Raw genomic sequence first — 49920 nt, forward strand, 5'->3', positions numbered from 1 at the left:
CCAAGCCGAAGTGTCCACACAGTCGTGAGACACCAACTGTCTACGAAGTCATGAGACATGAAGTGTCTACAAAGTCATGAGACATGACAAGCGCTCAAAACGGCATCTACTGCGACCTACTTGGGGTGCCGACGCCAAGGGTGCCGACGCAAACGGCGGCCCCCACCAAAAGGTGAGGACCGCCGTCGTGATGCTGGTCTAGCGCGATGCTGTTCCAGCGAAAATGCTTGGCACTGTATCGCTACAGCAGGGAAGCTTAGAAGCCGCCCATGCCGCCCATGTCGTCGCCGCCGGCAGCCGGAGCGTTCTTCTCGGGCTTGTCGGCAACTACAGCCTCGGTGGTCAGGAAGAGACCAGCGATGGAAGCAGCGTTCTGGAGAGCCGAGCGGGTGACCTTTACGGGGTCGTTGACGCCGGCAGCCAGAAGGTCTTCGTAGACGCCCGTGGCAGCGTTCAGGCCGTGGCCCGAAGGCAGGCCGCGAACCTTGTCCACCACAACGCCCGGCTCGAGGCCGGCGTTGAAGGCGATCTGCTTCAGGGGTGCGTCGATGGCAACCTTGACGATGTTGGCACCGGTTGCCTCGTCACCCTCAAGGGTGAGGTTAGCGAATGCCTTGGCGCCTGCCTGGATGAGGGCTACGCCACCACCAGCAACGATGCCTTCTTCAACAGCAGCCTTTGCGTTGCGGACTGCGTCCTCAATGCGGTGCTTGCGTTCCTTGAGCTCAACTTCGGTTGCGGCACCGGCCTTGATGACTGCAACGCCGCCGGCCAGCTTGGCCAGGCGTTCCTGCAGCTTCTCGCGGTCGTAGTCGGAGTCGGAGTTTTCGATCTCGGCGCGGATCTGAGCCACACGGCCTGCGATCTGCTCGGCGTCGCCGGCACCTTCAACAATGGTGGTCTCGTCCTTGGTGACAACAACCTTGCGGGCGGTGCCGAGGAGTTCCAGGCCAGCGTTTTCGAGCTTGAGGCCAACTTCTTCGGAGATGACCTGGCCACCGGTGAGGATGGCGATGTCGGCCAGCTGCGCCTTGCGGCGGTCACCGAAGCCCGGAGCCTTGACGGCAACGGACTTGAAGGTGCCACGGATCTTGTTGACGATCAGGGTGGCCAGGGCCTCGCCCTCGATGTCTTCGGCGATGATCAGCAGCGGCTTGTTGGACTGCATGACCTTCTCCAGAACCGTGACGAGTTCCTTCACGTTGGAGATCTTGGAGTTGACGATCAGGATGTACGGGTCTTCGAGGACCGTTTCCTGGCGCTCTGCGTCGGTGACGAAGTAAGCGGAGATGTAACCCTTGTCGAAGCGCATGCCTTCGGTGAGTTCGAGCTCCAGGCCGAAGGTGTTGGATTCCTCGACCGTGATGACGCCTTCCTTGCCCACCTTGTCCAGGGCTTCGGCGATGAGGCTGCCGATTTCCGGGTCGCCGGCGGAGATGGAAGCCGTAGCTGCGATCTCTTCCTTGGTCTCGATCTCCTTGGCGGAGGCGAGCAGTTCGCTGATGACTGCCTCAACAGCCTTCTCGATACCGCGCTTGAGGGACAGCGGATCGGCGCCGGCGGCAACGTTGCGCAGGCCTTCCTTCACCAGTGCCTGGGCGAGAACGGTAGCAGTGGTAGTACCGTCGCCAGCGACGTCATCCGTCTTCTTGGCAACTTCCTTGACCAGTTCTGCACCGATCTTCTCGTAAGGATCGTCCAGCTCGATCTCCTTGGCGATGGAAACACCATCGTTGGTGATCGTGGGGGCGCCCCACTTCTTTTCGAGGACGACGTTGCGTCCACGCGGGCCGAGGGTGACCTTGACGGCGTCTGCGAGGATGTTCAGGCCCCGCTCGAGGCCGCGGCGTGCCTCTTCATCAAATGCAATGATCTTGGCCATAACGGCGGTAGTCCTTTCGGGACAGTCGTTAAGAAGGTACCTGTCAGATGGGGTGCCCGCGACGGACGGTTCTTCGCTTGCGGCCTATGTATGCCCCGCGCTCCGAACCTCACCCCACCAAGGTGTTTCTTGATCCTCCGCGGATTCGCTACCCGTCCACCGCCGGGGTTAACCGGACCGGACTTAGCAGTCGAACCGTAGGAGTGCTAAATCAATAATTAGCACTCGACCGGGGAGAGTGCAAGCAGAGATTCCACTTTGCGCTATAAACAAAGAGGTTTCAGCCGTGGGCTGACGGGAAGGGACCTGATGGTCGCGATCAATTACGCGACGCGGACTCCTTCGGCTTGCGGCCCCTTCTGGCCCTCCCCCAGTTCGAACTCAACGCGCTGGCCTTCTTCGAGGGCGCGGAAGCCATCCATCTGGATGGCGGACCAATGCACAAAGACGTCGTCGCCGGATTCATCCACAGTGATGAAGCCGTAGCCTTTTTCGGCGTTGAACCATTTAACGGTTCCCAAAGCCATGATGCCCACACTTTCGCAGTAGCCAAGACCGGTTGCCGGGATCTCCGTACCGGAATCAATCCACTGTAACCACTGTCACCATCACCGCGCTGCCGAGGAGGGGCAGGGCACCGCTTTTGTTATTGAGGCTTAACCGAGTTGGGGACTTTGAGCTCCGCGTCGCGCCTGCGGCCTACTGGAACCCGGGCCCGGCCACAACCACCAGCGGCTGTTGAACCTCGGGTGTTTCCACAATGTTTTGAATGCCCAGCAAGGTTCCCAGCGCCTCGGCGTTCGACTTTTGCGCGGGAGCGTTGTAGAAGATCACGGACGTCTGCTGCGGCAGGCCACCCCAGTTTCCTACCGTGCTCAATACCCAACCGTCACCCTGGACGAGACCCGCCACCCGCCCGGCCAAACCAGCGGTTCCCGCACCGTTGTAAACAGCCACCGGAGTGGTCTTGTCCACAGGGGCCGCGGAAGGAGTGGCAGAAGGAGACTCCGACGGCGTCACTTCAGCGCTGGGTTCACCGCTGGGCTCGCTGGAAGCGGAGGGCGCACTGGATTCTGTCGGTGCAGCCGACGGTGCCGTGGATGTCTGCTGGGGTGCCGGCGTCGTGATGCTTGACGCAGCGCCCGGCGCTACCAGGCCAAGGTTGGGGAGCACCAGGAAGGCCACCAGTCCGAGCACCAAGGCCACTGCCCCAACAGTCAGGACCGGCCACAAAGTGGGGCGCGGGGTCTCCTGGGCGTCGCGGTGAACGCCCTGGCGGGACGTGTTCTGCGGGACCTGATCGAATTCGTCCTTGGCATATTTGGTCATGGTGAAGCGGTGTCCTTGCTGGTTGCTGCTGACTGATCAGCCTGGCGATTTACGCGTCGGACCCCAGGCGACGTGCAGTCCTCGCACGCTGGCGGGACGTACGTAGTCTACGCAGTCTCTTGACGAGCATGGGATCGTGGGCCAACGCGTCCTCGGTATCGATCAGCGCGTTCAGGATCTGATAATAGTGGGTGGCGGAGAGGTCGAACAGCTCGCGGATGGCCTGTTCCTTAGCTCCCGCGTACTTCCACCACTGCCGCTCCAGCGCCAGCATCTGCTGGTCCCGCTCGCTCAAGGGAGAGTCGCTGCGGGTCTCGGCTGCGAGGTCCTCGAGCGCGAAACCTGTAGCCTGCGACGCCATCGGTTCCGGTGCTGGTTCTGCCACGGCACACTCCTTCGACGCTTGGTGGGGGTAAATGTCCTACCCCCATGTTACGGGCGAATAACAACGCTGTCATTCGCAGGGCCGGCGCCGCGCGGGAGACAATGGCGTGGTGACTGGCGAGGATGCACTCTTTGATCTTGAACCTGCCGACGCGGCCGACCCAGGCTTCGCCGCGCTCAGTGAGCTACCGCTCGATGAGCTGATGGCTCCCGACTGGGCTGACGCCTTGCGCCCCGTGGAAAGCCAACTCCGTGAAACGTTGAGTTACGTGTCCGGGCGATCCTCCAGCGGGGCGCAGGTTCTTCCGGCAGCCAATAACCTGCTGCGGGCCTTCAAACAACCGCTGGCCGACGTCAAGGTCTTGATCCTCGGCCAGGATCCCTACCCGACTCCCGGCCACGCGATCGGGCTTTCCTTCGCCGTTTCCCGCCCGACGCGCCCCATTCCACGAAGCCTCGCCAACATCTACCGCGAACTTCACGATGACCTCGGCCTGCCGCCCCGGGTACACGGCGACCTCAGCGCCTGGACCGAACAGGGCGTCCTTCTCCTGAACCGCGTCCTCAGCGTCGAAGCGGGAAACGCCGGCTCCCACCGCGGCAAGGGCTGGGAAGCCATCACGACGGCGGCCGTCACCGCCGTCGCCAACCGTACGGACGGTGCGGGGCGAAAGCGTCCGCTGGTGGCGATCCTGTGGGGCAAGGACGCCGAGAGCGTCACGCCGCTGCTGGACGGGGCGCCGTCCATCGTCTCGGTCCATCCGAGCCCGCTCTCTGCCTCACGGGGTTTCTTCGGTTCGAAGCCCTTCAGCCGGACCAACGAACTGCTGGTGGACTTGGGCGCTGAGCCCATCAACTGGGAACTTCCGGTTCTGTGATCACCACCGCGCTGTAACCTTCGCCTCATACCCAGCGGGCGCGCAGGTAATTAGCTTAGGCTTACCTACATGACTGCACTCCCCGTCACTTCGTCCGCCTCACGCAAAACCCGTCCGCAGGTCAACCTGACCGTCCTGCGCAACGAACGCCTCTCGCCGCACATGGTGCGAATCGTTGCCGGCGGACCTGGATTCAGCGATTACGCGAACAACGAATACGTGGACCGCTACGTCAAAATTGTCTTTCCCCAGCCGGGCGTCGAGTACGAACTCCCGCTGGATCTGTGGGTCATCCGCGACACCATGCCCCGCGAGCAGTGGCCCCACACCCGGACCTACACCATCCGCTGGGTGGACCTCGAAGCGCAGGAACTGGCCATCGACTTTGTGGTCCACGGCGACGAAGGGCTGGCCGGCCCGTGGGCTGCCGCCGCGAAGCCCGGCGACTCCATGATTTTCACGGGTCCGGGCGGTGCCTACAACCCCGCACCGGATGCCGATTGGTACTTGTTCGCCGGCGACGACGCGGCCATACCCGCCATCGCGGCCTGTGTTGAGGCTCTTGCTCCCGATGCCCGCGGCACCGTCTTCCTCGAGGTGGATAACGAGGCCGACATTCTTCCAATTTCCGCGCCGACTGGCGTGGAGTTGCACTGGCTGCTCCGCAAAGGGGTTCAAGCCGGGTCCAGTGACCTGCTCCTTGAGGCACTGAGGAACACCCCGTGGCTGCCCGGACGCGTTGATGTCTTCGCCCACGGCGAGCGGGGCTACATGAAGGGTCTCCGTGAGATCTTCTTCGTGCAGCGCGGTCTGGAGCGTTCGCAGGTATCGCTCTCCGGATACTGGGCGCAGGGTCGCGTGGAGGAAGTCTTCCAGGCTGAGAAGAAGCTCCCCGTAGGTCAGATCTAGCTTCAGTCCAGATCCATTCTTAAAGCCGAACGGCGCCGCCTCAAGGCAGCGCCGTTCGGCTTTTGTGGTTAACGCCTGCGTACCCGGCGCCGTTCATTGCTGGATAACCCCTTCGTGAGCGGCCTTGCCAGGTTGTCGCCCAGCACAATGCCCGCCGCCACTCCCAGCACAATGGCGCCGGCGTTGAGCATGCCTCCCGCACCGAGCAGGATGTTGCCCCCTTCAACCGTGAGGGCGTACATGGAACGGAAGATCGTCAGACCTGGCAGCAGGATCAGTGCGGCGGGAACAGCCACCACAAGCTGCGGCGCCCCCAGCTTGAGCGCCACCACACGACCCAACAAGCCGATGACCACTGCAGCGACAGCTGGCGACAACCGGTCGCCGAGGCCGGCTTCGCCAACCCCCCACAAGACGAAGAAACCAACGATGCCCACTGCCGCCGTCGGGACCAGCAGCCGCATTTGAGTCTGTTCGGTGACGCCGATGGCCACCACCGCTACAGCGATAAGGAATGCCTGGATCCATAGCGGGTACGCGTCGGGGAATGTCTGCGTGACGTCCAGGACGGCGCTGCCCATGAGCGTTCCCACGACGACGGCAACGCCGATCCCCGCCACGATGGCACCGAAGGTGAGCAGCGTGGAAAGGAACCGGCCCGCCGCCGTTACCGGGAAGCCGTTGATGGCGTCTTGGACGGACGAGACGAGGCGGCCAGTGGGGAGCAGCAGCAGAATGCCACCCGCCACCACAATGGATGGCGCAATTTCCACCCCGGCCCACCGAAGCATCAGCGCAATGAATGTGACCAGGAACGCGCACGCCATGGTGTTGAAGAAGTCGGCGGTCCGCCACCTGGCAAGCTGACGGGAGAGCAGGCTGATCAGGATGTTTGAACCAAAAGCCACCGCAGACGCGCCTATGCCACCGCCCAGGACGCCCACGAATACCGCGGCGAAGATGCCGAAGGCGATGGTGACCATCCACCGGGGGAAGGGTTTGGCGCTACGGATGATCTCGTTCAACCTGCGTACGGCTTCGTCGCGGCCCACTCCCCCGGCCACGATGTCCGTGACCAGCTGATGCACCTGAGCAAGGCCGGCGTAGTTGTTGGTCCAGGAGCGCACCACACGCAGCAGCGTGATGGGAGTTTGATCCTTCGGCGCGTAGTTGATGGCCACCGACTGGTTGGTGATGTCCACTTCAACGTTCTTCAGGCCAAGGGCTGCTGTGACCGCAATCATGCTGGTTTCAACCTCAAGGGCGCCTGCACCGTAGCGGAACATGACTTCAGCCAAATGCAGGGCGAAGTCAATGGTCTTGCGGGCCGAGGCGTCCACACCCACCACTTGAATGGTGGGGTTGGCATAGGGACTTCCGGCCAACCGGTCCACGATGTTCATGGGGGCGGTGGGCGGGCTGTCACCTTGAACCAGACGCATCAGCATGCGTTTGGCATTGACGTTCTGCCGGACCTGGGATGGCCGCAACGGCTGGGTTTTGGGCAGCCCGTCGGTGTGGGGCCTGTTGGCGGACCCGTCGGGGCGTTCAGTCACGCGGTGATCCTCCCTTGGCTTGTGTGATTAGCGATTCCTCCGAAATTTTCCTACTACCGGCAATTTCTCAAGGGGCAATCGTCCCAGAACTGTCTGGGCGGCCCCTGCGAGCTTCCTGACCGCGCGGTAGCCATGGAAGACCAGAGGGTTCACCGGGGCCACGAAATCGCCCACCAGCTGCACTACCTCGCCGCCGAAGCCCTTCTTGAATTCGTAGCCCCCGTGGCCGGTTTCATCCTGGCCTTGGATACCGAAAGTGCCGTAGAAGTTGTAGCGCGAGTATCCGTTGTTCAAGACGTGCAGCATCATGCCCCAGTAAAGGGAGGTGGCGCCGTTGAAGTAGATGTAGTCCTGGACGGTCCCGCCGATGACGCACACCAGTTCGTCTCCGGAGCATGCAAAGTGAATGGCTGCAACGGTGGCGACACCCACAGAATCCGGGAAACGTTCAATATCCTTGAGGCTGCGCTCGTAACTGTCCACGAGGTCCTGGACCACTTTGACGCGGTTGGCCTTCTTCTTGCTGCCGGTCTCCTCGACCTCGCGCTTCAGGTCCGCCAGGGTTTTGGACTCGGCATCGAGGCGCTCAGTGATGGAGGCCCGGTACTCAGGGATGTTGATCTTGGCCATCATGAGCTTGGTGAACTCATCGGAGGTGTTCCGCAGGAGTTGCTCGTAGTACTCACGTTCGCGGTACGTGAAGCCCTTCTCATCTCCGGCAGTGCTGAGCGCGTTGTAGAAGTCATCCAGCGTTTCCAGCGTGGCCTGTTCCAGGTAAACGCCGTTCTTCTCGGCTTTACGGATGGCCTTGCGGGTGCGGTAGTTCATCCCCATGATGAGCTCTTCGGAATCAGCGATACCGTCCAGCTGCTTGATGAACATCCAGTTGATGTTGGCGAAGTTCATGTCGAAGCCCTGGTGCTTGAAGCCCAGGCCTTCGAACTCCTTCAGCAACGGACGGTTGTCCTCAACCTCGGGGTGCTCGGCGCCCTCTTCGTCCCGCGCGATGTACCGGATGTTGGGTGAGATGCGCAGTTCGGCGGCCTTCTTCGAGGCCGCATGCTTCTTCAACTGCTCGACGACGAAGCTCACCACTGAGGGGTCGCTGTAGTCCATCAGTGGTCCCTTGGCGCAGTCGGCGGTCTTGTACCCGATGCGGTTGGACGTGTAGACGATCTTTCCCGCGGCAACGAGGCTGCCGTTTTGCATCACTCCAAAGAGCTCGACTTCCTGTCCCCGGGCACGCTGGAAGCGTGTGAGATCGAGGGACTGGATAAAACTGCCCTGCGGGTGTCCCTTGGCGAATGTCTCGAAATCAGCGTCACTGAGAATCACGAATTCCATGTCGGTTCCAGCCTCAATCGGAGTCAAAGAAATTACCTCACCTAAAAGTAGATTGCACCCGTTGGTGGCCGGGGCGGGCCTGAAGTTGTGTTGCTGGCTGCGGGTGGGACCTAGTAGAACTGGCCGCCGGTGCGCATGGTTTCGAGTCGACGGAAGATGCGCTCCGCACCCTTGAGCCACAGTTTGTGGCGGACGGGTCCCAGGACGAGGTCGTAACAGCCGACGAAGTCCGTCACCGTCTTGGTAAAGCTCGTCTTGAAGGAACCCAGGCCATAGAGCGGGTGGGCCTTGTCCTTGATCCTTGCAGCGGGCGGTGTTCCGCAGAAGTCGTATTCCACGCACCCCAATTCCTGCATACGCTGGATGGCCGCCCATTGGACCAGATGGGAGTCGCCGTACTGCTTACGGTTCTGGGTTGACCCGCCGTCCTTGTACGTGGCTTTGGAGCCGTAGTTGATGACGAAAGCACCAACGCTGGGCGCGCCGTCCTCGTAGACAAAGAAGAAATGGCCCTGTCCGCGGCTGCAGAATTCTTCCCAGAACTTGGAGTAGTACTCGTAGTTCCGCAGGGGCATGGCACCCTTGGCGTTCATGGTGTTCTGCATGAGGTTATAGAGCTTGCGGTAGCTGTCCTCGCCCGGCTCTGCCTGCCTTACCTCGCAGCCTTCACGCTCGGCCCTGCGGACCGCATTACGGGCACGGGAGGAAATGCTGCGGAGGACTTCATTGGCCGGCGCCGATATGTCCAGCAACGCCGTGGAATCGTTGGACTGAATGTTGGGAGCCTTGACCAAGCCAGCGGCTTGGAGTTCTGCTGTTGCTTCAGCCGACTCAACAATGTCTGGCTCGATTTTGATGCTGAAGACGTTCATCTTCTTCTCGTGAGCCAGCGCGGCGACTGCCGTGAGGGCAGGCTGAATATCGCTGACATCTGCGACGTCCGGCCCCTTGATCAGGTACCAGAGCCGACCCATCACAGGGAACTTCTTCTCCAGGAGAAGGTTGTAGCTGGAGTACTCCTGAGTCTCGACGACGAGCCGCCGGACCAGCCAGCCGTTTCCGTCCTTGACTGCCGCGTAGGCATCCGACTGCAGCATGTTGCCGCCATTCGGATTCGCCGTGACGTGCTTGTCCCAGTTATCGATTTCCTCGGCGGTGGCAAAGCGGGCGGTAAATTCTCGCAAGGTGGCCGTGTCCAATCTCAGGGTTTTGGTGCAGTGTTCAAAAGCGTGGTGCGCATGCGGACATGCAGCCCCAAGTCTATCGGGGTATGTGGATATCGCCCGATTCCGCTGATTTACCAAGGGATTAGAGCCTGATCTGGTCTGCGCTCTCCAGCTTGATGGCACGGGGTTCAGCCCCGGATTCCCGTTGGCCCCTCACCAGGCGGTCCGCGTTGATCAGCCGGCTGAGGCTGAGCCCGGTGAGGTCGGCGATCTGCCCGATGGGTACCTGGAAAGTCCGGAACGGCCCCAGAGGCGGTGGCTCACCTTCAAGGAGCCGTTCGACGACCGCTGTCTTCAGCTCCACTTTGCCCAGCATCGGCGATTGGTCCAGCACAAAGCCGACGGCGGCCAGCTTGGCGTCGTTGGTCCATGCCGCGATCTTCCAGAACTTCCGAGGGATCTGAACTCCCCTATATACAGGATCGTCATCGACGAACACCGGCCCCGTGAACACGCTGAGCTTCGCATCATGGGCGGCTGCATGGCCCAGAACATGATCTTCCAGCCCCACCCACAGCTCCTTACCCTGATTGAAGTCATCAATCTGCGGTGCCGCGTTGGTATAGCTAAAGGTGTCCTGGTTGGCTTTCTTCGCCGTTGTTGCATCACCCCACACCGGATCCAAGCGGCGAACCAGGTGGCCGCGATCAAACGCATTGTTCTTGTACAGATCCGGGCCGGCTTGCTGTTCCCGGGGGATCCTGTCGTCCACATGCCATGAACCCTCGCGGGCCAGGGGCACCAGTTCCTTGCCGTTGATGTTGACACCCACAATCGCCGCGAGCTTCCGGGCAACCCGGAAGCGCACAGAAAAGTGGGTGTACTCCAAAAGTGTCGTCGTTGCCTGCGGACTGGGCAGTTCAAGCCGCGTCCGCAAAAAGTCCCTGCTGTATCCCCCGCTCATGGATACAGCATTGCATCAGGGACTGACAGTTTTGGGATTCAGCATTCGACGACGTTGACGGCGAGGCCGCCCATCGCGGTTTCCTTGTACTTAGTGGACATGTCCTTGCCCGTCTCACGCATCGTCACGATCACCTCATCCAACGACACCCGATGCGTCCCATCACCCCACAACGCCATCTTCGTAGCATTAATCGCCTTCGCCGCCGCGATCGCGTTCCGCTCAATACACGGAATCTGCACCAACCCCCCGATCGGATCACACGTCAACCCCAGATTATGCTCCATCGCAATCTCCGCAGCATTCTCCACCTGACCCGGCGTACCACCCATCACCTCCGCCAAACCAGCAGCAGCCATCGACGACGCCGACCCCACCTCACCCTGACACCCCACCTCAGCACCCGAAATGGACGCCTGCTCCTTATACAACACACCCACCGCACCAGCAGCGAGCAGGAACTTCACCACCACATCATCCCGGTCCTGCTGCGTCGCCTTATCCATCCCCGGCGCGTAGTTCAACGCGTAGTACAACACTGCGGGAATGATCCCCGCAGCACCATTAGTCGGCGCCGTCACCACCCGGCCACCAGTCGCGTTCTCCTCGTTCACCGCCAACGCGATCAGGTTCACCCACTCCTGCCAATACTTCGGATCGTTCCGGTCCTTGTCCTCCTTCAGGAGCCGCTCCAACCAATCCGGTGCACGACGACGAACCTTCAAACCACCCGGCAACACACCTTCACGCTTCAACGAGGTCTCAACACAAGCCTCCATCACAGCCCAAATATGCAACAGACCCTCACGGATCTCCTCCTCAGACCTGGACGCCCGCTCGTTGATGAACATGATGTCGCTGATCCCCAGCCCCTTGGACGCGCACCGGCCCAACAACTCCGCCGCCGTCCTAAAAGGCAACGGCAACTCCTTCTTCGACTCCTCCAACTCCTCCCGGGCCGCGTCTTCCTCACCCTCCCGGACAATGAACCCACCACCCACCGAAAAGAACGTCGCCTCCCGCAGCACCTTCCCCTCAGCGTCAGAGACAGCAAACTTCATCCCATTCGTATGCCGCGGCAACACCGTCAAAGGGTGCAGAACCATGTCTTCCACCGCGTAGGGCAACTCCGCACCCTCACCGGAGGCACCAGCCAGGTTCAGCACTCCGGTCTCCGCGATCGCCGCGAGCCGCTCCTCTACCTCCTCAGGCAGGATCAACTCGGGGTGGTACCCCTCCAAGCCCAGCAACGTAGCCGTCATGGTCCCATGCCCACGACCCGTCGCAGCCAACGACCCATACAAATCAACACGCAACGACGCCACCGAACCCAGGACACCAGCGTCCTTCAGCTCACCAGCAAACACCGCCCCGGCACGCATCGGACCCACAGTATGAGAACTCGACGGACCAATACCCACAGAGAACAGATCGAAAACACCAACAGCCATGGTCGGGATTCCTTACAAAGCTTGAAAACGGTCCGGCAGATGGTCCTGCCGGAGGGCCACCCCCGCTTATGGCAGCAGGCGGCCGAAGCACGACGCCGGATGGCCCCCAATGGCGGCAACCCGGCGTCGCAATACTATTCAGTTCTACAATCCCACGCTACGCCACAGTGTGCGTGCCCGGGTGGCCCGATGGAACGGACGGTATTCCCCGATTCGGGGATTCCCTGCCAAACATGCCGTGCGCACGGCACACCCAGCAGCGAACCCCCGAAATGGACTCGGGCGCAGGGAGTTAGGAGAGGTCTCCGCCATTCTTGGAGGCGTACTCCTCGGCCGAGAGCAGCGGGCCCTCGGATTCAGCGGCGACCTTGAACAACCAGCCGGCACCGTAGGGATCGTTGTTGATCAAGGCGGGGTCGGAAACAACGGCGTCGTTGATCTCCGTGACCTCGCCAGTAACCGGCGAGTACAGGTCCGAAACGGACTTGGTGGACTCAACTTCACCACAGGTCTCGCCTGCAGTCACAGACGAACCAACCTCGGGCAGGTCAACGTACACAATGTCACCCAGTGCGTCGGTGGCAACTTCGGAGATACCAACGGACACGGAGTTCCCGTCTCCGCGTGAAACCCACTCGTGCTCGTCGGAGTACTGAAGTTCGGGCGCTACTTTGGGCATTCTGATTCCTTACTATGGTTGGTCAAAACTATGGCTGGGATGGTGGGGCACCGAATTCCTCCGCGTGCTGCTCCTTCGTCGCTTTGACGCACGCTTCCGGAATCCGCTCCCCCACCGCACGGCCACGCGAGTCCGGCCTCCGGCAGCATGCGTCCAAGGGAGCGTCGCGTCCGCTCAGCGGGCGCACATGCGACGGGGGCCACGCCGTCCGGGTTCCCGGGCCGAGCTTGCGAGGCGAGGGGGACGGTGGGGAGCATGCAGAGGTCGCCAGGTTCGAAAACCCAGAACCTACTTTTGGCGCTTGTAGAACGGCAGTGCGACGACTTCGAACGGCTCGGCTTTCCCGCGCAGGTCAATATCCAGCGCGGTACCAAGCTCTGAATGCTCGACGTCGACATACGCCAACGCTACCGGGTAGCCGAGCGTGGGGCTGGGCTGACCGGACGTGACTTCGCCAACCACTGCGCCGTTCTTGAGGACCGGGTAGTGGCCGCGTCCGGCACGGCGGCCGAGGCCCTTGAGACCCACAAGCTTACGGCCGGACGTAGAGCCAGCACCGTCAGCCTTCAGGGCAGCGAGTGCGTCCTTGCCCACGAAGTCGCCTTCTTTGGAGAGCGCCACTACGGGTCCCAGCCCTGCAGCGAAGGGGTTGCCTTCGCGGGAGAGTTCGTTGCCGTAGAGGGGCATTCCAGCTTCGAGCCGCAGGGAATCTCGCGATGCCAGCCCGGCCGGGATCAGCTCACCTTCATTCGCGGAGGCAGCAATGGCCTGCCACAGGGCTGCCGCGGAGTCGTTGGCCACGAAGATCTCGAAGCCGTCTTCGCCGGTGTACCCGGTGCGGGCGAGCAGCAGGTCTTGAGTGCCGCCGTCGAACGTGAACGGGACGTCAACCGCCGCGTAGTACTTGAGTTCAGTGACCAGTGCGTGCTGGTCGGCGGGCACCAGGCGGAGGAGGATCGCTTCAGCGAGCGGCCCCTGAACGGCGATCAGCGAGGTCTCGGCGGAAGCGTCCTCGACGACGACGTCAAAACCAGCGGCACGCTCCAACAACGCCGCAGCAACAACGGCAGCATTGCCTGCGTTGGGCACTACCAGGAACTTGTCGGTGCCTTCTGCGGTGGACGGGCGACGGTACGTGATGAGGTCGTCAATGATGCCGCCGTCTTCCTGGCAGATCAGCGAGTACTTGGCCTTACCGATGGCCATGGCGGAGATCTTGCCCACCAGGGCGTAATCGAGGAACGCGGCTGCCTCGGGACCGGTGACCCAGACTTCGCCCATGTGGGAGAGGTCGAACAGGCCGGCGGACTTACGGACGGCGTGGTGCTCAGCCAGCTCCGAGGAGTACTTGAGGGGCATTTGCCAGCCGCCGAAGTCGGTAAAGGACGCGCCGAGCTTCTTGTGCTCTTCGTAGAGCGCGGTGTAGTTCTCAGACATATCCGGGTCCTTAGTTTTCGAAGTCTTCGATGGGCGGGCAGGAGCAGACCAGGTTTCGGTCTCCGGCTGCGCCGTCAATGCGGCCAACGGGCGGGAAGTACTTGTCCTGCTTCAGGTGGTGGACCGGGAAGGCGGCCTGCTCACGCGGGTACGCGCGGTCCCAATCAGAAGTTACGACGGCGGCTGCCGTGTGAGGTGCGCGGCGAAGCGGGGAATCCTGCACGGAGAAGTCGCCGTGGGCCACCTGTTCGATCTCGGCACGGATGGTGATCATGGCTTCGATGAAGCGGTCGATCTCCACGAGGTCTTCGGACTCGGTGGGTTCAACCATGAGCGTGCCCGCCACCGGGAAGGCCAGGGTGGGCGCGTGGAAGCCGAAGTCGATGAGGCGCTTGGCAACATCTTCAGCGGTGACGCCGGTCTTGGCCGTCAGTTCCCGGAGGTCCAGAATGCACTCGTGTGCTACGAGTCCGCCTTCGCCGGTGTAAAGAACCGGGAAGTGATCGTTGAGGCGGGAAGCGATGTAGTTCGCAGCGAGCAGCGCGGACTTGGTGGCTTCGGTGAGGCCCTGGCCGCCCATGAGCTTCACGTAGGCCCAGGAGATCGGCAGCACGCCGGCGGAGCCGAAACGGGAAGCCGAAATCGGGACGTCGTTACCTTCGGTCCAGGACGCCGCGTCGCCGGGCATGAACGGTGCGAGGTGTGCCTTGGCTGCGACCGGGCCAACGCCGGGTCCGCCGCCGCCGTGGGGGATGCAGAACGTCTTGTGCAGGTTCAAGTGGGACACGTCGCCGCCGAACTTGCCCGGCTGGGCTAGTCCAACCAGTGCGTTGAGGTTGGCACCGTCGATGTACACCTGGCCGCCGGCCTCGTGGATGGCGTCGCAGACTTCGCGGACGTCGGCGTCGTACACGCCATGCGTGGACGGGTAGGTGATCATGATGGCCGAGAGGGCATCGCGATGGGCTTCGATCTTGTTCTTGAGGTCAACGTGGTCGATGGTGCCATCGGGGGCGGTGGCCACTACAACAACCTTCATGCCGGCGAGCACTGCTGAGGCCGCGTTGGTGCCGTGGGCGGAAGCAGGGATGAGGCAGATGTTGCGCTGTTCGTCGCCACGGGAGAGGTGGTAGCCGCGGATGGCCAGCAGGCCTGCGAGCTCGCCTTGGGACCCGGCGTTGGGCTGGATGGAGACTTGGTCGTAGCCAGTGATCTCGGTCAGCTGCGACTCGAGATCGGTGATGAGTTCACGCCAGCCCTCGGTCTGGGAATCCGGAGCGAACGGGTGGATGGAGGCGAACTCCGGCCACGAGATCGCTTCCATTTCAGCCGTGGCGTTGAGCTTCATGGTGCAGGAACCCAGCGGGATCATGGTGCGGTCCAGCGCGAGGTCCCGGTCGGAGAGCTTCCGGATGTAGCGCAGGAGCTGGGTTTCGGAGCGGTGGGTGTTGAACACCGGGTGCTGCATGAAGTCGCTGGAACGCTCCACGGAGGCCTCAAGCGCAAAGCCTTCAGCGGCTTCAGCCACTGAAGCGCCGAACACCGCTGCGACGTCGGCGACAATCGCGGAAGTTGTGGTCTCATCAACCGAGATGCCCACAGTGTCGGCGTCGATGCCGCGCAGGTTGATGCCCTTGGCCTCGGCAGCGGCCACGAGCTCGCCGGCCTTGCCGGGAACTCGGACGGTGATGGTGTCGAAGAAGGAACCGTGAAGGACCTCGACGCCGGCAGCCTTCAGGGACGCTGCGAGGGTGCGGGCGTGGCTGTGAGCGGTCTCTGCGATCGCCTTCAAGCCTTCGGGGCCGTGGTAGACGGCGTACATCGAGGCGACGATGGCGAGCAGCGCCTGCGCGGTACAGATGTTGGACGTGGCCTTCTCGCGGCGGATGTGCTGCTCACGGGTCTGCAGCGCCAAGCGGTAGGCGGGGACACCGGCGTCGTCCTTGGAAACGCCCACCAGACGGCCGGGCATGGAACGCTCCAGACCCTTCTGGACGGCCATGTAAGCAGCGTGCGGGCCGCCGAAGAACAGCGGTACGCCCAGGCGCTGCGCGGAACCAACAGCAATGTCCGCGCCCTGCTCACCCGGAGGGGTGATGAGCGTCAGGGAAAGGAGGTCGGCAGCGACGGTAACCAGCGCGCCGCGTTCCTTGGCGTCAGCGATCACGGCGGAGTGATCGAACACGCGGCCGGAGACACCCGGCTGCTGCAGGACGACGCCGTTGATGTCGCCTTCCGGGAGACCGAGCGACAGGTCAGCTACCTCAACCTCGAAGCCGAGCGCTTCTGCGCGGCCCTTCACAATGGCGATGGTCTGCGGCAGGCAGTCGGCGTCAAGAACGGTCTTGCCGTCCTGGACAGCCTTGTTCTTGTTGGCACGGCGCATCATGAGCACGGCCTCGGCCACGGCGGTTGCTTCGTCCAGCAGGGAGGCGTTGGCGATCGGCAGGCCAACCAGGTCCTGCACCATGGTCTGGAAGTTCAGGAGCGCTTCAAGACGGCCCTGGGAAATTTCCGGCTGGTACGGCGTGTAGGCCGTGTACCAGGCCGGGGACTCAAGAATGTTGCGGCGGATCACCGGCGGCGTCACGGTGTCGTAGTAGCCCTGGCCGATCATCTGCACGGCGGTCTTGTTCTTGGACGCAAGTTTGCGCAGCTCGGCCAGAACTTCAACTTCGCTCAGCGCGTTCTGCAGGGTGAGGGCAACGTCCTGGCGGATATCGTTCGGGACGGCGGTGTCGACCAGGGAGTCGACGGTGTCGTAACCGACGGACTTGAGCATGGTCTCAATATCAGCCTGGCGGCGGGCGCCGATATGCCGATCGACGAAGGTGGTGGAGGCAGAACTAACCGTCACGAAGGAACTCCATTACTTGGGCAGCGTTTGGGTACGCCACAGCGGCTGGGTTCCTCCCCGCTCTGTATTGGACCTGAGAGTTTCCGCGCGTTGTGGGACAACCATCGCTTGCACCGTCGGTGAGCACAGCTCTCTTCACCCTGAGGTGCCGAGTGCCTGCTGCTTTCCAGAGTTGCCTTGCCGCGGCGGTGCGTGGGCCTGAGAGATTCCTGGGGAGGGTTTGCTCCTACGGCGCCTGCATCACGTGCTTGCAGGACTCTCCCGCCGCAGATCAAAGGCATGTTCAGTTGTATATGGGCGCCACGCTGGGCACGCCACAAGAGTTAATTGTCCTACGCTCCGGCCTCAGCAGCAAATGGAGGAACCACTACTTCCGTAGCCGCTCGAGGACTCCCAGCAGGATTTCGACGTCGGCCTCCCGCCCGGCGTTGCCGCCCTCCTGGCCGCCTTCAAAGATCGCGTTGAAGTAGAGCCCATCGCCCATGTAGCTGACAGCCTTGGCAACTTCCGGTCCGACGTCTTCTGCGAGCACGTCCAGCCATCTCTGTTGGATGGCGGCAAACCTGCGGCGGGTTTCCTCGTGAGCCACCTCAGCCAACCTGGTAGCGGCAACGAAGGCCCGGTCCATGGGCGTATCTGCCCACAGCGAGGACCGGATGAAGTATGCAGCCGAACCATCGGGCGCGGCCTTCATCACTTCGGTATCTTCGTCGGCCAGCAGGTCCAGGCGCTCCAAAAGGGCAGTAATCAGCGCTTCCTTATTGGGAAAGTGGTAGAGCAGCCCACCCTTGGACACTCCCGCGCGCTTGGCAACGGCATCGAGCGTGGCAGCACGCTCCCCCACTTCAATGAGGAGGGCTTCAAAGGCGTCCAGGACGGCGTCCCGGGCAATTGGTTTTCGTGGCATGTGTCCATCATTCCCTAAAGGCTCGCGGTGGCTACATTTGAAACTATACCGTCTGGACGGTACAGTGGTTACATGTTCTCGCCGTCCTCAACCCAAGCACCCCGTTCCGCCCACCCCGTTAAGGGTCCGGCAGCACCGTGGCGCGACTGGACGGCACTGGCACTCCTGATGTTTCCGGTGCTGCTGGTGGCCGTCGACAACACCGCGCTCACCTTTGCCCTCCCTGAAATCGCCCGTTCCCTGAACGTTGGCGGCGTCCAATTGCTCTGGATTGTTGACGCCTACCCGCTGGTCCTCGCCGCACTGTTGGTGTCCATGGGCAACTTGGGCGACAGGATCGGACGACGGCGGCTGCTGCTGGTCGGCAGCACAGGCTTCGCAGCGGTTTCGGCTGCTACAGCATTCGCGCCGTCCGCTGAATGGCTGATTGCCGGCCGCGCCGGCCTTGGTGTCTTCGGTGCCATGCTGATGCCCTCAACCCTTTCCCTGATCCGGAACATTTTCACCGATCCCAACCGGCGCCGGCTCGCGATCGCCGTCTGGGCCGCAGGGTTCTCCGGCGGCGCCGCCCTTGGCCCGATCTTTGGCGGCTGGCTGGTGGAGCACTTCTGGTGGGGCGCCGTTTTCCTGGTAGCAGCATTCCTGCTTTTGCCCCTGCTTGCTTTCGGCCGGGTACTGATTCCCGAGTCCAAGGATGCCAATCCCGGACGTGTGGATGCGCGCAGCATCCTCCTCTCCGTTGTCACCATGGCGCCGTTCGTTTACGGGATCAAGGAATTCGCGGTTCATGGTTTCGGGGCGTCCGCAGCTGCCTTCATGGGCTTTGGCCTGGTGATGGGCATCCTGTTCGTGCGTCGCCAGCAGCGGATCGAGAACCCCATGCTGGATGTTGCCTTGTTCAAGAACAAGGTGTTCAGCACGGCAATCGTGGCGAACGTCCTGTCCCTGTTCTCCATGACGGGCTTCATCTACTTCTTCGCCCAGCACCTGCAACTTGTTGAGGGCCAGTCCCCCATGGAGGCCGGTATCGCGATGATTCCCGCCCTCCTGGCAACGGTCATCGCCGGCCTGCTGGTGGTACCTCTGGTCAAGCGTGTGCGGCCAGGGTTCGTTGTGGCGGCAGGCCTGACACTCAGTGCCGTGGGCTATCTGATCGTCGTAGTGGGCGATCACGGCAGCGGTCCGGTGTTCCTGTTGTCAGCCTTGACCGTCCTGGCCGTCGGCGTGGGCGCTGCGGAGACCATCTCCAACGACCTCATCCTGGCTTCAGTGCCGGCCGACAAATCCGGCGCCGCCTCGGCTATCTCCGAGACCGGCTACGAACTGGGGTCACTCTTGGGAACGGCAGTGCTTGGCTCTATCCTCACGGCGTCTTACCAGCACAACCTGATCATGCCGGACGGCATCTCCGAGCAAGCTGCCGGGAATTCCGGTGAGACGCTCGCCGGCGCTGTTGATGCGGCGGCCGCACTTCCGGCCCCGTTGTCGGAGGCGTTGACACACGCCGCCCGGACAGCTTTCGAGTCCGGCGTCCACATCACTGCGGCGATTGGGCTGGTACTGATGGCCGGCGCGGCAGTGCTCGCCGCCGTCGTACTCAGGCGTGTGCCGAAGGCGCAGTAGTAGGCAGAGCGCCGAAGGCGCAGTAATGCCGTTGTGAGGCCCGCTTTGCGGGGTTCCGTAGGGATTTGCCACGCAAACCGGGCCTCACAGCGCTTCGGTCGGCGCCGCTTTCTTGTCGACGACGGCGGTCAGCTCGTCGATTCTGTCGAGGGCGTCGCTGAGCCGGCTGACGGTGTTCCATAGCTCCGGGTGCTGTTCCCTGACTTCCTCGAGCGTGGCGCCGGCTGAGGTTAGGGATGCGAGGTCGAAGCTCACATTGGTCCGGGCTCCGGCGATGGCTGCGCGGAGGGCGCCGAAGCCCACCACGACGTCCGCGATCAGCGCAGGGTTGCCGTTGGATGCGAGCCAGCCGAGGTCTTCAATGGCATTGATCGCCCGCTCCCCGAGGACCGCTGATGCCTTCGCGGCATGGACGGAAGCCTGATGAATGGCGTCGTCGCGTTCAGGTCCGGGATCCAAGCGGAAGGCTGCGCCGAACGCGTTGGAGGCGGAAGCGTCGTCGTCGGCTAGTTGAAGGGCCGTTTGACGGAGTTCGTGAGCACGGGAGTGAACGCCGCTGAGCTGCTCGCGCTGGGACTTCTCCGCCTCGGTGTATCCAGCCACCATGGATATCAACGACGCCGCGATGGAGAGCATGACCCCTGTTCCGGCGCCGCCGCCCGGGGAGCCGCTGGATTCCGCCAACGCCCTGGTCCACTCCTCAACAGTGGATAGCTGTGTGGTGACTGACTCGGAATGGTTCATGACATCCAGTGTGCCGGGGCTTCCCAGGCTTTGCATCCATGGGCTGGATACACTGGCCAAACCATGGCGTCGAATGAAAAGGGCAAACTCATGACCATTGACCTCGAAGAGCTTTACAAAGACCTGCACGCCAACCCCGAACTGTCTTTTCAGGAGACCCGAACAGCCGGGATCGCCGCGGGATACCTCGAAGATCTTGGCTTCGCTGTTCACCGCAACATCGGAAAAACCGGTGTTGTTGGGGTTCTGGACAATGGGCCCGGACCAGTGGTGATGCTCAGGGCAGACATGGATGCGTTGCCAGTGAAAGAGGCAACGGGTTTGGACTACGCAAGCACGGCAGTGGGTGTTGATCATGAGGGCAAAGACATGCCAGTCATGCACGCATGCGGCCATGACGTGCACGTGAGCTGCCTTGTTGGCGCGGTGGAGGTCCTGGCCGCGCAGAGTGATGAGTGGCAAGGCACGCTGATCGCTCTCTTCCAGCCGGCCGAGGAATGGGGCGGCGGGGCAGAAACCATGGTTGCTGACGGGCTGTATGACGTGGTGCCGAAACCCGACGTCGTCCTGGGCCAACATGTAGCCCCCTTCCCCGCGGGATGGTTTGGCATGCGACCCGGCGTCACCATGGCGTCGGCCGATTCCCTCAACATCACCTTGCACGGACGAGGTGGCCACGGATCGCGTCCGGAGACCACTGTTGACCCGGTGCTCATGGCTGCTGCAACCACCGTGCGATTGCAGGGCATTGTCTCGCGTGAGCTCGCCGCCAGTGACTCTGCGGTGGTGACGGTGGGGCAGATTCACTCAGGGACCAAGAACAACATCATTCCCGAAACGGCAACATTGGGCCTCAGCGTCCGCACCTTCAGTGACGCCACCAGGGACAAAATCCTTGGTTCCATTGAGCGCATTGCCAAGGGAGAGTCCACTGCATCCGGAGCCCCCAAGGACCCCGAGATTCAGTTTGAAGAGCATTTCCCGCTGACCGTCAACGATCAAGCCGCAACCGGCAGGGTGTCCGCTGCTTTCACAGCAAAGTTCGGAGAGACACAGATCATCGATCCTGGCCCCGTATCCGGAAGCGAAGACGTAGGAGCCCTGGCGAAGGCCGCAGGCGCTCCTCTGGTTTTCTGGTTCCTGGGTGGTGCTGAGCCTGCTTTGTTCAAGGAATTCGCCACAACGGGTCGCCTTCCAGAGGACATTCCCTCGAATCACTCGCCGTACTTCGCGCCAGTCATCCAACCGACGCTGGCGCGCGGAACGGAAGCGCTCGTGACCGCCGCCCGGGAGTTCCTGGCCACCAAGTCGTAGGGCTGCTGAGTCCCAAGGCAGACCGCGAAGGAAAGGCGCTGCGAGCGCAGCGCCTTTCCTTTACTTACTTGTTCAATCCGGCCTAGCTTCCATCCGGCCCAACTGTTCCCGGGAAACCTAGACTTTCTCGCGGATGCGGTCGATCCTCGGTTCAAAAACCTCGGATTCCCTGCGACGGCGGGCCAGGAAAGTCCACAGTGTTCCTTCCGTCCGTGGACGGCTCTCTGCGGGTTCCTGCTCCTTGGGTGTTTCTGATGTGCGTGCTTCAGGCTTGCGCTCGGAGTCCTTCTTCGTGCGCCGCTCGAAGTCGTCGTAGTACGCGTAGCACATACTCAACCTCCTTCAACGGCTGTCCTTTAATCGTCCTCGGACAGGGACCTCACGTCGATGGTTTTGTGCGTTGTGATCAGCTGGCACAGTGACCGACTTAGCGGGATACGACTAATTTGCGCGCATTCTCAACAGCCCGATTGGTCTCCTCCATCATGAGATCTGCATTGATTGCAGCACCTGCCATGACACCCGCGGCTGCGGAGGCCATCACCTGCCCCATGAGATCGGCGACGTTTCCTGCAGCGTAGACACCCGGCACCGGCGTGGCACCGCCCATGGGATTGACGTCAACGTGGCTTCCAACCCCCATCGGGTGCTCCACCGTGGGGACACCCAGGGTTCCCAGCACGCCGGATCTTGCCTCCAGCCGTGGGCCCGTGACTACAGCGTCCACCGGAATCATGGTTCCCGACGCCAGGACGACACCCGTTAAAGCGTCGTCAGTTACTTGCAGGGCATGGACTTTGCCGTCCACCACGTTGATGGATCGGGCAGCCAGTTGTTCCCACTGTTCTTCTGTCGGTTCCACAAGGTCATTGAGGAAAAGGGTGATGTTGGGGCTCCACTGGCGGAACAACAACGCCTGATGCAACGCCATGGGCACTGACCCCAGGATTCCGATTGCCTTATTCCGGACCTCCCAGCCGTGGCAGTAGGGGCAGTGCAGGACATCGCGTCCCCAACGTTCCCGTATGCCCTCAACGTCGGGCAAGATGTCCACCAGTCCGGTGGTGACAAGTAGCCGGCGCGCCTTGACAGTTTGACCGTCGGCCAGGTCCACCTCAAAGGCGAGCTCTGAACCGTCCATTGGCTCCGCCGTCGAGCGTGCCCCAACTGCTAGGCCGGACATCATGTCCGCCCCGTACTGGAGCGCCTCCGCTCGTCCGAGCTTAAGCAGTTCCTGGGGATTGACTCCGTCCCGCGACAGGAATCCGTGCACCCCGGCTGCGGGCCCGTTTCGCGGCTCCCCGGCGTCGATGACGACGACGGACCGCAATGCCCTGCCCAGGGTGACGGCAGCACTTAACCCAGCTGCGCCACCTCCCACCACAACGACGTCGTACTCCCCCGCAACCCGGTTGTTCTCGTTTTCCGTACTCACCAATGCCTCCACATCTCCAGCGGCCCTGCGCCGCTCCTTCCATGGTTGGTCAGGATCCGCTAAACCAGCAAGGAAGTTTGCCAATATGGCAAACTGGGGGCATGACTACGGATTTCAGCACCATGCTCGACGCCGTCGGCCCTCGCCTGCGTGCCATGCGGACCCAACGCAACGTGACGCTCTCGGAGGCTTCGGAAGTCACCGGCATCTCCGTGAGCACGCTTTCCAGGCTGGAATCGGGTCAACGGAAACCAACCTTGGAGCTTCTTCTCCCCATCGCGCGGCTGCATCAGGTCCCCTTGGAAGAGCTTATTGATGCCCCAGAAACGGGCGATCCCCGCATTCACCTCAAGCCGCACGTTCACGAGTGGGGAACGGCCGTTCCCCTCACGCGACGCCCTGGCGGCATACAGGCCTTCAAGATGGTCCTCAGGGGTGGCACGGGCAAGGAGACTCCCACGCCGCAATCACATGAGGGTTACGACTGGGTGTATATCCTCAACGGCAAGCTCAGATTGGTCTTGGGCGAGAACGACTTTGTCCTGAAACCGGGCGAGGTGGCGGAATTTGATACCCGCACACCACATTGGTTTGCCAGCGCCACCACAGAACCGGTGGAGCTTCTCACCCTCTTTGGGCAGCAAGGCGAACGGCTCCACGTGCGGGCCCGCCCCAAACGCTGAGACGACAAGCGCTGAATGCTGGTTACGGGATATTCAGGTTACGAAGCCAGCCATTCACGTGCACTTCGACGCGGGCCCGCCGGCTCGGCCCTATGCTCCTGCTGATTGATCTCAGCCCACACCTCATCGAGGGAGAGTCCAAGGACCTCCGCAATTGCAGCGACGGTGGGGAACGCAGGCGTCGCTACCCGGCCTGATTCGATCTTTCGGAGCGTTTCGGGCGAAACACGGGCATCGAGGGCTGTCTCCAGCATGGAGCGCTCACCCCGGGCGCGACGCAAAAGAGCACCGAGGCGTTGTCCGCGCTCGGCCTCCGCGGGTGTAAGCGGCAACCTGACCATGGCTCCAATTGTAATACCGGGATAATATGGCCGGGATAGTTATTGGTTTTCACACGAAAGGCCCCGCATGATTGAGATCCTGAGCCGTACAGAACTAGGCCGCGCCAAGGAGGCTGGCGCCCTGGTGGCTAACATTTTGCACACGCTGAAAGGCCGGGCAAAGGTGGGCACCAACCTCCTCGACATAGACCGATGGGCAAAGAGCATGATCCTCGAGGCCGGGGGCGTCTCCTGCTACGTGGACTACGCCCCCTCCTTTGGTCGCGGGCCATTCGGCCATTACATCTGCACCGGCGTTAACGATGCCGTCCTGCACGGATTGCCCACAGACTACAAGTTGGCTGACGGCGACCTTCTGACTCTGGACCTGGCGGTGTTGAAGGGCGGAATCGCGGCGGACTCCGCCATCAGCTTCATCGTGGGCGAGTCCAAACCGGCTGAGAGCGTCGCGATGATCGAAGCAACCGAACGGGCATTGCGCGCGGGCATTGAGGCCGCGCGGCCCGGCGCCCGCATCGGCGACCTCGCCTACGCCATCGGCTCAGTTCTGAGCGAGGCCGGATACCCGGTGAACACCGAGTTCGGAGGCCACGGCATTGGCTCAACCATGCACCAGGAGCCGCACGTACCAAACATGGGCCGACCCGGCCGAGGATACAAACTACGCCCTGGACTAATGCTGGCCCTGGAGCCCTGGGTGATGGCCGATACCGCCCAGCTTGTGACCGACGCCGACGGTTGGACGCTCCGCAGCGCGACCGGTTGCCGCACTGCCCACAGTGAGCACACCATTGCCATCACCAACGACGGAGCCGAAATTCTGACTCTGCCGACACTCTGAGCCATGATTTCCCGGGCGCTCCCGCCCTTGTTCGGGTGACTCAACGCTGAACGGGGCGCGGGGCGAACGAGTGCAGGATCCGGGCATTTCGGTTCACTCCCTGAGACGCCTCACACCGCATCTTGCGCTTGAGGGTGACTCCCGTCATACTAAATGAACGCTATTCATTTAGTGACAGTCGTCTCACGGAGTAAACCCCCCATGATTGAAATCAGACACGTGGAAGCCTTCGCTTCCCTGACCACCGGCCCGGTGACATATCGGCACCCGGCCGAAGCGGTGGACCCCAACGCCCCGCTCGGCACAGTAAAAATGCAGCATACCCAGGCAGTTACCGCGTGAGCGCGTGGCGCATGCCATCGGAAACGGCTCCCCAGGACCGCGTTTGGATGGCTTTCCCCACCGGCGGCTACACCTTGGGTGACACCGAAGAAGAGGCGCACGCAGCGCGCTCCACTTGGGCCGCCGTCGCGAACGCCATCCTCGAGTTCGAGCCCGTCACCATGGTGGTACCGCCCGACGACGTCGAAACAGCTGCGCGCTACCTGGACCCACGCGTTGAGGTAATTACCGCTGACCTCAACGACGCCTGGATGCGGGACATCGGACCGTCGTTCGTCCTGGACGCCAACAGGCAACTGGGTGCTGTGGACTGGATCTTCAACGGCTGGGGCGGCCAGGACTGGGCAACGTGGCACAAGGACTCGCTCATCGCCGAGGCCATCAGCGGCCGCGCCAACGCCCGGCATCTCCCCTCAGGGATCGTCAACGAAGGCGGGGGCATTCAGGTTGATGGCGAAGGCACCGTCCTGGTCACCGAAACGGTTCAGCTGGACCAAGGCCGCAACCCTGGCCTGACCAAGGCTGACATCGAGCAGGAACTCGCCCGAACCATCGGCGCTACTCACGTGATCTGGCTTCCCCGGGGCCTCACCCGCGACTCCGAAAAGTTCGGCACCCGCGGACACGTGGACATCGTGGCCGCAATTCCGAGCCCGGGCACGTTGTTGGTCCACTCGCAGCAGAACCCGGAGCACCCGGACCACCAAGTCTCCCGCGAGATCATCGATTTCCTGCGCACCACCCACGACGCAGCAGGCCGGGACTGGAACATCATCGAAGTTCCCGCCCCGGAAACACTCACCGACGATGAGGGGTATGTGAATTACAGCTACATCAACCACCTCGTGGTCAACAGCGGGGTCATCGCCTGCAGTTTCAATGACCCCATGGACGAGAAAGCGCTCCGCATTCTCGCCGATGCCTACCCCGGCCGCCGCGTGGTCAGTGTTGACGCGCGCGAACTGTTCGCCCGGGGCGGCGGCATCCACTGCATTACGCAGCAGCAGCCTTCGGCCATCTAGAAAGGGCCTCACATGAGCCAGACAATCCACCGCAGCGGCAGTAATGCCGCAGAGTCGCATGACATCAGCGGCAAGGGACTGAAGACGGGGCAGTTGGGGCTCCTCGCCGTCGTCGTTCTTGGCATTTCAACCATCGCCCCGGCGTACACGCTCACCGGTGCGCTCGGCCCAACCGTCAACGAGGTGGGGCTACAGCTGCCCGTCATCTTCCTGATCGGTTTCATCCCGATGATCCTTGTATCGCTGGCCTACCGGGAGCTCAACGCAGACTCCCCGGACAGCGGCACCACCTTCACCTGGGTCACCAAGGCTTTCGGCCCCTGGGTTGGCTGGATGGGCGGATGGGGTTTGCTCGCAGCCAACATCATCGTCCTATCCAACCTGGCAGGCGTGGCCGTGGACTTCTTCTACCTCTTCCTGGCGCAGGCCACGGGCTCACCCGAGCTTGCCGACCTCGCCTCGAACAAGCTGCTGAACGTTGCCACCTGCTTCGTTTTCGTGGCGCTGGCCGTGTGGATCAGCTACCGGGGCCTTCACACCACCAAGATCGTCCAGTACGGCTTGGTAGGTTTCCAACTGCTGGTGCTGGGCCTGTTCGTTGCCATGGCTTTCGCCAACTGGTCCACGTCCGAGTCCGCTGTTCCTTTCAGCTGGGACTGGTTCGACGTCACCAAGATCGAGACTTTCGGCCAGATCGCCGCCGGCATCTCGTTGTCGATCTTCGTCTACTGGGGTTGGGACGTTTGCCTCACCGTGAACGAGGAAACTGCCAACGGCAAGAAGACTGCCGGCCTCGCGGGCACGCTCACTGCGGTGATCGTCCTGGGCATCTACCTGCTGGTCACCATCGCTACCATGATGTTTGCGGGCGTCGGAGACACAGGAATCGGCCTCAACAACGCCGAGAACCACGCCAACGTCTTCACAGCACTGGCATCACCGGTCATGGGTCCGTTCGCCATCTTGATGTCCCTCGCCGTACTCTCCAGCTCTGCGGCTTCCCTGCAGTCCACGTTCACGTCGCCATCCCGCAGCCTGCTGGCCATGGCGCACTACGGCGCCCTGCCGGAGCGCTTCAGCCACATGAGCAAGAAGTTCTCGACGCCGGGCTTCGCCACCATTGCGGCCGGCGTCCTGTCCGCGGGCTTCTACGCGGTGATGCACGTGATCAGCGAGAACGTCCTGAACGACACCATCCTGGCCCTGGGCCTGATGATCTGCTTCTACTACGGGCTCACGGCCATCGCCTGCGTCTGGTACTTCCGGAACAGCGTGTTCTCCAGCGTGAGGAACTTCTTCCTGCGGCTCGTCTGTCCGCTGCTGGGTGGCGTTGGCCTCTTCGTGGTGTTCCTGCAGACAGCCGTGGACAGCTGGGCTCCTGAGTTCGGCAGTGGCTCGGAGATCTTCGGAGTGGGGCTCGTGTTCGTGCTCGGCATCGGGATCCTGGCGTTGGGCGCGGTGGTCATGCTGATCATGTCCCGCGTTCGGCCCGGGTTCTTCCGCGGCGAGACCATCCGGAAGGATACGCCTGCACTGGTTGTGCCGGAGTAAGACGCCCCTGTAACCCCGCGAAATCGCGGGAAAGCTGCCAGTTCGCCGGATATCTCCGGGCGAAGTGGCAGCTTTCCCGCGTTCTGGGCACTTGAGCGCCCCGTCAATCACCAACGATGCGCAACGTCCACCACCAGGCGAGAACCGCCGTCGGGCCCGTCCAAGGTGAACACCCGGAACGGAAGGCGGGCCCGGACACCCAGCCCGATGCTGGTAGTGCCCTCAAAACTGCCCGCATAAACCACCTGCCGGAACGTTTGGTACCCGGAGACGTTAGACAGTTCAGCCTTGGCTGCCGGCAGATACGTCGGCTGGCTGTACTGGTTGTACGACGGCGCCGTGACCATCACTTGCAGATCAGCATCCCCCAGCACAGGGATGGGGTAGCCGGTAGCATCCTGGGTCACCACCGGAACATACTGAACCACGTAACCGGCTACCTTCCCGGTCATATCTATCACCAGACGGTCGTAGCAGGGCTGTTGACCCGTACGGACGTTGGTGACATTGGCGGAGCTCCAGTCAAGGTCAGCCTTGGCCATGGAACCCCACGAGATGCCGCAATATGTAGCCGCCGAGGCGGACCCCGGTGCCACCAGACCGAGCCCGGCAGCAGCCATGACCGCTGCCAAACCCGCTCCAAGTTTCCTCATTTTTTGTGCCCCCTTCAGGCGAAGTTGATACTTCAACAGTAGGAGTGCAGCAGGGTGTTTGGGCGGGTTGTGGCCGCTTCGGGGCGCAACCGTTAAGTGGGTGCAGCTGCGGTCACAAGAGGGTTATTGAAGAGCGGTTTTTTGAGTGATCAGGGGCCACATCGAGGGTCCTCGCGCCCATGTTCGTAACCGAAGATAACGAGACCTTTGCGTTACTTAGCCTTCGCAGTCCTTGCAGAACTTAAGACCGTTCTTTTCCAGCGCAATCTGGGACCTGTGACGGACCAGGAAGCAGGAGCCACACGTGAATTCGTCAGACTGCTCAGGGACCACAATGACGGTCAGTTCTTCACCGGAAAGATCTGCGCCGGGCAGGTCAATTCCCTCGGCGGTATCGTTTTCCTCGACGTCGATAACCGCAGTCTGCGCAGTGTTTCCACGGGATGCCTGAAGGGCCTCAAGCGATTCGGCGGGAGACTCTTCTTCTGTCTTGCGCGGGGCATCGTAATCAGTAGCCATTGAGGTTCGCTTTCGTTGCTGCATAGTGCCTATTCCGGCACCTCAGTGAAGCAGTTTAGGGCATATTACACGTGATCAACGAATAGTGTGCCCAACGCGACATTCTGCAGCATTCCCGGCGGGTTCTACGGTTCTGAATGCACCCTCAGGGCGTGCGATTGGATGGCCTGCGCGCTGGCAACAGTGACGCCGCTGAGGGCAGGTAGCCACGTCAAGTCGCTCCTGGCTCCTTGCCCGCCCAGGCCGTGTTCCTCCGCTGACGGATCCGTGCAATCCGAGACGTAGGCGGCCTCGATCCAGGCCGCTATGGTGGTGCCGACTGAACTGGCAAGCGAGGCTAGTGATCCGATCATGCGGTAACGGTATCCAGCCCGCGTTTGGAGGCGGTTTCCGGTGGATCACGAGCTTGTTAACTCCTCAGTCCTGCAAAGCCTGCTCCACGATGTACTCCGCTATCGCCATGGACGAAGTAGCTCCAGGAGACGGTGCGTTGCGCACCAAGACTGTGTCCCGGCGTCGTGCGATGACAAAGTCGTCCACCAGCGAACCGTCACCGTTCATGGCTTGGGCGCGCACTCCCCGGGTGCCAGGAAGAATGGTGGCCCCTTCCAGCGAGGGTACAAAGCGCATGGCCTCGCGGATGAACTTCTTCCTGCTCACCACGGTATGGAATTCACGAACAGCTGACGGCACATTATGTCGGGCGAAATTCCAGAACCCCGGAAAAAGCGCGTAATTCAGGACGTCGCGAACATTGACCTCATTCCACGCGTAGGACTCGCGGCCGAAGGAGATGAACGCATTCGGGCCGAGCATCATTTCGCCGTCGATGCGTTTTGTGAGGTGGACGCCGAGGAAAGGGTGTTTGGGGTCCGGGACGGGATAAATGAGGCCGCGCACTTGGTCCCGGGCCGCACGGTCCAACAGGAAGTACTGCCCGAAGAACGGCACGATCCGTGGCGTTGCCGGTTCACCGGTCGCCTCGGCCACGCGATCCGACTGAAGACCTGCGCAAGCCACCACGAGGTCGTAATGCTCGCCGCCGTCCTTGGTACTCACCACCACACCGCTGTCCTGCTGCTCAAGCGCAATGACTTCCTGTCCCAGACGGATGGTCCCGCCCGAGCTGCGGACGTCGTCGGCGAGCGCGTTGGTGATGGCCGTGTAGTCAACGATCGCCGTTTCCGGCGAGTGCAAGGCAGCGAGCCCGACGGCGTTCGGCTCCACCTCGCGTATCTGCTCTCCCCGAAGCATCCGCGCACCGGGCACCCCGTTGGCTGTGGCTCGGGCGAAGATGCTGTCCAGGCGCTTGGATTCCTCGGGGGTTTGGGCGATGACCAGCTTGCCGCAGGCGTCGTAGGGCAGGTTCTTCATGGCGCAGAATTCCTGCAGCAGCTCCACTCCCCTGCGGCACAGCTTTGCCTTCAGCCCGCCGGGCTCGTAGTACAGGCCTGCGTGAACCACGCCCGAGTTGTGTCCGGTCTGGTGTGCTGCGAGCCGGTCTTCCTTTTCGTAGACAGTGACTTGGACGCCCTCGAGCCTGTTGGTAAGTTCCCTCGCCACAGCAATGCCGATGATCCCGCCACCAACCACGGCGCACCGCTTGATGGTCCTGTTGTGTGGAGGCTGGGGCATGACACTCCTCGTCGTTGGGGTGGGTCCGTCGTTGGGGTGGGTCCGAATCAGTCACAGCATTTCACGGGTGCGGAGTGCCCGGCACGTATAGCCCGAAAACCGTCCAAATATGGCACGAAAAAGGGCGACACGCGAGGTGTCGCCCTTTTTATTAGCAGGTATTACTTGCCGTGGTGGTGACTATGCAGTCGGCTGATCGAAACGCTGGCCGGCCGGGTTGGACGGCAGGAGCGAGAGCACGAAAACTACGATCGGCACAACAACCAGCAATGCCAGCCAGCCGCTGAAGTTGCCATCGTGCAGACGACGAACCAACAGGGAAAGCGACGGGATAAGGATTGCCAAGTAGAAGACAACGTAAATGATGACGCCGATAACGAAGCCCGGGCCAGGAACGGTGCCGCTGCTGGTGGTTGTTGCTCCTGCTGCGCCAAGAACGCCGGCGAGGATCTGCAGGACGATGCCTACAACGCCCAGCACCAGTGCCACCCACCAGTATTCGCTGCGGCTCGCGCGGCCGCTGAACGTGGCGTACTTCTTGAAGAATCGCTTGACGGCTGCACCAATCGGAGCGCCGTAGTACGGAGCCCACAGCGGCGGCTCGCCGGTCTGTGCAGCGTACTGTTCGGTTTGTTGCGGTTGTTGCGGGTAAGAGCTCATTTGTATATCCCCCGGGTTAGGTGTGAGTCGTGATGAAGCTTAGTGCTCAGAGTGAGTCGTGCTTATCGTAATGCCCCTGCAGCGAATTAGGCAGTTCGATGGAGGAAGTTAACCCGGATTTAGCCTGGTAACGCAATATTTCGTGGGTGGGGACTTTTCCTGAGACAACATTTCCCGTGTTCTAACTCACTGTGAACACGTCGATTTCCACCGAACCGGGCCGGCGCCGCCCTGTTCCCACCATGATGGTGTGATTGAGCCAAGCCAACTCGGGCGAAGCAGTTGAAAAACGCGGGCTGCATCGGAAGTAGATCAGGGCGGGGTCTACGTCTTCTCCCCTATTCAACCTGGCGATATCTTCCGCGGCGCCGAAGCGGAGAGCCGCGTTGTGCACGTACACCACGGCTCCCCCTTCGAGCTCCACCGCGTATCTGGCGTCCAACTCGGTCAGCTCGGCGTTCCGGAGAATCTGGTAATCCGCACCGGCTGGCACTACGCGCCCTTGGAACTGTGGCCCGGACACCGTCCCTCCAATTATGGGAACGATCCGCCGGTGCCCCTCCGGTGTTGGCCCCACATCAATGGGCTCGCCTACCTCCACGCTCAAGGTGGCGAGGAACGTTAATGCCGGCGGCTCCGGAATAAGTGTCACTGCGCGTAGTGCTTTCGGAGGTCCATCTTCCGGATCTTCCCACTGGCTGTCCGCGGCATCTCCTCAACGAACACCACGGACTTGGGGATTTTGTACCGTGCCAGCCGGCCCTCAAGATGCGAGCGCAGTTGCTCCTCGGTGAGGGATTCGCCCTCACGCAAAGTGACGATCGCCCGGGGCACTTCTCCCCACTTCGGGTCATCAACACCGATCACGGCCACACTCCCCACAGCGGATAGTTCCGCAATGGCAGCTTCCACCTCGGCCGGGTAGATGTTCTCGCCGCCGGAAATGATCATGTCCTTGATGCGGTCCGAAACGAACAGGAAGCCTTCCGCATCTTGGTAGCCCATGTCGCCGGAGCGGAACCAGGAGGACTCGGAATAACTCTCGGCGGTGGCTTCGGGCCGGTTCCAATACTCCTTGATGACGTTGGGGCCGGAGATCTGGATCTCCCCCACCTCGCCAAGCGCGGCGATGCCGCCCAGCGGATCGGCGATCCGCACGTCCGTGAAGAAGTGGGGCAGCCCTGCAGAACCAGCCTTTTCCTTGGACCTCGATACCGGCAACATGGTGGCGCCGGGCGCGGTTTCCGTCATGCCATAGCAGTTGGTGAAACCTATGCCGCGCCGCTCGTAGGCCTCCAAAACCCTGCCAGGAACAGCGGAACCACCGCAGGTGAGCTTGTCCAGGGAGGTGAGATCCGCCGTCGACCATCCGGGATGGTCACAGAGCATCTGGAAGGTGGTGGGGACGCCATTGAGTGTGGTGATCTTGTGCTGCCCCACCAGCTCCAGCACCCGGCCGGCGTCGAACTTGGCTTCAAGCACCACGGTGGCACCCTTCAGCAGCATGGGAAGCAGACCCATATCAAGGGATGCCACGTGGAACAGCGGCGAGATCATGAGCGCCACATCGTTGCGGTTCAGGTCCATGTCCACCACCGTGTTGAAGCAGTTCCAGGTGATGTTGCCGTGTGTCAGCAAGGCGCCCTTGGGCTTGCCTGTGGTGCCGGATGTGTAGAGGATCATGGCCCCGTCTTCTAACGTCACCGCTGCATCCAGCGGGGCCACCGTTGCAGCGTCAAGCACCTCACCATAGTGCTCGACGCCGGATGGCAGCGTGAGAGCGGAACCGTCAGTGACGTCGTCGGGCGCCACCACAAGACGGTGTGTCACGCCGGTGTCCGTGCAGGATCCGGCGGCTACGGACTCCAATGATGCAGCGCTGATGAGCAGGCGTGCTCCTGAGTCCTGCAGTTGAAACTGAAGCTCAGGAGAGGTCAGCCGGGTGTTGAGCGGGACGAAAATCGCCCCGAGCAGCCCGCATGCGAAGAACGTCTCCACAAAGGACGGGTGATTCTCACCGAGGTAAGCCACCCTGTCCCCCTTGGCCACTCCCCTGTCCCTAAGGGCTATGGCCAAACGGTCGCTCCGGTCTGCGAGTTCTTCGTAGCTCAACGTATGGCTGCCCGAAATGAGTGCCGTCTTAGGCCCCGATTTGGCACGGCGGCGGTGCAGCCAGGATCCAACTCCGTTGTTGTCCATGGTGCCGTACTCCTAACTGACCGTAGAGAGGTCGTTGTTCTTAGACTCCCGCGTCAGCAGGATGAAGACAATCGATACCAGCGACATGATGGAAAGGAACACCACCACGGGGACGATGCTCTGGCCGGCATCCTTATAAAGGCCCGCCACAATGCCGGGCGTGAAGCCAGCGCCGATCAGTGTTGCCAGCTGGTAGCCGACGGCCGCGCCGGTGTAGCGGTTAGTGGTGCCGAACTGCTCGGAGACGAACGCTGCAAGCGGACCGTAAAGGGACGAATGCAGAATCAGTGCCACTGTGAAGGCCAGGAAAACCAAAGCGATGTTGCCGGAACTGAGCATCCCAAACATTGGGAACAGGTACAGGATGAACAAAGCCAGGCCGGTGACCATGACCGGACGGCGACCAAAGCGATCCGAGAGCCTGCCGCCGAGGAGCACGAACAGGATGGAGATGGCCGAGGCGCCAGCGAAGGCATAGAGCACGCCCTGTTGTGGTGCGCCCTTGGATACTGCGTAGGTGACGGAGAAGGTGGGCAGCACTACTTGGAGGCCGAAGCCGGCGGCACCGGCAAACATGATCATGATGAGGGCCTTGGGACGCTTCAATACTTCCAGCAACGGGATCTTGCGCTTAGTGCCTAGGGCGCTTTCCTTGGCAACAGCTTCGGCGAAAATGGGGCTTTCCGAAACCCGCAACCTCACGAACATGCCCACGATCAAAAGCACGAAGGACAACAGGAACGGCACACGCCATCCCCAGGCCAGGAATGCGTCTTGGGGAAGGGCGGAAAAGATGCCCATGACCACGGTGCCGAGTACTGCGCCCGTCGGGGCACCGGCGTTGACGAACGATGCCGCAAACCCGCGCCGTTTTGGATCCGAATGCTCCAAAGCCATGAGTGCGGCCCCGCCCCATTCGCCGCCCACAGCGATTCCCTGGAAAACACGCAAGACCACCAGGAGTACCGCACCCCAAGGACCAATGACGTTGGCTCCAGGAATCAGGCCAATCAGCGTTGAGGCAATACCCATCATGGCCATGGACACAATCAGCATGCCCTTGCGGCCGATGCGGTCGCCGAAGTGCCCGAAGATGATGCCGCCCAAAGGGCGGGCAACATATCCGGCAGCGAACGTGGCGTAGGCGGCAACGACGCCCACCCACTCGTCAGTGCCGGCGAAGAACACTTTGGGGAAGGCAACTGCTGCGGCTGTTGCGTATAGCAGGAAGTCGTAGAACTCGATGGTGCTGCCCAGATAGCTGGACATGATGACCGTGCGCGCTTCTTTGCGCTTGGCGGCCGTGCTCGACGGTGCGAGCGCAGTGTGTCCTGACATGGCTGTTCCTTGGGAGAGGAGGGAGGGTGGGTCTTAGCGGGTTATTTGTAGAAGCGGGCGAGGAATTCGGCCACGACGGCGGGGCGTTCCTGGCCTTCGATTTCGATGGTGGCGTTGACCTTGATCTGGGCGCCGCCCTTGACCTCGGTGACTTCGGCGATGCTGCCGTTCATGCGGACTTTGGAGCCGACCTTGACCGGTGAGGTGAAGCGGACTTTGTCCAGGCCGTAGTTAACCTTGGTGGTCACGCCTTCCACGTCGAAGAGTTCGCCCCAGAAGGGAATGATCAGGGACAGGGTGAGGAAACCGTGCGCGATCGGAGCGCCGAAAGGACCGTCCTTGGCGCGTTCGGGGTCGGTGTGGATCCACTGCTGGTCGTCCGTGGCATCGGCAAACAGGTTGATCTGCTGCTGGGTGATTTCGCGGTAGTCGGTGGTGCCGAGGTCTTTGCCGGACATGGTGAGCAGGGTGTCGAAATCGACGACGAGATTGGGCATCTTTGCCTCCTGTGTTGTTGTTTGAAGAGATTTAGTTGGTGAAAGCACTGGCGCCGGTGAGGGCGCGGCCCACGATCAGGGCGTTGATCTCGTGGGTACCTTCGTAGGAGTAGACGGCTTCCGCGTCGGCATGGAAACGCGCGACGTCGGAGGCGAGGGTGATGCCGTTGCCGCCCACCACTTCGCGGGCGAGGGCAACGGTTTCACGCATCATCAGGGACGTCTGCATCTTGGCCAGGGCCGAGTCCTGATCCCGGTAGATGCCCCAGCCCTGCTGCTCGGTCAACCGGACAACGAGTGAAAGCGAAGCGGTGACGTTGCCGAGCATGCGGGCCAGCTTCTCCTGGACCAGTTGGAACGAGCCCAAGGACCTGCCGAACTGCTGACGCTCCTTCACATAAGCCAGCGCAGCTTCGAACGCCCCGGCCTGGATTCCGGCGGCGATCCAGGCAACGTCCGAGCGCATCGCCCGGAGCATAGCGGCCACGTCCTTGAAGGAGTTCACGTTGTGCAGGCGCATGGCTTCGGGAACCCTGACACTGTTCAGGGTGATGTGGGCGTTCTGCATCATCCGGAGTGAAGTTTTACCCTGGATCTTCTCCAGGGACACCCCGGGAGCGGTGCGGTCAACGAGGAACGCTTTGACCTGCCCGTCGGCGACATCGCGGGCGAATACGCACAGGACGTCGGCTGTGGCCGCGCCTCCGATCCACCGTTTGGCACCGTCCAGAACCCAACCACCGGAGCCCGTGCCGCCGTCGGGATCTTCTTCGTAGCGGGCGGTGGTGGACAAACCACCGGCGATGTCCGAGCCGTGCTCGGGTTCGGTCAAAGAGAAGACCCCCTTGAGGGAGAAGTCGATGACCTTGGGCATCCACTCCTTCTGCTGCTCTTCGGACGCACCCACTCGGATGGCTGTCCGGAACAACCCCGCCTGGGCGGTGTACCAAGTGGCCAGCGAAGCATCAGTACGAGCCAGTTCGAAGATCCGGAAGCCGTGGTAAATCCCCCGCGCAGGGGCCTCAACAGTGAGGTCGGCCGGTTCCATCAGATCCAGGTCAATCAACGGCCGGGCCAGTTGCTCGGGGAACTCCCCCTTCTCCCAGTACTCGGCCAACAAGGGCTTGGCTTCGGCGTCAAGGAAGTCCCGCAGCCCGCCAAGTACCTGGCGTTCGGCAGTGCTCAGCAGCGCTTCGGCGTCGTACCAATCCGCCACGGAATACAGCCGCTGGGCTGTTCCTGTGGCCGTCGTAGCAGTCGCAGTCATCTCAGCCACCCAGACCAAGCAGCCGGACGGCGTTGTCCTTCAGGATCTTCGGCCGAACCTCGTCCTTCAGCGGCAGGTCCGCGAACGCACCCAGCCACTTCTGCGGGGTGATCAGCGGGAAGTCGGTGCCGAACAGGACCTTGTCCTGCAGCACTGAATTGGACAGTCGAACCAAGGATTCCGGGAAGTACTTTGGTGACCAGCCAGAGAGGTCAATGAAAACGTTGGACTTGTGCGTCGCGATCGAGTTCGCCTCGTCCTGCCATGGCACCGACGGGTGGGCCATGATGATCTTCAGGCCCGGGAAATCTGCCGCCACAGCGTCCAGCAGGAGCGGATTGGAGAAGGCAAGCTTGATCCCGTACCCGCCGGGGAGACCTGCCCCCATGCCGTTTTGACCGGTGTGGAAAATGCAGGGAAGCCCCAGTTCCTGGAGGGTTTCCCACAGTGGATAAAACGTCTCGTTGGACGGATCAAAACCCTGCAGCGACGGGTGGAACTTGAAACCGCGGGCGCCGAGCTCAACAGCTTGATGCTTTGCCCCGGCGATCGCGTCCTCCCCCGTCCGCGGGTCAACACTGCCGAACGGAATCAGCACATCATTGTTCCGGGCAGCGCCCTCGATCAGTTCCGGGATGCTGTTGGGCTCGTGCTTGAGCTGGGTGCGGGCGTCAACAGTGAACACGACGGCGGCCATGTTCAGTTCGCGGTACACCTCCGCGATCCTGTCCAGCGATGGCGTGCGGTCCTCGGACTTGAAGTACTTCGCCGAGGCCTCCGTCAGCGCTTCCGGGAGGTAAGCGTGTCCGCAACTGTCCACTTCGAGGTGGACATGCATGTCGATCGCATCCAACGCAGCGGCGTCGATGCCCAATTCGTAACGGGTAGCCATGATCAGCGGGCCTGTACGGCTTCAGGTTTGGCCTGTTCCGGCTGGAGCTCCGCGGGCAGCGGCAGGAATTCCTCGCCGTAACTCTGCAGTGCTTCAGTACCAAAAAGCGATCCAGCGTTCTCCTGCAACGCCTCGTAACTCCAACCGCCCTCGCGGTACTCGGTACTCGCCGCCGTCGGGTGTGTCCAAACCTGCAACCGGTCACCACCGGCGCCGATCGCCTGGCCGGTAATGTCAGCAGCCGCATCAGAGGCGAGGAACGCAATCAGCCCGGCGACGTCGTCGGCCGTTCCAAAACCGAGGTCGTGACGGAAGAACGACGGCATTGCCTCGCCACGCTCATCGGCCTCGACGGCCTTCTGGAAATACGGGACCGTCTTGGTCATCGCCGTGGCGGCCACCGGAATCACGGAGTTAACCGTCACGCCGGCCTTCTTCATCTCCAGAGCCCAGGTTCGGACCATGCCTACGATCCCGGCCTTGGCCGCCGCGTAATTAGTCTGCCCGAAGTTGCCACGCTGACCCGTCGGCGAACCAATGGTGATGATCCGGCCGGCGATGCCGTTCTCCTTGAAGTACGCGAACGCCTCCCGGACGCAAGTGAACGTCCCTTTAAGGTGCACGTTGATGACCAGGTCAAAGTCCTCGTCGGTCATCTTCAGCAGGCTCTTGTCGCGCAGGATGCCGGCGTTCGTGACCAGGATGTCCAGCCGACCGAAGGTTTCCACAGCACCTGCAACCAGGGCCTTCGCGGCGTCAGTGGTGCCCACCGGGACCACCACAGCGGTGGCGCGTCCTCCGTCGGCCTCGATCAGCGCAACAGCGTCCGCAGCGGTCTGGGCGTTCACGTCGTTAATAACGACGGCGGCACCCTGGCGGGCGAGCTCCCTCGCGTAAGCGAGTCCAAGACCCTGTCCACTCCCGGTGACGATTGCAACCTTGCCGTTCAAGCTCATGGCGTGCTCCTTCGCATGCAGTAACCGGCCTGAGCCGGTGAGGCCGATCCCACTGCATCGTGAGATCCTTGTCATGATCAATGAGAATACGGATCATTGAAAAAGTCAACGATTGTTTTTCATTACTATTGGAGTTGTCATGGGCCTGCAAAGCACCGAAGTGGAAACCCCGCGCCTGGCCGCAGCAAAAATCGGCAGCGATGTGGGCCTGTTGCTGGCCAAACTGCACGCCACAGGTTCGCTCCTGAACAACAAAGCACTGGCCGACTACGGCCTCCGCGAGCGGTCATTCTCCGTGCTGACACTCGCCTGCAGCGGGTTGGAACCCACCCAACGCGAACTCGCCGATTTCCTCAGCCTGGATCCCAGCCAAGTGGTCAGCCTGGTCGACGACCTCGAGCACCGCGGACTGGTCAAACGAGCCCAAGGCAAGCAGGACCGCCGGGCCAAGATCATCGTCTCCACCGCTGAGGGCCGCCGGATCCACAACAAAGCGAGGGCCGGACTCGAGGAGTGTGAGCGGACGCAACTGGCCACACTGACTGAAGACGAGAACGCGCAGCTAAGAGCTCTGCTCAAGAAAGCCTTGTGGGGTTAGGCTGAGTGCCGGCGGCTCAGACTGAGGCCGCCCGATGGACATCTGCACAGCAGAGCCCCGCTCACGTATGCACCTGTCCATACCGGCATCCGGACGCTTCTGTCAGGATCGGAAACTATGAGCTTCCCTCTTTTCCACGATCCCATGCAGGGCGCCGTCACCGTAGACGCACCTGCTCGCGATCCTCAAGTCCACCGCCAAAGCCGCACTAACAACAGGCCGGCTCGCCAAGCCACACATGGATCCAAGCCTGCACGCACCTCCCGGCAGCGAGAGGTAGCCAAGGTTGCCGAAGACCTCCAGGCTTTGATGGCGCGGACCAGCGGACGGTACTAGGAAAGTCGCCAGAGAGGCACTTATCAACAACCGGCCTCCTTGACTTGCTTCACTGTCCGGCCCCGTGTCTAGGCTGGGTCCCATGACTGAGCTGACCTTCCAAAACATCGTCGACGACGGTGCCATCCTTTTCCTCGAAACCCATCACATGCAGGACGATCGTTTTGAGGAATGGGGCTACGAGCGTTGGCACACTGCCGATCAGTTCGCCAGTGTGGAATTCCACTTTCCCGGGAGAAGTTCACAGCATTTGCAGACTGCTTTTGTGGGAACGTCCGGCCCCGGTCCAAAGAGTTTCCTATGGGGATGGGCGAATCCGAATGTTGCGGCCACGCCTGCCCAAAAGGAAGTCTTTGACCAGGTTGTCGCATTCGGCCGGCACTACGGCATTGTGGAACTGACCAATGGTGAAGTTCCCTTTACCAGCATCGTCCCGGCATTTGCGGATGAGGAAGTCAGGCTCAGCGCTGAAAAGGCCGGATCAACCCTGGTGGCCTTCAAGATTGCCACCGCAGTGAAGATGATCACCGGCCGGGCGAACCACTTCACGTCAGACATCGGCAGGGGCTCCATGGCCGTGGTCGCCTATAACCACGGCAGCCTGGAGCTGGGGCCGCCATCAGCCCTCACCTTCCAGATGCGCTTCATGGAGGCGGTGGCCGCCGGCATGATCGAGGACCACCGCCGAGCCGTGGAAAGCTACGCCCGCTTCCGGCTTCAGACACCGGTCACCGAGCCGTCTCCGGGCACCCTTGAAGTGACATTCGACGACGGCCAGGCCACTATTGCGTTCGACGAGAACAACAGACTTACCACCATGAATGCGTCATTGACCGGTTTGCCATCGGCCTGAATGTACCAAGGCGGGACACGTGACATGACCCGCCATGCCTACCCCGGCTAGTATCACTGGTTGGAGCGTCACCAAGATGCGTAGCGGAATATCGAAGGGTACAGCGATGGAACTGGGGGCCACACGCGTCGAAGTGTTTGCCGACGGCAGGGTAACAGTAGGTGGAGAGGCCATCTCTCCGCCGGAGGGAATTGATCCTTACTCGGCTGCAATAGCGGTGCTTGCTGACTATGCCAAGTCGTCCGGAGCTCCGGTTCTGGCGGATGCGGTAGACCATGTCAAGGGCCAGGAAGGCCAGTTCCACGTGCATCCGGACGGTCGCGCCGAAGCGGTGACAGGATTCCCGGGTGCCGTAGACAGCACCCCGGCAGACTCGGCGGTGGCTCCTGCAGACTCGGTGGTGGCTCCTGCAGACTCGGTGGTGGCTCCTCCGACAACCCCAAGCTACGGTTCGACTCACCTTGAGACACAGTTCGTCCGGCCGGACAGGCCACGTCCCACCACAGGCTTCCGCGGCGCCCTGTATTCGGCTACGGGTGGTTTCGTGAACCTTGGCCCCAGCGCCAGGGACCAGGACGAGGCCGAGCTGGAACGCCGGATCGCCCGTCCGCTCTCCGGCAGCTTCAACACAGCGGTCCTCAGCCTCAAGGGCGGAATCGGCAAGACCTCCACCACCGTGGGCGTGGGCATGATCCTTGCCGAATACCGCGGCGACCACCCGTGCGCCATCGACGCCAACCCTGATAGCGGGGACCTGGCCGAACGCGCACTCGGCGAAATGCTCTATCAGAAGGTCAAGCCGCGCACCATCACGGATATTGTCCGGGACATCGAAAAGATCACGTCGCTGACAATGCTCACCGACTACATGCATCACGCCAACAGACTGCATTTGGTGGCAGGCGAGCAGGATCCCGCGTTATCCGATGCCCTGACGGCTGCTGAATACCTGAAGATCAAACACTTGGTGTCCCAGTACTACTCGGTGACTCTCACTGACTGCGGCACGGGCGTGTCACATCCGGCCATGGCCGGAGTGCTCCCGGAAGCCACCAACTTGGTTATCGCGTCCGGCTATGCCGTGAGCGGTGCCAAGCGTGCCCGCAATACCCTCCAGTGGCTTGCCGACCATGGGTATGAGAATCTGGCCAGAAACGCCATTGTGGTGGTCACGGACAAGGACCAAGTTTCCAGCCGGGTCAATAAGCGTGCCATTGAAGAGCACCTCGCAGGCTTCTGCCGGCAACTCATTACAGTCCCGCACGATCGCGGCGTCGCCGATGGTGACCGCATTTCGTTGGACAAGATTTCGGCCGGGACCCGCAGGGCCTATAAGGAGATAGCCGCCGCGATCGTGGACGGCTACATCTAGGCCTGCTACCGGCCCTGGGGTTTACCCAGTGCTTTTGCCCTGCGCCGCTCCGAAGATGAGCGCCTGGGTGCGGCGGGCTTTTCCACCATCCCAGGTGGAAGCCGTGGGGTATCGGACGGCCAGATGCTGGAAGGGGGCGTGACCATGGAGCGCCGCGGCCGCCCCGGCAGGATCCAGTTCCACCGCTTCGGGAACACCGCTGTGCAGCGATGGCCCCAGTACCAGCAACTGCGGAACCCTCATGGCGTCCCCGCCGACGGGGATGCTGAGCCCGGAGGCGCCAAAGTGTAGTTCCACGGCTAGTTCCTGTGCATTGGCTTCCACGGCTGCAGCCTCAAGGGTTACAAGATCGGGAAGAGCACTGCTGGAAGGGGCTGACATCAATACATCGAACGCCTCCACCATTCCTGAATCCGTGCGGAAGGCCGTTACTACTCCCGCGAAGCCCTGCCCGGACAGCACGGCAATCCCCAAAGGCATGGTTTCGCGCAGCCAGGCAGTAAGCGCTGCTTCATTCCACCTCTGCTGAAGCGGTTCTGCGGGACCCAGATACTCCGGAGTGAACCCGGCCGCTGTCAACATCCTGGACGTAAAAGTTCCCAGTATCAGGTCACCAGAGGCAGCATGCAGCACGCTGCCTCGGATCACGACGGCGGGACTCACCGCAGGCGGGCCGCTCGCCGCAGCGGTGTCGCTGAACTGAGCGGCATCGGCCGCCTCCAGGGCGTCGCGCACCTCACCGTTGGGGTCTTCCGCAAACCATGGGATTCCCGCGGCTTTGAGAAATGCCAGCAGCGGGTAAGTGATGGCCGCATCGGCTCGTGTCTGAAAGGCGACAATGCCGTTTCCCGCCGACGCAGCCGCAGCTTGCTGCAGGTCCCTGCGCAGCGTCCTGCTAAGCCAGGGACGGGCCGCTGGAGTTGGAACGGGCACCCACGGTATAGAACTCATGCTCCCCACTCCGCGTTGATGACCTCGTTGGACTGCGGATCAATGAGAAGTCCTTTGGTTCCGATCACCGTGATCATGAGGAAGGCGCGCACGGCCTCAGCGGTGTCTTTGTCATAAGGGCAGTTGACCTCAGAGACCCAGGCGTCACCGGCAAGCTGGTGGGCTACCTCCTCACCAAAGACCCGGCGCACTTCAGAATTCGGGACGTTCACGGGAACGCTGATGAGCCCCAGATCTTCTCCCGCGAGGTTCACCACAAGGTTCTCGGAGCCCTCCACTGCGTTGACAAAGAACTTGTTTTCGAACTCGCCGCACGCATACTCAAAGCGACCTTCGCGAGGGTCTTGATCGCAAATCAGGTGAAAGTCATAGCTCATGGTGAACAACCTCATGATGGTGGTGGAAGGTCTGGACGGTCACAGGGGGGCGGCTGGTGCGAAGAATTCTTGCCCTGCCCGCCGGTAGCGGAACAGGACGTTCACCGTTGGCGACCACTCCTTCTGAGCGGTCTCCCGAGAACAGGATGACGGGTGCGCCGGCGGCCCGGAGACTGGCAATGAAGGAGTCGTGCATCATCATGCCGCTGCCGGTGGTCCTGCTGGTGACCATGGCGAAAAGTCCAATGTCGGCACCGGAGGGAAGGTAGCTCGCCAAAGCACGCAGAGGCTGGTTTCCGGTAGCCGCCAGAATGTCGTAATCGTCCACCAAGAGCACGATCTTTGGCGAACGCACTGGTGCCCTGCTTCCGTCCCCTAACCTGTCCCGTGCCTGCCCCGCAACGAACTCGGCCAGCTGGGCTGCCTTTTGCCCGTTGGAGGCATACTCGCCCAGATACTCGTCAGGGATGAAGTCCTGCAGCTGTTGGCGAGGATCGAACACCGCAAAAGCCAGTTGACCCGGTTCGTGGGAGGCCATCAGCTGTGAGGCCGCAGTCCTCAGCAGGTTGGTCCGGCCGGTTTCGGGGTCACCAATCACCACGGCTCCCCTGTCCGTGCCCAACAGATCAAGGTTCTCGATGCCGGCGTCGTGCTCCCGAATGCCAAGCGCTATGCTGCCGCCGCCCGGACTGTGATCCGGCGAAAGCCGGGTCAGTGCAGGCAAGACGCGTACGGGAGGCGCGGTCAGCGGGCTGTACTGGCCCAAAACCCCACCGAGCTCGGCCAGTTCCTGCCCGGCATTGTCCCGATCCGGGGTTGGGGACAACGACGGTAGGGCAAAGTGACCAATGGTCTTATCCATGGTCAGTGCGCGTCCCGGACGGTTTGCCCCAAGTGTTGTTGCGAGGCGGCGGTCCAGTGAATCCGCGGGATCGGCAAGGTGCAGCTCAATCCTTGTTCCCAAGAGTGATTGCCGGGACATCCGTACCTCGGACCAGCTCCGTAGGCTGACCAGGACGTGGACGCCCAGAGTGCTGCCGCGGGTCATGATGTCGTGGACAGAGTCCTCCAGTTCAGGGAACTCGGAGGTCAGGCTTCCAAAACCGTCGATGAGAAGGAAAGCATCGGTGCATGCCAGCTCCCCAAGCCCACCCCTGGACCGGAGCGCACGCATCCCTTGGAGTGAATCCAGCTTGTGGTGATCGAACACGGATTGCCGGACATTCAGCAGGCCTTGAACCTCCTCAATGGTCCTCCGAAGCAGCTCCCTGTTGCCACGGCCGGCCACCCCACTGCAATGCGGCAGCGCCGCCAGCCCTGCGAGCGCATTGCCCAGGAGGTCCACCGCGTAGATATTGACGTCCTCCACCCCATGGCTCAAGGCCAGCGACGCCGCGATGGTGCGCAGCGCGGTGGACTTGCCGCTTTGCGGGGCACCGATGATCGCGAGGTTGCCGCCTCGGGCGGTGAGATCAAGGTGCCACGGTCCTTGCCACTGCCGGGCCGGGTCATCCAGGATCCCGATTGCGGGACTGAGGTATTGCGGTTGGCCGAGCCTCGGGCCTGTGGACGTGAGGTCCAGTGAGGCGCCGGTTCCCGCCAGGGACACAGCAACCGGCAGGGGAGGAAGCCACACCGGTGGCGTTGATCGCGGTTGCTGTGCGGCGAAACCCACGACGGCGGAGAGGATGGTGGCACTGTCTGCCTGGCTTGAGGGGCGTTTGCCTTCTACGGGAACGCCCCGCGTCATGGCGCTGTTTATCAGGACCGGATCGGGCACCTCGTTGACGGTTTCTTCTGCCAGGCGGAAGGTCTGCACGGGAACTGACTCCGTCACTGAATCGACGTCGTCGTCCTCCGCCAGGGGCAAGGCGCCTGAGACGTAGGCTGCGCGGAATCGCTTGAACACGGTGGTGTCTACTTTGAGGATGCCGTGGCCCGGGGTGCTGGGCAGGTGATAGGCATCGGGGACATCAATGATGGTGCGGCTTTCGCTTTCCGAATTTGTGTGGAGTGCTATCCGGTAGGCCAGGTAGGTATCGAGGCCGCGGAGCATGCCTTGCTCCACTTTCTGGGAAGCCAAGAGCAGGTGGATGCCGATCGAACGCCCAATCCTGCCGATGGAGAGCAAGAGATCGATGAAGTCAGCACGTGCAGTGAGCAACTCCCCGAACTCGTCGATGCACACGAACAAGTAGGGCAGCGGCTCAGCAAGGGCCGGGTTGTCCGGGGTCCTGCTCCGGGCGCTCCGGTAATCGTTGATGTGGGCAAAGTCGCCACCGTTCTTCAGCAACTCCTGCCGGCGTTTAACCTCTCCCGCGAGGCTGGAATAGATTCTGTCCACCAGGCTGGCATCGCTGACCAGGTTAGTGACCAAACCTGAAACATGAGGGGCGGCCTCGAAGGGGGCGAACGTTGCGCCGCCCTTGTAGTCCACCAGGACCATGCTGAGGTCCTCGGGGGAATGTGTGGCGATCAACGACAGGACTATTGTGCGCAGGAGTTCGGATTTGCCCGAACCGGTTGCTCCCACGCAGAGCCCGTGCGGTCCCATGCCTTGCTGGGCCGGTTCCTTTAGATCCAGGTGGACCGGTGTTCCGTCCTCGTCTTCTCCGATGGCAACCCTCAGGAAATCCGAGCCTCGTTGGCTCTTCCACAACTGGAGCATGGCCTCGGCCGTGTAATCGCTCAGACCGAGAGCCTCGGCGTAGCTCCGCGAGGACTTGTGCTCGCCGAATTCGTGGGACAACTCCGAAAGACGCAGCGGAGCCAAGGCCCTGGCTACGGATTCAGCAACCACCGGAGACACGTCATCAGCAACGCCCTGCATGGTTTGGCCGGTGGCAGTAGCTTCCATACTCAGTGCGTCGGGCGAGACCATCAGACGGAGGTCAACCCGTTCCGGCTCTTGTTGCTGCTCAGCCAACACATGGATCCGGGTCACCGCAAGCTTGGTTAGGGGAAGGTCAGCAGGCACTCCAGGGAGCGCCCCGGCGTTCTGCCCTGGAAGGTCCGTAATGATAATCAGCCTAGGAAGGGCATCCGCGGGAACTTGCTGGAAGTTGCGGGCGGCGCTGTTCACCGCCGTGAGCCGCGCACCCATGGAACCTTCCAGCAGGCCGGCCAGCTCAGCCAATGAACCCGCCCTTCGCAGGGTTCCCCGCTCCTGCAGGTGGGGCAGCCATTTGGTCCATTCCCAGTCCTCCAGCTGATCATCACCAACAACAATCGCCAACTCCACATCCTCGGGAGATTGTGCGGCAGAAAGCTGGCAGAGCAGGCTGCGGCAGACCATCAGTGCCGTTTCCCGGTCCCCCACGATTGATACGTCGGACACTGCAGCCAGCGGCAGCGTCAGCGGCATGTCCGGATTGCTGCCAAAGCGTTGGCGAAGCTGTTCGGCTTCAGAGAGCATGAAGGCGTCAGGACGTTCAACAGCATCGCCGCTGTCCTGAATCGTGATGGGTCTGCGCGGAACACTGCCGGTGCCGAACCGGGTGACCAGGAAGTCAGGACTCGTCCTGCGACGTTCCCAGAGCCGGTGGGGATGGTTGACCACGCTTTGCACCAGGCGGCTCACCGGCGGATGCGCCGCATTTGCGCCTGACCGTGCACGCTGTTCTTCTGACTCAAAATCAGAGCGGCGGCGCCTGAGGTAGTCCATGTACAGTCTCCGCTTGGCCGCCCTTTGACGGGTGGCCTTGCCGCGCTGGGAAAACATGAGCACAACCGAAGCAATGACCGTGGCCACCATCATGATCGCGCCAATGCCGGCCAAAGACGAGCCCCGGAAAAGCATCATCACCGTCACCGACGTAGCAGCTCCCAACATGGGCACCAGGGCAAGGAGGTTCATCCCGCCTGCTCCCCCGGCCAGCTGCGGTGGGGCATCCAGCAGTGCAGCTTCAGGCGTCTTTTCAGGAAGTGTGGTCCTGGCAGGGCGGTGGACGATCCGTGTGGTCATGCGCTCAAGCCCTGTTCGCGGCCATCAGGGCCTTGCCGGTCAGTTCCGTGGCGGCGATCCTGGTTCGGGAGCCCAGACGGCTGAGTTGAAGGCTGCTGCCACTGGCCAGGTGCCGGTCATAGGGCAGCACGCCGTCGCGCACTGCGGCATCGTGACTCTGGCGGGAACGGACCACCGCGGTCACCTGTTGGACGTCCGGGAAAGTGTTGTTCAAGGACTCTTGAATGGATGCGAGTTTTGCGGCCTCCGGGTTACCCGGCGGTGCAACCAGCACCACGGCGTGCGCAGTCTCCAGAAGCGCCGCCGCGTGTCGGGACAAAGGCGAGGCGCCGCCGTCGACGATTGTTACCGCCATAAAGCGCGAGAACGTAGATGACACATCTGTCCACTCCTGTAAGCCGAGCGGTTGGTCCGCCAAGGCAGGAACGTCAGCCCTGCCCGCCGCGAAGACCTGACTGCCGCAGGCTGCTGCGTTCTTGACGGCATCCGGAAGCGTCCGCACGGGTTCTGTGCGGAACTGATGCATCAGCTTGGCCAACGGGGCCACCTGCGATGCACCGAGGTATCGCATCAAATTTCCACTGTGATCAGTGGCGTCTATAGCGATGACGGGTTCCTGACGGATGCTGCCGAGCAGTTTTGCCAGCATCGCCGCAACGGTGGTGGTTGCCACGCCACCCGCCGTGCCCAAAACCACTATGCGCCGCCCTGTGGTGATGGGGGCTTCAACGGCTGAGCTTGCCCTGATGAGCCGCTCGGACAACGATCCGGAGGTCACTGCATCGGTCACCTCGAAGCGGACGCGTTCCCACCAACTATCGCCGCTTTTACGGCGTGATGTGGCCACCCGTGTGGCGCGCGGCTCAAGGGCAGGAGGGGTCGACGGCGGCAGCTTAGGTGGGGCTGGCGTTGTCGCCTTGGTGTCGGCTGCTGGTGCGGCAGGACCCGCCCCGGTCACGGCTGGCCCTGGTGCCGCGGTGCTGCCCATCCCCGGGAAGCCGCCCACCGGCGTCGTGCTTGTCTCGTCAATCGGGAATCCGGAGCGCGGTTGTTCACCCAAAAGTCTGTCCTAGCTGTGTATAGGCTCCTGAAAGTCCCAGAACCAAGGGAATGGTGGCAAGGACGCAGAGGAGCTCGAGCCTTGAGGCGATGACTCGCAGCCTGGCGGCCGTCTGTTCCCTGACCTTAATTACAGAGGCCACCAGCACGAGAACTGCCAACGCTGCTGCAACAGCAAGCCATAGAGGCTGTTTGGTTGCCAAGGCAAAGACCTGCGTGGCACCCCAGCAGGCACCAGCTGCTGCTACATAGACTCCGGCGCGCTGCGCAAGCAGCGGCAACGCCAGGCCCCTGAACGTCAAGGCGCCCAACAGCGCCACCGCAAGCAGGACCGCCCACACCGGCCGGTTCTTCGCGGTCGCAACCACCACCACCGCAACTCCAGCCACCAATGCTGCAGTGAGCGTCCAACCGGTCAAAGTGGCGTGTGCTGCGTGGACGGCATCCAGCGTTGTGCTGCGGGTGATCCGCTTACCTTGGCGCTGATCGTCATCCAAACCGCTAAGGCCAGTCAATACGGTGGCCAGCCTGGGTGCGACACCCAACGCGAAGATAGCCACGATTCCCGAGATACCGGCTGAGAGCGGCTGATCCCGAGTGCTCAAGGCCAGCACTGCCCACAATCCACCCAGAAGGAGGAGCAGTCCGGCACTTGAAAGGAAAGGGATGTACTTACCCGTTGCCATGCCCGAGGCAACCACGGCCAGGACCAAGGCGGCGGACAGGAGAAGAGCCCCGGTAGCGAAAGGCGACACCATAAAGGCCGTGGAGCCGGCGGTTGCCAGCCCGGCGGCAACCAACGCGAGTCCGCCAGGGACGGAGCGTACGCGTCCGGCTGTGGCGCCGAGCAACATCAACGCTGCAGCAATCGCGATGCCGATCATGGCGGCATCCCTGTTCCCGGTTCCCCGCAGAAGCACAACGAACGACGAACCGGCAGCAGCCATCAACAAACCGGCAACAGTCGCAAGGCCAACAGTCCGCAGCTGCCGGGCCCATAAAGCCGGGAGCCGCTCTGTTGATTCGGCCGCGAAGGAGGGGACGTCATAAACATCAGGCGCTGCGGGGACATCGCGTTCGTCGCGCAGGTAGAGCATGGAGCCATCGGAGATGCCCGCTTGCCGCAAAGTCAGTGAACTTTCCAGGGTGATGCCCACGCTGGTGGTCAGCACGGACGACATAAGGATTGCGGTGCTGGCTCCGGTGACTGTCCGGGTGCTGGTGGGCTCGTTCATCAGGCTCAAAATTTGCGGCATGAGCGATGCGATGGGCTCATCGGAAGGGAGCCTTACATCAAGATGCCGGTGCGCCGCGATAATGGTGACCCGGCTCAAGGCCATGCTCATGGGGTTCCTTCGATGAGAGTTGCTGATGCTGACGTCACTGCCTGTTTGGCCGCCTGTTCACTGAGCAAATGCTGGACAAAACTGAAACCAACACAGATGGCAGCGATGAGCGCTGCGATCAGTAGCGACTGCATGAGCCGGGTGGTCGCCGTCTTGTAGTTGCGTTCCTGCGGGTTCTGCCCAAACAACAAAGAATCGTCGAGCCTATGCTTCCTTACCCGGGCGGACTCAAGCAGCCGGGAATCATAATCTTCAGCCATGTGCGGCCTCCCCCATCAGGCTCCTGTACGGCGTCATAGTGCCATCAACCCTATTCCATGGGCCGGTTTCAATACGGTCCAGACCCTAGCATCTGCCTATGACAATGTTTGCTCCAGGACTTCTCGTGCAAGGGCTGCGGCACTCTCACTTGCACGAGGGTCAGGTCCTTGTTGTTTGGCACCGGGCACCTAGTCGGTCGCCGGGAGCACTCATTTTTGGTGTTTTCAGCACCTAGACAGGCCCGAAACGGCACCTATACGGGCCCTTCCGGGCCTAGGTGTCCCCTCTGGTGGGGCAGGGTGAACCCCATGGGGCTTCGTCGGTGACCTTCCCGGTTTGTGACTAAGCCGTCACAAGGCACTTGTTTCTTGTTAGTGCATCGACTGGACTTAACATGTTGTGTTCGCAATGCTGTTAAGGTGCTCCAGCACAACCATCTACCTTTGGGGGAATCAATGGCCATCTTTGACATGGGCGCCGAAACACTCGGGAACCTGAGCAAACAAACCGACGCGTCCCACCAGGACCTCGGCGCCCTCGTCCGCCGG

Annotated in this window: 48 protein-coding genes and 1 riboswitch; of the genes, 13 read left to right on the forward strand and 35 right to left on the reverse strand. The window is 62.0% G+C overall.

Features of this window, described 5'->3' with window-relative positions:
• Positions 1 to 256 precede the first annotated feature (256 nt).
• The 4 genes from groL to ACIQH5_RS21260 form a co-directional block, all read right to left on the reverse strand.
• Positions 257 to 1882: a chaperonin GroEL gene (groL, locus tag ACIQH5_RS21245; protein ID WP_062070598.1), complete on the reverse strand. Its 1626-nt coding sequence runs from the start codon at positions 1880 to 1882 to the stop codon at positions 257 to 259.
• A gap of 323 nt (positions 1883 to 2205) precedes the next feature.
• Positions 2206 to 2409: a cold-shock protein gene (locus ACIQH5_RS21250; RefSeq protein WP_011773737.1), complete on the reverse strand. Its 204-nt coding sequence runs from the start codon at positions 2407 to 2409 to the stop codon at positions 2206 to 2208.
• A 172-nt stretch (positions 2410 to 2581) separates the two neighbouring features.
• On the reverse strand, positions 2582 to 3211 hold the full coding sequence (locus ACIQH5_RS21255) for a LytR C-terminal domain-containing protein (RefSeq protein WP_400407428.1): 630 nt from the start codon (positions 3209 to 3211) through the stop codon (positions 2582 to 2584).
• 49 nt (positions 3212 to 3260) lie between these two features.
• Positions 3261 to 3596 carry a DUF3263 domain-containing protein gene (locus tag ACIQH5_RS21260; RefSeq protein WP_024819788.1) on the reverse strand — a complete coding sequence of 112 codons (336 nt, stop codon included), beginning with the start codon at positions 3594 to 3596 and terminating at the stop codon, positions 3261 to 3263.
• A gap of 106 nt (positions 3597 to 3702) precedes the next feature.
• On the opposite strand from ACIQH5_RS21260, the gene ACIQH5_RS21265 reads away from it, so the two are divergent.
• Both ACIQH5_RS21265 and ACIQH5_RS21270 read left to right on the forward strand, forming a co-directional pair.
• Complete coding sequence (locus ACIQH5_RS21265) at positions 3703 to 4473, forward strand: uracil-DNA glycosylase (protein ID WP_400407429.1); 771 nt, start codon at positions 3703 to 3705, stop codon at positions 4471 to 4473.
• A 69-nt stretch (positions 4474 to 4542) separates the two neighbouring features.
• Positions 4543 to 5382, forward strand: coding sequence for a siderophore-interacting protein (locus ACIQH5_RS21270; protein WP_400407430.1), 840 nt, complete (start codon positions 4543 to 4545; stop codon positions 5380 to 5382).
• 68 nt (positions 5383 to 5450) lie between these two features.
• On the opposite strand, the gene ACIQH5_RS21275 is transcribed toward ACIQH5_RS21270, so the two are convergent.
• The 9 genes from ACIQH5_RS21275 to ACIQH5_RS21315 all read right to left on the reverse strand — a co-directional run bounded on the left by ACIQH5_RS21275 (position 5451) and on the right by ACIQH5_RS21315 (position 17743).
• Entirely contained in the window at positions 5451 to 6938 is a 1488-nt protein-coding gene (locus ACIQH5_RS21275; RefSeq protein ID WP_400407431.1) for a threonine/serine exporter ThrE family protein, read from the reverse strand.
• A gap of 27 nt (positions 6939 to 6965) precedes the next feature.
• On the reverse strand, positions 6966 to 8282 hold the full coding sequence (locus ACIQH5_RS21280; RefSeq protein ID WP_400407432.1) for a peptidoglycan bridge formation glycyltransferase FemA/FemB family protein: 1317 nt from the start codon (positions 8280 to 8282) through the stop codon (positions 6966 to 6968).
• A 110-nt stretch (positions 8283 to 8392) separates the two neighbouring features.
• Positions 8393 to 9481, reverse strand: coding sequence for a lipid II:glycine glycyltransferase FemX (locus ACIQH5_RS21285; protein ID WP_400407434.1), 1089 nt, complete (start codon positions 9479 to 9481; stop codon positions 8393 to 8395).
• Between the two features lie 109 nt (positions 9482 to 9590).
• The gene (locus ACIQH5_RS21290; RefSeq protein WP_400407435.1) at positions 9591 to 10412 is read right to left on the reverse strand and encodes a DNA/RNA non-specific endonuclease; all 822 of its coding nucleotides are present in this window, start codon (positions 10410 to 10412) and stop codon (positions 9591 to 9593) included.
• Between the two features lie 38 nt (positions 10413 to 10450).
• Positions 10451 to 11863 carry an L-serine ammonia-lyase gene (locus ACIQH5_RS21295; RefSeq protein WP_400407436.1) on the reverse strand — a complete coding sequence of 471 codons (1413 nt, stop codon included), beginning with the start codon at positions 11861 to 11863 and terminating at the stop codon, positions 10451 to 10453.
• Between the two features lie 292 nt (positions 11864 to 12155).
• The gene (gene gcvH / locus ACIQH5_RS21300) at positions 12156 to 12542 is read right to left on the reverse strand and encodes a glycine cleavage system protein GcvH (RefSeq protein WP_024819780.1); all 387 of its coding nucleotides are present in this window, start codon (positions 12540 to 12542) and stop codon (positions 12156 to 12158) included.
• 288 nt (positions 12543 to 12830) lie between these two features.
• Positions 12831 to 13979 carry a glycine cleavage system aminomethyltransferase GcvT gene (gene gcvT, locus ACIQH5_RS21305; RefSeq protein ID WP_400407438.1) on the reverse strand — a complete coding sequence of 383 codons (1149 nt, stop codon included), beginning with the start codon at positions 13977 to 13979 and terminating at the stop codon, positions 12831 to 12833.
• Between the two features lie 10 nt (positions 13980 to 13989).
• On the reverse strand, positions 13990 to 16836 hold the full coding sequence (gene gcvP / locus ACIQH5_RS21310) for an aminomethyl-transferring glycine dehydrogenase (RefSeq protein ID WP_400407439.1): 2847 nt from the start codon (positions 16834 to 16836) through the stop codon (positions 13990 to 13992).
• Between the two features lie 176 nt (positions 16837 to 17012).
• Positions 17013 to 17110: riboswitch (glycine riboswitch) on the reverse strand.
• 93 nt (positions 17111 to 17203) lie between these two features.
• Complete coding sequence (locus tag ACIQH5_RS21315) at positions 17204 to 17743, reverse strand: TetR/AcrR family transcriptional regulator (protein ID WP_214821803.1); 540 nt, start codon at positions 17741 to 17743, stop codon at positions 17204 to 17206.
• 72 nt (positions 17744 to 17815) lie between these two features.
• Between ACIQH5_RS21315 and ACIQH5_RS21320 the strand changes: the two genes are divergently transcribed.
• Entirely contained in the window at positions 17816 to 19366 is a 1551-nt protein-coding gene (locus ACIQH5_RS21320) for an MFS transporter (RefSeq protein WP_400407441.1), read from the forward strand.
• An 84-nt stretch (positions 19367 to 19450) separates the two neighbouring features.
• Here ACIQH5_RS21320 and ACIQH5_RS21325 read toward each other — a convergent pair whose 3' ends face one another.
• A complete protein-coding gene (locus ACIQH5_RS21325; RefSeq protein WP_400407443.1) occupies positions 19451 to 20110 on the reverse strand; it encodes a cyclodeaminase/cyclohydrolase family protein in 660 nt (219 codons plus the stop codon).
• A 90-nt stretch (positions 20111 to 20200) separates the two neighbouring features.
• Here ACIQH5_RS21325 and ACIQH5_RS21330 point away from each other — a divergent pair, with 90 nt between their 5' ends.
• The gene (locus ACIQH5_RS21330; protein WP_400407497.1) at positions 20201 to 21424 is read left to right on the forward strand and encodes an amidohydrolase; all 1224 of its coding nucleotides are present in this window, start codon (positions 20201 to 20203) and stop codon (positions 21422 to 21424) included.
• A 117-nt stretch (positions 21425 to 21541) separates the two neighbouring features.
• Here ACIQH5_RS21330 and ACIQH5_RS21335 read toward each other — a convergent pair whose 3' ends face one another.
• Both ACIQH5_RS21335 and ACIQH5_RS21340 read right to left on the reverse strand, forming a co-directional pair.
• Entirely contained in the window at positions 21542 to 21754 is a 213-nt protein-coding gene (locus ACIQH5_RS21335) for a hypothetical protein (protein ID WP_400407445.1), read from the reverse strand.
• 97 nt (positions 21755 to 21851) lie between these two features.
• Positions 21852 to 22859: an NAD(P)/FAD-dependent oxidoreductase gene (locus ACIQH5_RS21340; protein WP_400407447.1), complete on the reverse strand. Its 1008-nt coding sequence runs from the start codon at positions 22857 to 22859 to the stop codon at positions 21852 to 21854.
• Positions 22860 to 22960: 101 nt separating this feature from the next.
• Between ACIQH5_RS21340 and ACIQH5_RS21345 the strand changes: the two genes are divergently transcribed.
• Complete coding sequence (locus tag ACIQH5_RS21345; RefSeq protein WP_400407449.1) at positions 22961 to 23542, forward strand: helix-turn-helix domain-containing protein; 582 nt, start codon at positions 22961 to 22963, stop codon at positions 23540 to 23542.
• Positions 23543 to 23580: 38 nt separating this feature from the next.
• Here the strand turns inward: ACIQH5_RS21345 and ACIQH5_RS21350 are convergent, their stop codons facing one another.
• Complete coding sequence (locus ACIQH5_RS21350) at positions 23581 to 23883, reverse strand: helix-turn-helix domain-containing protein (RefSeq protein WP_400407451.1); 303 nt, start codon at positions 23881 to 23883, stop codon at positions 23581 to 23583.
• 67 nt (positions 23884 to 23950) lie between these two features.
• Here ACIQH5_RS21350 and map point away from each other — a divergent pair, with 67 nt between their 5' ends.
• From map to ACIQH5_RS21370, 4 genes are all read left to right on the forward strand, one after another.
• Positions 23951 to 24724 carry a type I methionyl aminopeptidase gene (map, locus tag ACIQH5_RS21355; RefSeq protein WP_400407453.1) on the forward strand — a complete coding sequence of 258 codons (774 nt, stop codon included), beginning with the start codon at positions 23951 to 23953 and terminating at the stop codon, positions 24722 to 24724.
• Positions 24725 to 24925: 201 nt separating this feature from the next.
• A complete protein-coding gene (locus tag ACIQH5_RS21360; protein ID WP_400407455.1) occupies positions 24926 to 25066 on the forward strand; it encodes a hypothetical protein in 141 nt (46 codons plus the stop codon).
• 11 nt (positions 25067 to 25077) lie between these two features.
• Positions 25078 to 26088 (forward strand): agmatine/peptidylarginine deiminase, encoded by a 1011-nt coding sequence (locus ACIQH5_RS21365; protein WP_400407499.1) that lies wholly within the window; start codon positions 25078 to 25080, stop codon positions 26086 to 26088.
• Positions 26089 to 26100: 12 nt separating this feature from the next.
• Positions 26101 to 27639 carry an APC family permease gene (locus ACIQH5_RS21370; RefSeq protein ID WP_400407457.1) on the forward strand — a complete coding sequence of 513 codons (1539 nt, stop codon included), beginning with the start codon at positions 26101 to 26103 and terminating at the stop codon, positions 27637 to 27639.
• Positions 27640 to 27746: 107 nt separating this feature from the next.
• Here ACIQH5_RS21370 and ACIQH5_RS21375 read toward each other — a convergent pair whose 3' ends face one another.
• The 12 genes from ACIQH5_RS21375 to ACIQH5_RS21430 form a co-directional block, all read right to left on the reverse strand.
• A complete protein-coding gene (locus ACIQH5_RS21375) occupies positions 27747 to 28292 on the reverse strand; it encodes a hypothetical protein (RefSeq protein WP_400407458.1) in 546 nt (181 codons plus the stop codon).
• A 216-nt stretch (positions 28293 to 28508) separates the two neighbouring features.
• Positions 28509 to 28811, reverse strand: coding sequence for a DUF4193 domain-containing protein (locus ACIQH5_RS21380; protein WP_024819766.1), 303 nt, complete (start codon positions 28809 to 28811; stop codon positions 28509 to 28511).
• A gap of 125 nt (positions 28812 to 28936) precedes the next feature.
• Entirely contained in the window at positions 28937 to 29164 is a 228-nt protein-coding gene (locus ACIQH5_RS21385; RefSeq protein WP_400407460.1) for a hypothetical protein, read from the reverse strand.
• A 64-nt stretch (positions 29165 to 29228) separates the two neighbouring features.
• Positions 29229 to 30446: an L-2-hydroxyglutarate oxidase gene (lhgO, locus tag ACIQH5_RS21390; protein WP_400407462.1), complete on the reverse strand. Its 1218-nt coding sequence runs from the start codon at positions 30444 to 30446 to the stop codon at positions 29229 to 29231.
• Positions 30447 to 30626: 180 nt separating this feature from the next.
• Positions 30627 to 31106 carry a DUF805 domain-containing protein gene (locus tag ACIQH5_RS21395; RefSeq protein ID WP_400407464.1) on the reverse strand — a complete coding sequence of 160 codons (480 nt, stop codon included), beginning with the start codon at positions 31104 to 31106 and terminating at the stop codon, positions 30627 to 30629.
• A 181-nt stretch (positions 31107 to 31287) separates the two neighbouring features.
• On the reverse strand, positions 31288 to 31758 hold the full coding sequence (locus ACIQH5_RS21400; protein WP_400407466.1) for a DUF3237 domain-containing protein: 471 nt from the start codon (positions 31756 to 31758) through the stop codon (positions 31288 to 31290).
• Positions 31755 to 33305 (reverse strand): o-succinylbenzoate--CoA ligase, encoded by a 1551-nt coding sequence (gene menE, locus ACIQH5_RS21405; RefSeq protein WP_400407468.1) that lies wholly within the window; start codon positions 33303 to 33305, stop codon positions 31755 to 31757. The genes ACIQH5_RS21400 and menE overlap by 4 nt, the downstream gene beginning before the upstream one ends.
• A 12-nt stretch (positions 33306 to 33317) precedes the next feature.
• Positions 33318 to 34643 (reverse strand): MFS transporter, encoded by a 1326-nt coding sequence (locus ACIQH5_RS21410; RefSeq protein ID WP_400407470.1) that lies wholly within the window; start codon positions 34641 to 34643, stop codon positions 33318 to 33320.
• A gap of 41 nt (positions 34644 to 34684) precedes the next feature.
• On the reverse strand, positions 34685 to 35140 hold the full coding sequence (locus ACIQH5_RS21415) for a MaoC family dehydratase (protein WP_024819759.1): 456 nt from the start codon (positions 35138 to 35140) through the stop codon (positions 34685 to 34687).
• Positions 35141 to 35171: 31 nt separating this feature from the next.
• Positions 35172 to 36407 carry an acyl-CoA dehydrogenase family protein gene (locus ACIQH5_RS21420; protein WP_400407473.1) on the reverse strand — a complete coding sequence of 412 codons (1236 nt, stop codon included), beginning with the start codon at positions 36405 to 36407 and terminating at the stop codon, positions 35172 to 35174.
• A gap of 1 nt (position 36408) precedes the next feature.
• Positions 36409 to 37299 carry an amidohydrolase family protein gene (locus ACIQH5_RS21425; protein WP_400407475.1) on the reverse strand — a complete coding sequence of 297 codons (891 nt, stop codon included), beginning with the start codon at positions 37297 to 37299 and terminating at the stop codon, positions 36409 to 36411.
• 2 nt (positions 37300 to 37301) lie between these two features.
• Complete coding sequence (locus ACIQH5_RS21430; RefSeq protein ID WP_400407477.1) at positions 37302 to 38255, reverse strand: SDR family NAD(P)-dependent oxidoreductase; 954 nt, start codon at positions 38253 to 38255, stop codon at positions 37302 to 37304.
• A 139-nt stretch (positions 38256 to 38394) separates the two neighbouring features.
• On the opposite strand from ACIQH5_RS21430, the gene ACIQH5_RS21435 reads away from it, so the two are divergent.
• The 4 genes from ACIQH5_RS21435 to ACIQH5_RS21450 all read left to right on the forward strand — a co-directional run bounded on the left by ACIQH5_RS21435 (position 38395) and on the right by ACIQH5_RS21450 (position 41414).
• Positions 38395 to 38853, forward strand: a complete 459-nt coding sequence (locus tag ACIQH5_RS21435) for a MarR family winged helix-turn-helix transcriptional regulator (RefSeq protein ID WP_400407479.1) — start codon at positions 38395 to 38397, stop codon at positions 38851 to 38853.
• A 117-nt stretch (positions 38854 to 38970) separates the two neighbouring features.
• Positions 38971 to 39189, forward strand: coding sequence for a hypothetical protein (locus ACIQH5_RS21440; protein ID WP_400407481.1), 219 nt, complete (start codon positions 38971 to 38973; stop codon positions 39187 to 39189).
• 82 nt (positions 39190 to 39271) lie between these two features.
• On the forward strand, positions 39272 to 40042 hold the full coding sequence (locus tag ACIQH5_RS21445) for a DUF6882 domain-containing protein (RefSeq protein ID WP_400407483.1): 771 nt from the start codon (positions 39272 to 39274) through the stop codon (positions 40040 to 40042).
• Between the two features lie 34 nt (positions 40043 to 40076).
• Entirely contained in the window at positions 40077 to 41414 is a 1338-nt protein-coding gene (locus ACIQH5_RS21450; protein WP_400407485.1) for a MinD/ParA family protein, read from the forward strand.
• Between the two features lie 21 nt (positions 41415 to 41435).
• On the opposite strand, the gene ACIQH5_RS21455 is transcribed toward ACIQH5_RS21450, so the two are convergent.
• The 6 genes from ACIQH5_RS21455 to ACIQH5_RS21480 are packed head-to-tail and all read right to left on the reverse strand — an operon-like array spanning position 41436 to position 49371.
• Positions 41436 to 42365, reverse strand: a complete 930-nt coding sequence (locus tag ACIQH5_RS21455) for a DUF6177 family protein (protein ID WP_400407487.1) — start codon at positions 42363 to 42365, stop codon at positions 41436 to 41438.
• A complete protein-coding gene (locus ACIQH5_RS21460; protein WP_105568158.1) occupies positions 42362 to 42742 on the reverse strand; it encodes a hypothetical protein in 381 nt (126 codons plus the stop codon). The genes ACIQH5_RS21455 and ACIQH5_RS21460 overlap by 4 nt, the downstream gene beginning before the upstream one ends.
• Positions 42732 to 46706, reverse strand: a complete 3975-nt coding sequence (eccCa, locus tag ACIQH5_RS21465) for a type VII secretion protein EccCa (RefSeq protein WP_400407489.1) — start codon at positions 46704 to 46706, stop codon at positions 42732 to 42734. The genes ACIQH5_RS21460 and eccCa overlap by 11 nt, the downstream gene beginning before the upstream one ends.
• Positions 46707 to 46710: 4 nt before the next feature.
• Positions 46711 to 47766: a hypothetical protein gene (locus ACIQH5_RS21470; protein ID WP_400407491.1), complete on the reverse strand. Its 1056-nt coding sequence runs from the start codon at positions 47764 to 47766 to the stop codon at positions 46711 to 46713.
• Complete coding sequence (gene eccD, locus ACIQH5_RS21475) at positions 47759 to 49111, reverse strand: type VII secretion integral membrane protein EccD (RefSeq protein WP_400407493.1); 1353 nt, start codon at positions 49109 to 49111, stop codon at positions 47759 to 47761. Before eccD ends, ACIQH5_RS21470 begins: the two co-directional genes overlap by 8 nt.
• On the reverse strand, positions 49108 to 49371 hold the full coding sequence (locus tag ACIQH5_RS21480; protein WP_400407495.1) for a hypothetical protein: 264 nt from the start codon (positions 49369 to 49371) through the stop codon (positions 49108 to 49110). Before ACIQH5_RS21480 ends, eccD begins: the two co-directional genes overlap by 4 nt.
• Between the last annotated feature and the right edge of the window lie 549 nt (positions 49372 to 49920).

This window comes from Paenarthrobacter sp. NPDC091711 (genome assembly GCF_044756605.1).
GTDB lineage: Bacteria > Actinomycetota > Actinomycetes > Actinomycetales > Micrococcaceae > Arthrobacter.

Excerpts from the sequence above, each read along its gene's own strand:
- ACIQH5_RS21280 (WP_400407432.1), bottom strand. The coding sequence starts at position 8,282 with ATGGAATTCGTGATTCTCAGTGACGCTGATTTCGAGACATTCGCCAAG.
- ACIQH5_RS21325 (WP_400407443.1), bottom strand. The coding sequence starts at position 20,110 with ATGAACCATTCCGAGTCAGTCACCACACAGCTATCCACTGTTGAGGAG.
- ACIQH5_RS21480 (WP_400407495.1), bottom strand. The coding sequence starts at position 49,371 with ATGGCTGAAGATTATGATTCCCGGCTGCTTGAGTCCGCCCGGGTAAGG.
- ACIQH5_RS21345 (WP_400407449.1), top strand. The coding sequence starts at position 22,961 with ATGACTACGGATTTCAGCACCATGCTCGACGCCGTCGGCCCTCGCCTG.
- ACIQH5_RS21420 (WP_400407473.1), bottom strand. The coding sequence starts at position 36,407 with ATGACTGCGACTGCTACGACGGCCACAGGAACAGCCCAGCGGCTGTAT.
- gcvT (WP_400407438.1), bottom strand. The coding sequence starts at position 13,979 with ATGTCTGAGAACTACACCGCGCTCTACGAAGAGCACAAGAAGCTCGGC.
- ACIQH5_RS21365 (WP_400407499.1), top strand. The coding sequence starts at position 25,078 with ATGCCATCGGAAACGGCTCCCCAGGACCGCGTTTGGATGGCTTTCCCC.
- ACIQH5_RS21375 (WP_400407458.1), bottom strand. The coding sequence starts at position 28,292 with ATGAGGAAACTTGGAGCGGGTTTGGCAGCGGTCATGGCTGCTGCCGGG.
- ACIQH5_RS21290 (WP_400407435.1), bottom strand. The coding sequence starts at position 10,412 with ATGAGCGGGGGATACAGCAGGGACTTTTTGCGGACGCGGCTTGAACTG.
- ACIQH5_RS21270 (WP_400407430.1), top strand. The coding sequence starts at position 4,543 with ATGACTGCACTCCCCGTCACTTCGTCCGCCTCACGCAAAACCCGTCCG.
- ACIQH5_RS21430 (WP_400407477.1), bottom strand. The coding sequence starts at position 38,255 with ATGAGCTTGAACGGCAAGGTTGCAATCGTCACCGGGAGTGGACAGGGT.
- ACIQH5_RS21315 (WP_214821803.1), bottom strand. The coding sequence starts at position 17,743 with ATGCCACGAAAACCAATTGCCCGGGACGCCGTCCTGGACGCCTTTGAA.
- ACIQH5_RS21425 (WP_400407475.1), bottom strand. The coding sequence starts at position 37,299 with ATGGCTACCCGTTACGAATTGGGCATCGACGCCGCTGCGTTGGATGCG.
- ACIQH5_RS21250 (WP_011773737.1), bottom strand. The coding sequence starts at position 2,409 with ATGGCTTTGGGAACCGTTAAATGGTTCAACGCCGAAAAAGGCTACGGC.
- eccCa (WP_400407489.1), bottom strand. The coding sequence starts at position 46,706 with ATGACCACACGGATCGTCCACCGCCCTGCCAGGACCACACTTCCTGAA.
- ACIQH5_RS21255 (WP_400407428.1), bottom strand. The coding sequence starts at position 3,211 with ATGACCAAATATGCCAAGGACGAATTCGATCAGGTCCCGCAGAACACG.
- ACIQH5_RS21435 (WP_400407479.1), top strand. The coding sequence starts at position 38,395 with ATGGGCCTGCAAAGCACCGAAGTGGAAACCCCGCGCCTGGCCGCAGCA.
- groL (WP_062070598.1), bottom strand. The coding sequence starts at position 1,882 with ATGGCCAAGATCATTGCATTTGATGAAGAGGCACGCCGCGGCCTCGAG.
- ACIQH5_RS21460 (WP_105568158.1), bottom strand. The coding sequence starts at position 42,742 with ATGAGCTATGACTTTCACCTGATTTGCGATCAAGACCCTCGCGAAGGT.
- menE (WP_400407468.1), bottom strand. The coding sequence starts at position 33,305 with ATGGACAACAACGGAGTTGGATCCTGGCTGCACCGCCGCCGTGCCAAA.
- ACIQH5_RS21370 (WP_400407457.1), top strand. The coding sequence starts at position 26,101 with ATGAGCCAGACAATCCACCGCAGCGGCAGTAATGCCGCAGAGTCGCAT.
- ACIQH5_RS21350 (WP_400407451.1), bottom strand. The coding sequence starts at position 23,883 with ATGGTCAGGTTGCCGCTTACACCCGCGGAGGCCGAGCGCGGACAACGC.
- ACIQH5_RS21410 (WP_400407470.1), bottom strand. The coding sequence starts at position 34,643 with ATGTCAGGACACACTGCGCTCGCACCGTCGAGCACGGCCGCCAAGCGC.
- ACIQH5_RS21445 (WP_400407483.1), top strand. The coding sequence starts at position 39,272 with ATGACTGAGCTGACCTTCCAAAACATCGTCGACGACGGTGCCATCCTT.
- eccD (WP_400407493.1), bottom strand. The coding sequence starts at position 49,111 with ATGAGCATGGCCTTGAGCCGGGTCACCATTATCGCGGCGCACCGGCAT.
- ACIQH5_RS21450 (WP_400407485.1), top strand. The coding sequence starts at position 40,077 with ATGCCTACCCCGGCTAGTATCACTGGTTGGAGCGTCACCAAGATGCGT.
- ACIQH5_RS21415 (WP_024819759.1), bottom strand. The coding sequence starts at position 35,140 with ATGCCCAATCTCGTCGTCGATTTCGACACCCTGCTCACCATGTCCGGC.
- ACIQH5_RS21320 (WP_400407441.1), top strand. The coding sequence starts at position 17,816 with ATGTTCTCGCCGTCCTCAACCCAAGCACCCCGTTCCGCCCACCCCGTT.
- ACIQH5_RS21295 (WP_400407436.1), bottom strand. The coding sequence starts at position 11,863 with ATGGCTGTTGGTGTTTTCGATCTGTTCTCTGTGGGTATTGGTCCGTCG.
- ACIQH5_RS21360 (WP_400407455.1), top strand. The coding sequence starts at position 24,926 with ATGATTGAAATCAGACACGTGGAAGCCTTCGCTTCCCTGACCACCGGC.
- map (WP_400407453.1), top strand. The coding sequence starts at position 23,951 with ATGATTGAGATCCTGAGCCGTACAGAACTAGGCCGCGCCAAGGAGGCT.
- ACIQH5_RS21330 (WP_400407497.1), top strand. The coding sequence starts at position 20,201 with ATGACCATTGACCTCGAAGAGCTTTACAAAGACCTGCACGCCAACCCC.
- ACIQH5_RS21455 (WP_400407487.1), bottom strand. The coding sequence starts at position 42,365 with ATGAGTTCTATACCGTGGGTGCCCGTTCCAACTCCAGCGGCCCGTCCC.
- ACIQH5_RS21440 (WP_400407481.1), top strand. The coding sequence starts at position 38,971 with ATGAGCTTCCCTCTTTTCCACGATCCCATGCAGGGCGCCGTCACCGTA.
- ACIQH5_RS21395 (WP_400407464.1), bottom strand. The coding sequence starts at position 31,106 with ATGAGCTCTTACCCGCAACAACCGCAACAAACCGAACAGTACGCTGCA.
- lhgO (WP_400407462.1), bottom strand. The coding sequence starts at position 30,446 with ATGCCCCAGCCTCCACACAACAGGACCATCAAGCGGTGCGCCGTGGTT.
- ACIQH5_RS21335 (WP_400407445.1), bottom strand. The coding sequence starts at position 21,754 with ATGTGCTACGCGTACTACGACGACTTCGAGCGGCGCACGAAGAAGGAC.
- ACIQH5_RS21380 (WP_024819766.1), bottom strand. The coding sequence starts at position 28,811 with ATGGCTACTGATTACGATGCCCCGCGCAAGACAGAAGAAGAGTCTCCC.
- gcvH (WP_024819780.1), bottom strand. The coding sequence starts at position 12,542 with ATGCCCAAAGTAGCGCCCGAACTTCAGTACTCCGACGAGCACGAGTGG.
- ACIQH5_RS21385 (WP_400407460.1), bottom strand. The coding sequence starts at position 29,164 with ATGATCGGATCACTAGCCTCGCTTGCCAGTTCAGTCGGCACCACCATA.